54 protein-coding genes and 1 other RNA gene (2 of these 55 cut by a window edge) are annotated in these 57,671 nt (G+C 52.2%); 27 read left to right on the forward strand and 28 right to left on the reverse strand.

All coding sequences use genetic code 11. From position 1 onward, the window contains the following. Positions 1 to 227, reverse strand: the 5' end (the start) of a protein-coding gene (locus NR302_RS14175) for a 3-phenylpropionate MFS transporter (RefSeq protein ID WP_258143764.1). It extends 913 nt beyond the left edge of the window; only the first 227 of its 1,140 coding nucleotides appear in the window; the start codon lies at positions 225 to 227; its stop codon lies beyond the left edge, outside the window. Positions 228 to 356: 129 nt separating this feature from the next. Continuing rightward, positions 357 to 1,610: a serine hydroxymethyltransferase gene (gene glyA / locus NR302_RS14180; protein ID WP_258143765.1), complete on the reverse strand. Its 1,254-nt coding sequence runs from the start codon at positions 1,608 to 1,610 to the stop codon at positions 357 to 359. A 339-nt stretch (positions 1,611 to 1,949) separates the two neighbouring features. On the opposite strand from glyA, the gene hmpA reads away from it, so the two are divergent. Beyond that, positions 1,950 to 3,134 carry an NO-inducible flavohemoprotein gene (hmpA, locus tag NR302_RS14185; RefSeq protein ID WP_258143766.1) on the forward strand — a complete coding sequence of 395 codons (1,185 nt, stop codon included), beginning with the start codon at positions 1,950 to 1,952 and terminating at the stop codon, positions 3,132 to 3,134. Between the two features lie 50 nt (positions 3,135 to 3,184). On the opposite strand, the gene glnB is transcribed toward hmpA, so the two are convergent. The 5 genes from glnB to purL all read right to left on the reverse strand — a co-directional run bounded on the left by glnB (position 3,185) and on the right by purL (position 11,539). After that, positions 3,185 to 3,523, reverse strand: a complete 339-nt coding sequence (gene glnB, locus NR302_RS14190; RefSeq protein WP_007886217.1) for a nitrogen regulatory protein P-II — start codon at positions 3,521 to 3,523, stop codon at positions 3,185 to 3,187. A gap of 75 nt (positions 3,524 to 3,598) precedes the next feature. Next, positions 3,599 to 4,930 (reverse strand): two-component system response regulator GlrR, encoded by a 1,332-nt coding sequence (gene glrR / locus NR302_RS14195; protein ID WP_008101491.1) that lies wholly within the window; start codon positions 4,928 to 4,930, stop codon positions 3,599 to 3,601. Between the two features lie 2 nt (positions 4,931 to 4,932). Further along, positions 4,933 to 5,604 (reverse strand): two-component system QseEF-associated lipoprotein QseG, encoded by a 672-nt coding sequence (gene qseG / locus NR302_RS14200; protein WP_258143767.1) that lies wholly within the window; start codon positions 5,602 to 5,604, stop codon positions 4,933 to 4,935. A gap of 3 nt (positions 5,605 to 5,607) precedes the next feature. Then, positions 5,608 to 7,035, reverse strand: a complete 1,428-nt coding sequence (locus NR302_RS14205; protein WP_258143768.1) for a HAMP domain-containing sensor histidine kinase — start codon at positions 7,033 to 7,035, stop codon at positions 5,608 to 5,610. 613 nt (positions 7,036 to 7,648) lie between these two features. After that, on the reverse strand, positions 7,649 to 11,539 hold the full coding sequence (gene purL / locus NR302_RS14210; protein ID WP_258143769.1) for a phosphoribosylformylglycinamidine synthase: 3,891 nt from the start codon (positions 11,537 to 11,539) through the stop codon (positions 7,649 to 7,651). 270 nt (positions 11,540 to 11,809) lie between these two features. On the opposite strand from purL, the gene mltF reads away from it, so the two are divergent. Continuing rightward, a complete protein-coding gene (gene mltF, locus NR302_RS14215) occupies positions 11,810 to 13,267 on the forward strand; it encodes a membrane-bound lytic murein transglycosylase MltF (RefSeq protein ID WP_008101499.1) in 1,458 nt (485 codons plus the stop codon). Here the strand turns inward: mltF and tadA are convergent. Then, positions 13,264 to 13,731 carry a tRNA adenosine(34) deaminase TadA gene (tadA, locus tag NR302_RS14220; RefSeq protein ID WP_036647478.1) on the reverse strand — a complete coding sequence of 156 codons (468 nt, stop codon included), beginning with the start codon at positions 13,729 to 13,731 and terminating at the stop codon, positions 13,264 to 13,266. The genes mltF and tadA overlap by 4 nt on opposite strands. A gap of 91 nt (positions 13,732 to 13,822) precedes the next feature. Then, the gene (gene yfhb / locus NR302_RS14225; protein WP_008101503.1) at positions 13,823 to 14,461 is read right to left on the reverse strand and encodes a phosphatidylglycerophosphatase C; all 639 of its coding nucleotides are present in this window, start codon (positions 14,459 to 14,461) and stop codon (positions 13,823 to 13,825) included. A gap of 167 nt (positions 14,462 to 14,628) precedes the next feature. Here yfhb and NR302_RS14230 point away from each other — a divergent pair, with 167 nt between their 5' ends. Together NR302_RS14230 and NR302_RS14235 are read left to right on the forward strand one after the other, a co-directional pair. After that, positions 14,629 to 15,468: a MurR/RpiR family transcriptional regulator gene (locus tag NR302_RS14230; protein ID WP_007886185.1), complete on the forward strand. Its 840-nt coding sequence runs from the start codon at positions 14,629 to 14,631 to the stop codon at positions 15,466 to 15,468. Positions 15,469 to 15,523: 55 nt separating this feature from the next. Beyond that, entirely contained in the window at positions 15,524 to 15,772 is a 249-nt protein-coding gene (locus NR302_RS14235) for a YfhL family 4Fe-4S dicluster ferredoxin (protein WP_008101505.1), read from the forward strand. A gap of 11 nt (positions 15,773 to 15,783) precedes the next feature. Here NR302_RS14235 and acpS read toward each other — a convergent pair whose 3' ends face one another. From acpS to rpoE, 11 genes are all read right to left on the reverse strand, one after another. Further along, positions 15,784 to 16,164, reverse strand: a complete 381-nt coding sequence (gene acpS, locus NR302_RS14240) for a holo-ACP synthase (RefSeq protein ID WP_061718003.1) — start codon at positions 16,162 to 16,164, stop codon at positions 15,784 to 15,786. Continuing rightward, positions 16,164 to 16,895, reverse strand: coding sequence for a pyridoxine 5'-phosphate synthase (gene pdxJ / locus NR302_RS14245; protein WP_008101508.1), 732 nt, complete (start codon positions 16,893 to 16,895; stop codon positions 16,164 to 16,166). Before pdxJ ends, acpS begins: the two co-directional genes overlap by 1 nt. A 70-nt stretch (positions 16,896 to 16,965) precedes the next feature. After that, positions 16,966 to 17,694 carry a DNA repair protein RecO gene (recO, locus tag NR302_RS14250; RefSeq protein WP_008101510.1) on the reverse strand — a complete coding sequence of 243 codons (729 nt, stop codon included), beginning with the start codon at positions 17,692 to 17,694 and terminating at the stop codon, positions 16,966 to 16,968. A 3-nt stretch (positions 17,695 to 17,697) separates the two neighbouring features. Further along, positions 17,698 to 18,603 (reverse strand): GTPase Era, encoded by a 906-nt coding sequence (era, locus tag NR302_RS14255; protein WP_008101512.1) that lies wholly within the window; start codon positions 18,601 to 18,603, stop codon positions 17,698 to 17,700. Between the two features lie 49 nt (positions 18,604 to 18,652). Then, entirely contained in the window at positions 18,653 to 19,333 is a 681-nt protein-coding gene (rnc, locus tag NR302_RS14260) for a ribonuclease III (RefSeq protein WP_036620136.1), read from the reverse strand. Positions 19,334 to 19,451: 118 nt separating this feature from the next. Further along, entirely contained in the window at positions 19,452 to 20,423 is a 972-nt protein-coding gene (lepB, locus tag NR302_RS14265) for a signal peptidase I (protein ID WP_154155635.1), read from the reverse strand. Between the two features lie 9 nt (positions 20,424 to 20,432). After that, complete coding sequence (lepA, locus tag NR302_RS14270) at positions 20,433 to 22,232, reverse strand: translation elongation factor 4 (protein WP_008101519.1); 1,800 nt, start codon at positions 22,230 to 22,232, stop codon at positions 20,433 to 20,435. A 218-nt stretch (positions 22,233 to 22,450) separates the two neighbouring features. Next, positions 22,451 to 22,915, reverse strand: coding sequence for a SoxR-reducing system protein RseC (gene rseC / locus NR302_RS14275; protein ID WP_008101521.1), 465 nt, complete (start codon positions 22,913 to 22,915; stop codon positions 22,451 to 22,453). Next, entirely contained in the window at positions 22,912 to 23,868 is a 957-nt protein-coding gene (gene rseB / locus NR302_RS14280) for a sigma-E factor regulatory protein RseB (RefSeq protein ID WP_258143770.1), read from the reverse strand. The genes rseC and rseB overlap by 4 nt, the downstream gene beginning before the upstream one ends. After that, on the reverse strand, positions 23,868 to 24,524 hold the full coding sequence (rseA, locus tag NR302_RS14285) for an anti-sigma-E factor RseA (protein WP_258143771.1): 657 nt from the start codon (positions 24,522 to 24,524) through the stop codon (positions 23,868 to 23,870). The genes rseB and rseA overlap by 1 nt, the downstream gene beginning before the upstream one ends. Before the next feature lie 27 nt (positions 24,525 to 24,551). Continuing rightward, positions 24,552 to 25,130, reverse strand: coding sequence for an RNA polymerase sigma factor RpoE (gene rpoE, locus NR302_RS14290; protein WP_007886161.1), 579 nt, complete (start codon positions 25,128 to 25,130; stop codon positions 24,552 to 24,554). 441 nt (positions 25,131 to 25,571) lie between these two features. Here rpoE and nadB point away from each other — a divergent pair, with 441 nt between their 5' ends. After that, entirely contained in the window at positions 25,572 to 27,209 is a 1,638-nt protein-coding gene (gene nadB, locus NR302_RS14295) for an L-aspartate oxidase (protein ID WP_154155631.1), read from the forward strand. Here nadB and NR302_RS14300 read toward each other — a convergent pair. Then, positions 27,175 to 27,924, reverse strand: coding sequence for a tRNA1(Val) (adenine(37)-N6)-methyltransferase (locus tag NR302_RS14300; protein WP_179449840.1), 750 nt, complete (start codon positions 27,922 to 27,924; stop codon positions 27,175 to 27,177). The two genes, nadB and NR302_RS14300, sit on opposite strands and share 35 nt — an antisense overlap. 141 nt (positions 27,925 to 28,065) lie before the next feature. On the opposite strand from NR302_RS14300, the gene srmB reads away from it, so the two are divergent. Next, the gene (gene srmB, locus NR302_RS14305) at positions 28,066 to 29,394 is read left to right on the forward strand and encodes an ATP-dependent RNA helicase SrmB (RefSeq protein WP_008101533.1); all 1,329 of its coding nucleotides are present in this window, start codon (positions 28,066 to 28,068) and stop codon (positions 29,392 to 29,394) included. Between the two features lie 188 nt (positions 29,395 to 29,582). On the opposite strand, the gene grcA is transcribed toward srmB, so the two are convergent. Continuing rightward, entirely contained in the window at positions 29,583 to 29,966 is a 384-nt protein-coding gene (gene grcA, locus NR302_RS14310; RefSeq protein ID WP_008101535.1) for an autonomous glycyl radical cofactor GrcA, read from the reverse strand. Between the two features lie 265 nt (positions 29,967 to 30,231). Between grcA and ung the strand changes: the two genes are divergently transcribed. Further along, a complete protein-coding gene (gene ung / locus NR302_RS14315; protein ID WP_008101537.1) occupies positions 30,232 to 30,909 on the forward strand; it encodes a uracil-DNA glycosylase in 678 nt (225 codons plus the stop codon). A 47-nt stretch (positions 30,910 to 30,956) separates the two neighbouring features. On the opposite strand, the gene grpE is transcribed toward ung, so the two are convergent. Further along, positions 30,957 to 31,535, reverse strand: a complete 579-nt coding sequence (gene grpE / locus NR302_RS14320) for a nucleotide exchange factor GrpE (protein WP_008101539.1) — start codon at positions 31,533 to 31,535, stop codon at positions 30,957 to 30,959. Between the two features lie 122 nt (positions 31,536 to 31,657). Between grpE and nadK the strand changes: the two genes are divergently transcribed. From nadK to bamE, 3 genes are all read left to right on the forward strand, one after another. Next, on the forward strand, positions 31,658 to 32,536 hold the full coding sequence (gene nadK, locus NR302_RS14325) for an NAD(+) kinase (RefSeq protein WP_008101540.1): 879 nt from the start codon (positions 31,658 to 31,660) through the stop codon (positions 32,534 to 32,536). A gap of 85 nt (positions 32,537 to 32,621) precedes the next feature. Further along, positions 32,622 to 34,283, forward strand: a complete 1,662-nt coding sequence (gene recN / locus NR302_RS14330; RefSeq protein WP_154155625.1) for a DNA repair protein RecN — start codon at positions 32,622 to 32,624, stop codon at positions 34,281 to 34,283. Positions 34,284 to 34,470: 187 nt separating this feature from the next. Further along, positions 34,471 to 34,818, forward strand: a complete 348-nt coding sequence (gene bamE / locus NR302_RS14335) for an outer membrane protein assembly factor BamE (RefSeq protein ID WP_064739594.1) — start codon at positions 34,471 to 34,473, stop codon at positions 34,816 to 34,818. Between the two features lie 54 nt (positions 34,819 to 34,872). On the opposite strand, the gene NR302_RS14340 is transcribed toward bamE, so the two are convergent. Together NR302_RS14340 and NR302_RS14345 are read right to left on the reverse strand one after the other, a co-directional pair. After that, on the reverse strand, positions 34,873 to 35,163 hold the full coding sequence (locus tag NR302_RS14340; RefSeq protein ID WP_061718029.1) for an RnfH family protein: 291 nt from the start codon (positions 35,161 to 35,163) through the stop codon (positions 34,873 to 34,875). Beyond that, positions 35,156 to 35,590, reverse strand: coding sequence for a type II toxin-antitoxin system RatA family toxin (locus NR302_RS14345; RefSeq protein WP_008101549.1), 435 nt, complete (start codon positions 35,588 to 35,590; stop codon positions 35,156 to 35,158). Before NR302_RS14345 ends, NR302_RS14340 begins: the two co-directional genes overlap by 8 nt. Before the next feature lie 159 nt (positions 35,591 to 35,749). Between NR302_RS14345 and smpB the strand changes: the two genes are divergently transcribed. The 5 genes from smpB (at position 35,750) to NR302_RS14370 (ending at position 39,875) form a co-directional block, all read left to right on the forward strand. Beyond that, positions 35,750 to 36,232, forward strand: coding sequence for an SsrA-binding protein SmpB (gene smpB / locus NR302_RS14350; RefSeq protein WP_007886141.1), 483 nt, complete (start codon positions 35,750 to 35,752; stop codon positions 36,230 to 36,232). Positions 36,233 to 36,276: 44 nt separating this feature from the next. Beyond that, positions 36,277 to 36,639: a transfer-messenger RNA gene (gene ssrA / locus NR302_RS14355) on the forward strand. Between the two features lie 193 nt (positions 36,640 to 36,832). Then, a complete protein-coding gene (locus NR302_RS14360; RefSeq protein WP_258143772.1) occupies positions 36,833 to 38,023 on the forward strand; it encodes an integrase domain-containing protein in 1,191 nt (396 codons plus the stop codon). 79 nt (positions 38,024 to 38,102) lie between these two features. Continuing rightward, on the forward strand, positions 38,103 to 39,200 hold the full coding sequence (locus NR302_RS14365; protein WP_258143773.1) for a hypothetical protein: 1,098 nt from the start codon (positions 38,103 to 38,105) through the stop codon (positions 39,198 to 39,200). Between the two features lie 9 nt (positions 39,201 to 39,209). Continuing rightward, the gene (locus NR302_RS14370) at positions 39,210 to 39,875 is read left to right on the forward strand and encodes a DUF4352 domain-containing protein (RefSeq protein WP_258143774.1); all 666 of its coding nucleotides are present in this window, start codon (positions 39,210 to 39,212) and stop codon (positions 39,873 to 39,875) included. Between the two features lie 391 nt (positions 39,876 to 40,266). Here the strand turns inward: NR302_RS14370 and NR302_RS14375 are convergent, their stop codons facing one another. Next, positions 40,267 to 40,536 (reverse strand): ogr/Delta-like zinc finger family protein, encoded by a 270-nt coding sequence (locus NR302_RS14375; protein ID WP_258145200.1) that lies wholly within the window; start codon positions 40,534 to 40,536, stop codon positions 40,267 to 40,269. 628 nt (positions 40,537 to 41,164) lie between these two features. Between NR302_RS14375 and NR302_RS14380 the strand changes: the two genes are divergently transcribed. The 10 genes from NR302_RS14380 to NR302_RS14425 all read left to right on the forward strand — a co-directional run bounded on the left by NR302_RS14380 (position 41,165) and on the right by NR302_RS14425 (position 53,153). After that, on the forward strand, positions 41,165 to 41,431 hold the full coding sequence (locus tag NR302_RS14380) for an AlpA family transcriptional regulator (protein WP_097096379.1): 267 nt from the start codon (positions 41,165 to 41,167) through the stop codon (positions 41,429 to 41,431). 218 nt (positions 41,432 to 41,649) lie between these two features. Continuing rightward, positions 41,650 to 42,189, forward strand: a complete 540-nt coding sequence (locus tag NR302_RS14385; protein ID WP_258143775.1) for a host cell division inhibitor Icd-like protein — start codon at positions 41,650 to 41,652, stop codon at positions 42,187 to 42,189. Then, positions 42,186 to 42,410, forward strand: coding sequence for a hypothetical protein (locus NR302_RS14390; protein WP_097096377.1), 225 nt, complete (start codon positions 42,186 to 42,188; stop codon positions 42,408 to 42,410). Before NR302_RS14385 ends, NR302_RS14390 begins: the two co-directional genes overlap by 4 nt. Then, a complete protein-coding gene (locus NR302_RS14395; protein WP_097096376.1) occupies positions 42,407 to 42,730 on the forward strand; it encodes a DUF5375 domain-containing protein in 324 nt (107 codons plus the stop codon). The genes NR302_RS14390 and NR302_RS14395 overlap by 4 nt, the downstream gene beginning before the upstream one ends. Before the next feature lie 14 nt (positions 42,731 to 42,744). Next, positions 42,745 to 45,069: a phage/plasmid primase, P4 family gene (locus NR302_RS14400; protein ID WP_258143776.1), complete on the forward strand. Its 2,325-nt coding sequence runs from the start codon at positions 42,745 to 42,747 to the stop codon at positions 45,067 to 45,069. 262 nt (positions 45,070 to 45,331) lie between these two features. Further along, on the forward strand, positions 45,332 to 47,626 hold the full coding sequence (locus NR302_RS14405) for an AAA family ATPase (protein ID WP_258143777.1): 2,295 nt from the start codon (positions 45,332 to 45,334) through the stop codon (positions 47,624 to 47,626). Beyond that, positions 47,623 to 49,470: a UvrD-helicase domain-containing protein gene (locus NR302_RS14410; protein ID WP_097096373.1), complete on the forward strand. Its 1,848-nt coding sequence runs from the start codon at positions 47,623 to 47,625 to the stop codon at positions 49,468 to 49,470. Before NR302_RS14405 ends, NR302_RS14410 begins: the two co-directional genes overlap by 4 nt. Positions 49,471 to 49,911: 441 nt before the next feature. Further along, positions 49,912 to 50,700 (forward strand): malate dehydrogenase, encoded by a 789-nt coding sequence (locus NR302_RS14415; RefSeq protein ID WP_258143778.1) that lies wholly within the window; start codon positions 49,912 to 49,914, stop codon positions 50,698 to 50,700. Positions 50,701 to 50,992: 292 nt separating this feature from the next. Then, positions 50,993 to 51,802, forward strand: coding sequence for a DUF2971 domain-containing protein (locus tag NR302_RS14420; protein WP_258143779.1), 810 nt, complete (start codon positions 50,993 to 50,995; stop codon positions 51,800 to 51,802). Between the two features lie 292 nt (positions 51,803 to 52,094). Continuing rightward, positions 52,095 to 53,153, forward strand: coding sequence for a hypothetical protein (locus NR302_RS14425; RefSeq protein ID WP_258143780.1), 1,059 nt, complete (start codon positions 52,095 to 52,097; stop codon positions 53,151 to 53,153). Positions 53,154 to 53,458: 305 nt separating this feature from the next. On the opposite strand, the gene panB is transcribed toward NR302_RS14425, so the two are convergent. Next, a complete protein-coding gene (gene panB / locus NR302_RS14430; protein ID WP_258143781.1) occupies positions 53,459 to 54,259 on the reverse strand; it encodes a 3-methyl-2-oxobutanoate hydroxymethyltransferase in 801 nt (266 codons plus the stop codon). Between the two features lie 190 nt (positions 54,260 to 54,449). Next, positions 54,450 to 55,064, reverse strand: a complete 615-nt coding sequence (locus tag NR302_RS14435; RefSeq protein WP_258143782.1) for a LysE family translocator — start codon at positions 55,062 to 55,064, stop codon at positions 54,450 to 54,452. A gap of 182 nt (positions 55,065 to 55,246) precedes the next feature. On the opposite strand from NR302_RS14435, the gene NR302_RS14440 reads away from it, so the two are divergent. After that, positions 55,247 to 55,699 (forward strand): Lrp/AsnC family transcriptional regulator, encoded by a 453-nt coding sequence (locus NR302_RS14440; protein WP_258143783.1) that lies wholly within the window; start codon positions 55,247 to 55,249, stop codon positions 55,697 to 55,699. Positions 55,700 to 56,701: 1,002 nt separating this feature from the next. Further along, positions 56,702 to 57,671 carry the 5' portion of a YaaC family protein gene (locus tag NR302_RS14445; protein ID WP_097096367.1) on the forward strand. The gene runs 206 nt beyond the window's last position, so the window shows 970 of its 1,176 coding nt (coding positions 1–970); the start codon lies at positions 56,702 to 56,704; the stop codon falls past the right edge of the window.

Here is a 57,671-nt window from a genome sequence, read left to right on the forward strand (position 1 = left end):
AGCAGGCGCAGCGCGGTGATCAGCTGGGAGGGATTTTTTACCTGCGAAGCAATCAGCAAGCTGCCGATAAAACGCGCCACCATGCCGCAACCCAGCAGCAGGCCGATTTTTTCCGCATCGAGTCCGGTGCCTTTTAGCCACACGCTCCAGAAAGGTAGGTAAATGCCGTAACAGAAGAAGTAAGTGAAGTAGCCCAAACCGAGCCATTTGGCGGAGCCGATTGCCATATTCCCTCCAGCAAAAATGCTGCTGAGCAGCACGAGTGGCCGCTACTTTGTCAGAGCGCTGCCGCGACGGCAATAAAAAAAGGATGGCTTGCGCCATCCTTTTTTGAACTGCATCGACTAGCGTAAAACTTACGCGTACACCGGGAGACGGCTGCAGATTTCCAGCACTTTCTGTTTGGTACGTTCGATGGTCGCTTCGTCGTTAATGTTGTCCAGCACGTCAGCGATCCAGCCAGCCAGCTCGCGAACGTCAGCTTCCTGGAAGCCACGACGCGTCACCGCTGGGGTACCAATACGCACGCCTGAAGTCACGAACGGGCTCTTCGGATCGTTTGGTACGCTGTTTTTATTCACGGTAATGTTGGCGCGGCCCAGAGCGGCATCAGCTTCTTTACCGGTCAGGTTTTTGCTGACCAGATCGATCAGGAACAAGTGGTTGTAAGTGCCACCGGAAACGATGTTGTAACCGCGCTCCAGCAGAACTTCCACCATTGCTTTCGCGTTCTTAGCAACTTGCTGCTGATAGGTTTTGAACTCTGGCTCCATCGCTTCTTTGAACGCCACCGCTTTACCAGCGATCACGTGCATCAGAGGACCGCCCTGACCGCCCGGGAACACCGCGGAGTTCAGTTTTTTATACAGATCTTCGTCACCGTTTTTCGCCAGGATCAGGCCGCCGCGCGGACCCGCCAGAGTTTTATGGGTGGTTGAGGTCACGATATGTGCATGAGGAACCGGGTTCGGGTAAACGTCTGCGGCGATCAGGCCCGCAACGTGTGCCATATCAACGAACAGGTACGCGCCAACGCTGTCTGCGATTTCACGCATTTTGGCCCAGTCGCACACGCCAGAGTAAGCAGAGAAGCCGCCGACGATCATTTTTGGCTTGTGGGTTTGCGCCAGTTCAGCCAGCTCTTCGTAGTTGATTTTGCCGGTTTCATCGATGCCGTAAGGGATAACGTTGTACAGCTTACCGGACAGGTTTACTGGAGAACCGTGCGTCAGGTGACCACCGTGCGCCAGGTTCATACCCAGAATGGTGTCGCCCGGCTGCAGCAGCGCGGTGTAAACCGCGAAGTTGGCCTGAGAACCCGAGTGCGGCTGCACGTTAGCGAAATCTGCGCCGAACAGCTCTTTAGCGCGATCGATCGCCAGCTGCTCAACGATATCGACGTATTCACATCCGCCGTAATAACGTTTGCCCGGATAGCCTTCGGCATATTTGTTGGTGAGCTGTGAACCTTGGGCCTGCATTACGCGTGGGCTGGTGTAGTTTTCAGAAGCAATCAGTTCAATGTGCTCTTCCTGACGCACTTTCTCTTGCTCCATAGCCTGCCACAACGCGGCATCATAATCGGCAATGTTCATATCAAGCTTTAACATCCGGACTCTCCTGACTCAGCTAACTTTTTAACGGCAGTTTAGGCCCCGGCTAGGGGGCGAAGGCGAACAGTGTAAACGGTTTTGACAGGTGACGGTAGCGTCAATCCCCTCTTTTTGCGCAAACGATTGGCATGGCGCTGGAACGGGTTTTTTACGCTTTTTTGCAAGCCGGAAAATCACGAAATTTGCTCACTTTCATCGCGAAAGAATTTCAGCTTTGCGGGCCAGCCCGCACCTTTTTTGCTTAATCCTTAATCAAAAAGAGGGATTTACAGGCGCTTCGATTACTCATAAGATGCATTTAAAATACATGTTTAAATTCACCCTGAGGATTTCACCATGCTCGACGCGCAAACCATCGCTACCATCAAATCGACCTTGCCCGCCATTGCCCAGATCGGTCCGCAACTTACCGGCCATTTCTACCAGCGTTTACTGACGCAACATCCTGAACTGAAAAATGTGTTCAACATGAACAATCAGCGCAGCGGCAATCAGCGGGAAGCGTTGTTCAACGCCATTGTGGCGTATGGCAGCAACCTGGAAAATTTGACCGTGCTGTTGCCGGCGGTGGAGAAGATTGCGCAGAAGCATGCCAGCCTGAACATTCAGCCTGAGCAGTACGCGATTGTCGGTGAAAATCTGCTGGCGACGATTGATGAGCTGCTACATCCGGGTGAAGAAGTGCTGACCGCGTGGGGCAAAGCGTATGGCGTGCTGGCCGATGTGTTTATCCAGCGTGAAGAAGCCATCTATTCGGCCTCCGAAGAGAAAACCGGCGGCTGGCGCGGTGCGCGTGATTTCCGTATTCGCGCCATCAATCAGGAAAGTGCGGTGATCAAGAGTTTTGAACTGGTGCCAAACGACGGTCAGCCGGTGGCAACCTTCCTGCCCGGTCAGTATCTGGCGATCAGCTTACAACCGTCAGGCTTTGAAAATATCCAACATCGCCAGTATTCGCTGACGCACCTGCCAAATGGGCAGTTTTATCGCATCGCGGTTAAACGTGAAGCGCTGGGCAGCGTGTCGGGCTGGCTGCACGATAACGCGCAGGTGGGCGATATCGTGCAGTGCGCGGCACCAGCCGGTGATTTCTTCCTGCAGGCTGAAGCTGACACGCCGATTACGCTGATCTCGGCTGGCGTCGGCCAAACCCCCATGCTGGCGATGCTGGCTAACCTGGCGCAGCAGCAACATGCGGCGGCGGTTAACTGGCTGCACGCAGCAGAAGCCGGTTCGCAGCATGCATTTGCTGAAGAGGTCAAATCCCTTGGCGCACGCCTGCAAAACTTCACCAGCCACGTTTGGTATCGTCAGCCAGAAAGTGCAGATGCCGGACGTTACGACGCGCAGGGTTTAATGGATTTGGCGAGCGTATCCGCCGCGCTAAACCAGGCCGATCGTCAGTTCTGGATCTGTGGTCCGCTGCCGTTTATGCAGTTTGTCGCGCGTCAATTGGTTGATGCCGGCATCAATGCCGATCGCATCCACTACGAAGTGTTTGGTCCGCACAAGGTGCTGTAAAACAAAAAAGCCTGCACAAGGCAGGCTTTTCAGGCAATGCGCGAAGGGGCTTAAATCGCCTCTTCGTCCTCTTCACCGGTACGGATACGCACCACGCGTGCCACGTCAAAGACAAAGATTTTGCCGTCGCCGATTTTGCCGGTCTGCGCGGTTTTCATAATGGTTTCTACGCAGGTATCGACGATATCGTCACCTACCACCATTTCGATTTTCACTTTTGGCAGAAAATCGACCATGTACTCAGCGCCACGATACAGCTCAGTGTGGCCTTTCTGACGACCAAAGCCTTTCACTTCACTGACCGTCATCCCGGTGATGCCCACTTCAGCTAACGCTTCACGTACATCATCGAGTTTGAATGGTTTGATAATTGCATCGATCTTTTTCATGACAGATCCTTTTTTACTCCCTCCATGATGGACGGATACCGTTAGTATAATTGTTCCTGACGCTGCCGCAGCAAGCTACTCTTTAAATTCGCTGGCGTCCAATTCATGGCGCGACAGCAGCTTATAGAATTCAGTGCGGTTACGTCCAGCCAGACGCGCAGCGTTGGTGACATTTCCTTTGGTCATCTGCAGCAATTTACGCAGATAGTTGAGCTCAAACTGATTACGCGCTTCGACGAAAGTGGGCAACGCGGTATTTTCGCCCGCCAGCGCCTGTTCTACTAAAGCATCACTGATCACCGGCGCGGTACTCAAGGCGACGCACTGCTCAATCACGTTGACCAACTGGCGCACATTGCCCGGCCATGCCGCGCTGACCAGCCGCTTCATCGCATCCACCGAGAAACTGCGCACAAAAGGTTTATGGCGATCGGCCGACTGGCGCAGCAGATGATTCGCCAGCAGCGGAATATCTTCAGCGCGCTCGTGTAGTGCGGGAATTTTCAGGTTCACCACGTTTAGGCGATAGTAGAGATCTTCGCGGAAACTCTTCTTCTCCATCGCTTTGGGCAAGTCGCGGTGCGTCGCGGAAATAATCCGCACGTTGATATCCAAATCGCGGTTGCTGCCTAACGGACGCACTTTGCGCTCCTGCAGCACACGCAGCAGTTTCACCTGCAGCGCCTGCGGCATGTCGCCAATCTCATCGAGAAACAGCGTGCCGCCTTCGGCCGCCTGGAACAGACCTTCACGTGCGCTGACCGCGCCGGTAAAGGCGCCTTTAGCGTGGCCAAACAGTTCGGACTCCAAAAGTTGTTCCGGCAGCGCACCGCAGTTGATGGCGATAAACGGCTTAGTGGCGCGCGGGCTGGCGGCGTGAATCGCCTGCGCCAGCACCTCTTTACCGGTACCGCTTTGACCATTGATCAACACGCTGACGTCAGATTGCGCCACCATGTGCGACTGCTCCAGCAAGCGCAGCATCTGCGGATTGCGGGTCACAATCGCTTCGCGCCAGCCGTCATCGCTGATCGGCGCGCGCTGGGCCAATGCTTCATCTATCGCTTTATACAAGGCATCACGATCGACCGGTTTGGTCAGAAAGCTGAACACACCTTGTTGCGTGGCTGACACGGCTTCGGGAATCGAACCGTGCGCGGTGAGGATAATCACCGGCAAGCCCGCATGACGTTTCTGCACTTCACCGAACAGCGCCAGACCATCCATTTCGTCCATGCGCAGATCGCTGATCACCAGGTCTACTTTCTCTTTCTGCAGATGGCGCAGCGCTTCCGGCCCGCTGGCGGCTGTCGCAACCTGATAGCCTTCACTGCTCAGGCGCATGCCGAGCAGTTTCAATAAGCCCGGATCGTCATCCACCAGCAATAAACGTGCGGCTTGTTTCATGGTTACTGATCCTCACTTTGCACATCGCTGCCGCCGTGCGATGTGTCGCTGCTGTCGGGCGCTTTGCGCGACGACAGCTGGCGTTCAATATCGGTTAAACGCTCTAACTTGCGTTGGGTATCGGCCAGCGACTGACGCATTTTGGTTTGCTGCTGGCGCAGGTTATCCATCTCGGCGTCATTACTCTGCTGCAAAGCAGCATAGCGTCCGCGTGCTTCACTCAGCTCCAGTTGCGCCGCCTGATTGCTGCGCCACAGCTGGAGCAGAGGACGCACCGCCGCCGGATAAGCCGCGCTGTAACCGTCTAAGGTGGTGACAAAATCACGGCGCTCAACCGGCGTGACGTTACCATTAGCGAGTAAGATGCCCTGCTTGAAGGCGCGCGCCCAGCCTTGCACCGGCCAACGACGTGCTTCAGCCCGCGCTTCGGCTGGCGATAAGCGCTCGGCGCAATCAATGGCGCGCTGCCAATAAAGCGGATTGCCTGCAGCGGCTGGTGTTTCGATTTGCCACACGTTTTGGCAATCGGTCGCCAGATAATCCGGCAGGCGCACGTCCGGTTCTGGCACACTGACGCCATTATGCTGCGTACGATCTTGTGACGGTGCCTGGCAGGCGCTGAGGCCCAAAACCAGCGCTGCACTGGTCACAAGTTTGAATAGGGTTAATTTCATTAATCAGGCATTCCCGGCGCTGGTCGTCAGAATGATACGAAAACAGACATCCGCATCCTTGCGCGTTACCAACTGCAGATCGCCGTGCATCCTGCGCAGACAATCTTTGGCGATGCTTAAGCCCAGCCCGCTGCCTTTAACCGGCCCTTTGCGCTGTTGGCTGCCCTGATAAAAGGGCTCAAAAATCATCGCCTGCTCTTCAGCCGGAATCGGTGTGCCGGTGTTTGCCACCTCAATCCACACCTGGTTGCCCTTCTGCTGGCTCTGCAGCCAGATGTTACCGGATTCGCTGCCGTAGTTCACGGCGTTCGAATAGAGGTTATCAATCACCCGCTGCAGCAGCGTCGCTTCCGCCAAACAATGATTCACTTGCAGATCAACATGAGTCGTCATTTCACGCGCATTGGCGGGCAACGAGTGCACTTTTACCACCGAATCAATGATTTCGTTAAGCGCCACGGGCTTAAGCGCCATAGGGCCATCGGCCAGCTTGCGGTTGTAATCGAGTAATTGCTCGATCAGCCGCTGTAAATGGCGGCTGCTGGTATCGAGGATTGCCACCACTTCCTGCTGCTCGGCATTCAGGGGACCAGCGACCTGATCGGCCAGCAGTTCAGTGCCTTCACGCAGGCTGGCGAGCGGCGTTTTCAGCTCGTGCGACAGGTGACGCAAAAATTCGTGGCGCTGCTCTTCCAGCCAGCTTAAACGCTCACTCAGCCAGACGATGCGCTGTCCCAGCGAACGGATCTCACGCGGACCCCGGAAGCTGCCGCTATCGCCCAGTGCTTTACCTTCGCCCAGGCGATTGATCATACGTTCAACCCGTTTCACCGGACCGATGATCATCCCCGTAAACAGCAAAACCAGCACCAGGCTGATCAGGAACAGAATCAGCGCCTGCCAGCCAAAAAACTGGCCGCGATCGGCAATTTCACGCTGCAGCTGTAAGCCGCGCGAAAACACCACTTCACGCGTTGCCTGCACCATTTGTGTGTTGGTATCGGAAAAGCGCTCCAGCGCGCTGGCAGCTTGCGCCGCGGGATTGCCGTTATCGCACTGCAACTGCTGCAGCTGCGGCAAGGTGGTTTGCAGCACTTTAAAGGAGGGCAGATCGGGCAAACTGGCGGCGTGACTGCTGAGCATTTGGCCGTAGCGCGTCCATTGCGTTTGATACAGCTTCGCCAGCGACACATCGCCGAGCACGCAATATTGACGATAGCTGCGCTCCAGCTCCAGCGCGGTTCGCGCCATCGCTTCGCTGCGACGCACATCGGTAAAGGTGTTGCGGTTGGTATCCGCTGCCTGGTTGCTTAACGCCGAAAGACTTTCCCACGCTTGCCACGCCAGAACCAGCAACGGCAGCAGTACCAGCAGGAAAGCCATTAACACTAACTGCCGCAGGGATCGGGGAAACAGACGCCATTTCATCACAACCGCGCTTCCTTAAATGTGAGCTGCAGGCATGCTAACGAAGTATCAAAACGGAAGAAAGGTCAGAAATGAAAACGGCAGGCCTTTTGGCCTGCCGTGAGAGCGACGCCGCAGCATCGCTTGCAAATTAGGTGGAGCCTAACTCAACGTTGCGTCCGATGTTTGATAACGTTGCAAAGCAAACGATTATCGGTGAGGTGGACGACAGGCTCCGTTTGGTGCGTCATTCGGTTTTTATGAGCTCAGCCGCTAAAGCGGGGCAATCATAAACAGGTGAATGAGCCACGCAAAGAGTATAGCAAGTATCGTGCCAATAAATAAATAGCGTTTATTATCAGAGGAATGCCAGACAAGAAGCGGGATCCGGTAGAAAAGCGGACCGGACGGTCAGTGAAAAGTGTCGCTGATTAGCAACGAGTTTGGCGTGTTAATTTCCCATTCATATAAATCAATGAGTTAAATGTCACCTTTTGGCGACAGTGTAATGGCGGGATTGTCGTTGTTTTCCGACAGGTTGAAACTTATGCGGATTTAGCAAGGTCGCCATGAATGGCGACCCTACAAAACACGCAGAAGAATAAAAAAGGCCGCTATTTAGCGGCCTTTGTTTTGCTTATCCCAACTGCTTGCGCGCGTTGCGGAAGATGCGCATCCACGGGCTGTCCTCGCCCCACTCTGCCGGATGCCAGGAGTTGCTCACGGTACGGAACACACGCTCTGGGTGCGGCATCATAATGGTGACGCGACCGCTTTCGTTGGTTACCGCAGTGATGCCGTTTGGTGAGCCATTCGGGTTGGCCGGATAGCTTTCTGTCACTTTGCCGAAGTTATCGACGAAGCGCAGCGCCACTAAACCTTTGCTCTCCAGCTGTGCCAGATGCGTGCCGTCACGCACTTCGACAAAACCTTCACCGTGCGATACCGCGATTGGCATATGCGATCCAACCATGCCATCCAGCAGCAGCGATGGACTCGCCGCCACTTCAACCAGGCTGAAACGCGCTTCAAAACGCTCGGACTGGTTGCGCACAAAGCGTGGCCACAGTTCGCTGCCTGGAATCAGTTCACGCAGGTTCGACATCATCTGGCAACCGTTACACACGCCAAGTGCCAGCGTTTGTGGGCGATGGAAGAAGTTCTCGAACTCATCACGCACGCGGCCGTTGAACAGGATGGATTTCGCCCAGCCTTCGCCCGCACCCAGCACGTCACCGTACGAGAAGCCGCCGCAGGCGACCAGCGCCTGGAACTCTTCCAGACCGCGACGGCCAGCCAGCAGATCGCTCATGTGCACGTCAACCGCAGTAAAGCCCGCACGATGGAAGGCGGCAGCCATTTCCACGTGTGAGTTGACGCCCTGCTCACGCAGCACTGCCACACGCGGACGTGCGCCCGTCGCAATCATCGGCGCCGCAACATCTTCTTCTGGCTTGAAGGTCAGATGGACGTTCAGACCTGGGTCGTTATCGTCTTTCTTCGCTTCATGCTCCTGATCGGCACAAGCTGGGTTATCACGCAGACGCTGCATCTGCCAGGTGGTTTCTGCCCACCAGGTACGCAACGTGGTACGGCTTTCGCTGTACACCGCGCTGTCGCCAGAACGGATCACAAAGCGATCGCCCGGCAACGCTTTACCAATCACATGCAGGTTAGCGCTCAGGCCGTGGTCAGCAAACACCTTCTCGACTGCTGCACGATCCGCTGCGTTGATCTGCAGCACCGCACCCAGCTCTTCGGTGAACAGTGCGGCTAACGCATCGCTGCCCAGCGCGGCGATATCCGCTTCGATACCGCAGTGACCGGTGAAGGCCATCTCCGCCAGCGTGACCAACAGGCCGCCGTCAGAACGGTCGTGGTAAGCCAGCAGTTTTTGCTCGGCCACCAGCGCCTGAATGGCGTTGAAGAAGCCCGCCAGCTGCGTGGCGTCACGCACGTCGGCAGGTTTGTCACCCAGCTGACGATAAACCTGCGACAGCGCGGTCGCGCCAAGCGTATTCGCGCCGTTGCCGAGATCCACCAGCAGCAGCAGGTTGTCTTGATCCGCTTGCAGCTGCGGCGTCACGGTGCGACGCACATCTTCAACCCGGGCAAAAGCGGTGATCACCAGCGACAGCGGTGAGGTCATTTCGCGCTGCTCGGTGCCATTCTGCCAGCGGGTTTTCATCGACATCGAGTCTTTGCCCACCGGAATGGTGATGCCCAGCGCGGGACACAGCTCTTCGCCGACCGCTTTCACCGCAGCGTACAAACCGGCGTCTTCGCCCGGGTGACCAGCAGCGGCCATCCAGTTTGCGGACAGCTTAACGCGTTGCAGCGAACCAATTGAGGTTGCAGCGATGTTGGTCAGCGCTTCACCGACGGCCAGTCGACCTGAAGCGGCGAAGTCGAGCAACGCCACTGGCGCGCGTTCACCGAGGGAGAAGGCTTCACCGTGATAGCTATCGAGGCTAGCGGTGGTGACAGCGCAGTTCGCAACCGGAATCTGCCACGGACCTACCATCTGATCGCGCGCGACCATGCCAGTTACGCTGCGGTCACCGATGGTGATCAGGAAGGTTTTTTCTGCCACGGTCGGCAAGTGCAGCACGCGATTTACCGCATCCGCCACGCTAATGCCGTCACGCTGCAGCGCATCACCTTTAGCCTGCTGGCTGGCAACATCACGCGTCATCTTCGGCGTTTTGCCCAGCAGCACGTCAAGCGGCATGTCGATTGGCTTGTTGTCGAAATGGCTGTCGGCGAGGTTCAAATGCAGCTCTTCGGTGGCTTCACCGATAACGGCATAAGGCGCGCGTTCACGCTTACACAGCTCGTCAAACAGCGCCAGTTGTGCAGGGGCAACCGCAAGTACATAACGTTCCTGCGACTCGTTACACCACACTTCCAGCGGGCTCATGCCTGGCTCATCGCTGAGGATGTCGCGCAGGTTGAAGTTACCGCCACGATTACCGTCGCTCACCAGTTCAGGCATGGCGTTCGACAAACCGCCCGCGCCGACGTCGTGGATAAACAGAATCGGGTTGGCTTCGCCCAGCTGCCAGCAGCGGTCGATCACTTCCTGGCAACGACGTTCCATTTCTGGGTTATCGCGCTGTACTGACGCAAAGTCGAGATCGGCATCCGATTGGCCAGACGCCATTGACGAGGCTGCGCCGCCGCCCAAACCGATGTTCATCGCCGGTCCACCCAGCACGATCAGTTTAGCGCCCACCACGATTTCGCCTTTCTGCACGTGATCGGCACGGATGTTACCGATGCCGCCCGCCAGCATGATTGGCTTGTGATAGCCGCGCAGCTCAACGCCATTGTGGCTGTTGACGCGCTCTTCGTAGGTACGGAAGTAGCCGTTCAGGGCTGGACGACCAAATTCGTTGTTGAACGCCGCGCCGCCCAATGGGCCTTCGGTCATGATATCCAGCGCGGTAACGATGCGATCCGGCTTACCGAAATCCTCTTCCCACGGCTGTTCAAAACCTGGAATACGCAGGTTCGATACTGAGAAACCGACCAGACCGGCTTTTGGCTTCGCGCCACGTCCGGTTGCGCCTTCATCACGGATTTCGCCACCAGAACCGGTCGCGGCACCCGGCCACGGCGAAATGGCGGTTGGGTGGTTATGGGTTTCGACCTTCATCAGGATATGCGCTTCTTCCTGATGGAATTCGTATTCGCCCTTCTGCGCATCGGCGTAGAAGCGGCCAACCTCAGAACCTTCCATTACCGCAGCGTTGTCTTTATAAGCAGACAGCACATGCTCAGGATTATGTTCAAAGGTGTTTTTGATCATTTTAAACAGCGACTTCGGCTGCTTTTCGCCGTCGATAATCCAGTCGGCGTTGAAGATCTTGTGACGACAGTGCTCGGAGTTTGCCTGCGCAAACATGTAGAGCTCAATGTCGTTTGGATTGCGGCCCAGCTTAGTAAAGGCATCAAGCAGGTAATCGATCTCATCATCGGCCAGCGCCAGGCCCAGCGTGGTGTTGGCCTGCTCCAGCGCACTGCGACCGGCGCCCAGCACGTCAACGCTTTTCAGCGGCTGCGGCTGATGGTGAGCAAATAGCTGCTGCGCATCGTTGAGGTCAGCGAACACCGTTTCCATCATGCGGTCATGCAGCAGGCTCGCCAGCTGCTGCCACTGTGCTTCTGTCAGCTCAGGTGCCTGCACATAGAAGGCCATACCGCGCTCAAGACGCAATACCTGTGGCAGGTCGCAGTTGTGGGCGATGTCGGTGGCTTTCGATGACCACGGAGAGATGGTGCCGGGACGCGGCGTTACCAGCAACAGACGCCCTTGTGGCGCGTGTTCGGCGAGAGAAGGACCGTATTTCAGCAGGCGTTGCAGGCGGGCTTGCTCATCCGCGCTGAGCGGTGCACTAACATCGGCAAAATGGACGTACTCGGCGTAAATATCACTCACCGGAAGGTGAGCGTCCTGAAAGCGGGTCAGCAGTTTGTTTACACGAAATGCCGACAGAGCGGGCGAACCACGCAGAATTTCCATCATTAAAGATCTCTCGTCTTTGAAGTGCCGGGCGACGCTTCATTGGGCGCAACAGGGGAAAACGGGCGGTATTATAGAGAAACAGCACGGGTTACGAAACCGTTTGCGCATAAATTCTGGCACCTGGCGTTTGGCTGAATTTTGCACAATTCTTGCTATAAAAGTTGCCCTGCCCCTTTTTGTTGCGCAAAATGCCCCTCGCTCTGGGAGTTAAAACAACATAAATACTGCCTTTAAAAGACAGAGGCCTGTGAGCCATTACGAGACAACTATTTGAAACGCCTAAAAATAAACTATCTGTTTATCGGTCTGATCACCGTGCTACTTGCGCTAGCATTGTGGCCTTCCATCCCATGGTACGGGGGCGGAACAGACGCGCTATCACAGATCAAATCACGCGGAGTGCTGCGCATCAGTACCGTTAACTCTCCGCTGACTTACTACACCATTAACAATGCACCAGCCGGTATGGATTACGAACTGGCGAAGCGCTTCGCCGATTACCTGGGCGTGAAACTGGAAGTTGAGGTGCGTCCTAACCTTGGCGACCTGTTTGACGACCTCGATGACGGTAAAGCGGATTTGCTGGCTGCCGGCTTGATTTACAACAGCGAGCGCCTCGCGCACTACCAAAGTGGTCCGAGCTACTATTCGGTGTCACAGCAGCTGGTGTACCGCATTGATAAGCCCCGGCCGAAGAATCTCGGCGATCTCAAAGGCCGCCTGATTGTGCAGTCCGGTTCGGCATATCTGTCAACTTTACGTTCCGCCAAAGCTGACAGCTATCCCGATCTCGACTGGGCGATCTCCACCGATCAGGGCCAAAAAGCGCTGCTTGAAGCGGTTGCCGACGGCAAACTCGATTACACGGTGGGCGATTCGGTCACCATCGGCCTGCTACAGCGCATTCATCCGCAACTGGCGGTGGCGTTTGATGTAACCGATGAAGAGCCGGTAACCTGGTATTTGCCGCGTAACGATGACGACAGCCTCAGCGCGGCGATGCTCGACTTCTACAGCCAAATGGGCGAGGAAGGCACCATGGCGCGACTGGAAGAGAAGTATCTCGGCCACGTTGGCACCTTCGATTATGTTGATACCCGCACCTTCCTGCGCGCCATTGATAACACGCTGCCGGATATCAAACCGCTGTTTGAGAAATATTCCGCCAGCATGGATTGGCGTTTACTGGCGGCAATCTCTTATCAGGAATCGCACTGGAATCCGCAGGCTACGTCGCCAACCGGCGTGCGTGGCATGATGATGCTGACGCGCAATACCGCCGATAGCCTTGACGTTGACGATCGCCTCGATCCCGAACAGAGCATTCGCGGCGGCAGCGAATATCTCAAGCGCATGATGGAGAAAGTGCCGGAGACCATTCCGGAGGATGAACGCATCTGGTTCGCGCTGGCGGCATATAACATGGGCTACGCGCACATGCTGGATGTACGCAAGCTAACGGCGAAACAGGGCGGCAATCCAGACAGCTGGGCCGACGTGAAGCTGCGTTTGCCGATGCTGAGCCAGAAGCGCTACTACACGCAAACCACCTACGGCTACGCGCGCGGCCACGAAGCCTATAACTACGTTGAGAACATCCGTAAGTATCAGATCAGTTTGGTGGGATATTTGCAGGAGCAGGAGAAGCGTTTAGCGCAGCAGTCGGCGCTGGAAGCGGAATTAGGCGCCGGTTACCCGGCGGTCGAACCGAAAATTGCGATGAATTAACCGGTGCGCTGCGCCTGACGCAGCGCCTTCTTCTGCTCGCGACGCATGCGGAAGAAATCACTCAGCATCCCGGCACACTCTTCCGCCAGCACGCCGCAATCAATCTGAATTTGATGATTCATGCCAGGATGACCAATCACATCCAGCAGTGAACCGGCCGCGCCGGTTTTCTCATCTTTAGCGCCATACACCAGTCGCGTGATGCGGCTGTGCACCATCGCACCGGCGCACATCACACAGGGTTCCAGCGTGACGTACAGCGTGGTATCCAGCAGACGATAGTTTTCCAGTACTTTGCCGCCCTGGCGCAGCGCCATGATCTCGGCATGTGCGGTAGGATCGTGCTGACCAATCGGCCGATTCCAGCCTTCGCCAATCACCTTGTCACCCTGCACCAGCACCGCACCGACCGGCACTTCGCCCTGCTCCCACGCGCGCTTCGCCAGTTCCAGCGCATAACGCATCCAATATTCATCAGTTTGTGGGTTCACCGGGCAACTCCTGCGGACATTTAAGGCGGCGCATTATAGCGATGCTGCTGCTGGAATCGAAGCGTTATTCCAGCTGTTGCAGCTCACCGCTTGGCGTGACGCGCCAGCGATGCTGACAAAAGAACAGCAGCGGGTTGTCCTGTTTGCTGTCGCTGTAGCCGCTATACAGTTGCAGCGGTGTGCCGATTTTCTCCTCCAGCTGCGCCACCTTTTCATGGCCGAGACAGCGCATCGACAGCAAACGCCCGCCACGGCCCGGTTTCATCTGGCTAGCGATCAGCTGCACGCGCGGTAAAAATGCCGAATCGAAATAGACTTGCTCCACCAGCGACTGCGGCGAACCGGTAATCAGCCAGACATCGGCATCATTACTGCTGAGATAGTCGGTAAGCCGCTGCTGCACCACCGGAAAGGCGGTAACACGCTGGCGGAACCACTCGGCGAATTCAGCCTCACGCTGGCGCAGACGTGTTTCGCTATGGCCGAAGGTGATCGCCCACAGTAATAAACTCATCGGCCAGCGTGCGGCGCGGCCTTTGAACAGCATCCCAAGACCGATCACCGGCAACAGCGGCACCACCAGCAGCAGATTGATCGGCTGACGTCGCAGCAGATAGCGCATAAAGGTGCCAAACATGTCTTGCTGATGTAGCGTGCCATCAAGATCGAAAAACACCACGCGTCGTTGTGTACCCTTTGTCAAACAGCACTCCTTCTCTATCCTTCGCGGTTTCTGCACTACAGTGTAGCCAGCTTCGGCGTTCGAGGCGAAAGCTGCTATTTTTAATTCCAATGACTACAATGCCATTTGAATAGTTTATTCTTCGCGTTTACGCGCTGTTTGCGGATAAAGGAATTAAGGATCGAACCATGAGTTCATTGCTGCGCATTCGTCAGCTCTACCCTCGACTGGCGCTAAATGAGCGTCGGCTGGCGGATTTTTTGCTGTCGCAGCCGGATCGTGCACGGCATCTCAGTTCACAAAAACTCGCCGAGGAATCGGGCGTTAGCCAGTCCAGCGTGGTGAAGTTCGCCCAGAAGCTCGGCTACAAAGGGTTTCCGGCGCTAAAACTGGCACTGAGCGAGTCGATGGCCGATCGCGATGCGATCACCGTGCATAACCATATTCTCAGCGACGATCCGCTGAAAGTGGTCGGTGAAAAGCTGCTGACCGAGAAGATCTCAGCGATCCGCGCCACGCTGGATATCAACAGCGAAGAGAAGCTGCTGCAAACCTTACAGCTGCTAAAAAACGCCAATCGTATTTTGCTGGTTGGCATCGGTGCGTCCGGTTTAGTGGCGAAAGATTTTTCATGGAAGCTGATGAAGATTGGCATCAATGCGGTGGCGGAACAGGATATGCACGCCTTGCTCGCCAGCGTGCAAGCGATGGCACCGGGCGATGTGCTGCTGGCGATCTCCTATACGGGCGAACGCCGCGAAATCAATCTGGCGGCACAGGAAGCAGCGCAGGTCGGTGCCGATGTGCTGGCCTTTACCGGCTTTACGCCGAATGCTCTGCAGCAGTGCGCCACGGTTTGCCTCTACACCGTGGCGGAGGAGCAGAGCACACGCAGCGCAGCGATCTCGTCGACCAGCGCGCAGCTGGCGCTGACCGATCTGCTGTTTATGGCGCTGGTACAAAACGATCCGGAACGCGCTTCCAGCCACATTCGCCACAGCGAAGAGTTGGTGAAAAAGCTGGTCTGATGAGATGAGGCGCGTATAATACCCGCGCCTTTTCTGCTGTTATTGGACTTCCGCTATGGCCCTGCTCATCACCACTAAATGCATCAATTGCGATATGTGCGAACCTGAATGCCCAAACCAGGCAATCAGCTTAGGCGATGCGATCTATGAGATTGATGTCGACCGCTGCACCGAGTGCGTGGGCCATTATGATGTGCCGACCTGCCAAAGCGTCTGCCCAATTGATAACACCATTATTCTCGATCCACAGCACCCGGAAAGCCGCGAGGCGCTGTGGGAGAAGTTCGTGGTGTTGCACCCTTAGTTCTCGATAATCTAGTTCTCGATAATCACCGTTGCGCAAGCGTAATGGCGTTCATCCGCTAACGTCACGTGCACGTGCTTCACGCCGAGCTGGCTGGCAATCACTTTGGCCTGCTCAAAGAAACGTAATCCCGGCTTGCCCAGCGCATCGTTGTACACTTCGAACTGATTGAACGCCAGACCACCGCGAATGCCGGTGCCGAAGGCTTTTGCTGCCGCCTCTTTCACCGCAAAACGTTTGGCAAGAAAGCGCACCGGTTGCTGGTGCGCCTGATATTGCTGCCACTCGGCTTCACTTAATACACGGCGCGCCAGACGGTCACCGGAGCGCTCAATGACGCCAGCAATGCGCTCGATCTCTACGATATCGCTGCCGAGTCCGAGAATTGCCATTAGCGACGCGCTTCCCGCATCAGTTGCTTCATTTCGCTGACCGCATCGGCCAGACCGCTGAACAGCGCGCGACCAATAATCGCATGACCGATATTCAGCTCGTGCATTTCCGGCAGTTCAGCAATCGGCTGCACGTTGTGGTAGGTCAAACCGTGGCCGGCATTCACTTTCAGACCAAGGCTGGCGGCGAAAGTCGCGGCTTTACGGATGCGCGACAGCTCCGCCTGACGCTCGAGACCTTCGGGCGCTTCGGCATAAGCGCCGGTGTGAATTTCGATGTAAGGCGCGCCGCTGGTAACCGCTGCTTCAATCTGGCGGTGATCGGCATCGATAAACAGTGAAACCAGAATGCCGGCGTCGCTTAACAGGCGCACCGCCGCATTGATTTTATCCTGCTGGCCCGCCACATCCAGCCCGCCTTCGGTGGTCACTTCCTGACGCTTTTCCGGCACCAGACAAACGAAGTGCGGCTTGATTTCGCAGGCAATGTCGATCATCTCGTCAGTGACAGCCATCTCCAGATTCATGCGCGTCTGGATGGTGTCACGCAGAATGCGCACATCGCGATCGGTGATGTGGCGGCGATCTTCACGCAGATGCACGGTAATACCGTCGGCGCCGGCCTGCTCAGCAACAAACGCGGCCTGCACCGGATCGGGATAGTTTGTGCCACGAGCGTTACGAACGGTGGCAATGTGGTCAATGTTGACGCCTAACAGCAACTCAGCCATGACAATCCTTAAATGTGTTCAGTGTGTTTGCAGTGTACCGCGCTGAATATATCAGGCGGTACGACCAGCGCTAGTCGTTTGCCACATCTGGTTTCTTTTTTGGCACAAACTGGCGAAACAGTTCCTGACTCTTCAGCGGTTTGCCGCCAAGATAGGGCTTCAGCGCCATACGCGTAAAACGTTTAGCGGCGCGCAATGTATCGGCATCGGGGAATTCGCGTTCCCACAACGCCCGCAGCTGGCGGCCGGTAAAGCTACGCTGATTGACCACCAAACTGGCGATAAAGCCCTTCTCTTCCCGGTAGCTGTAGGTCATGCCATCGGCGACCTCTTCCCCGCTGCCAGCACAATGCAGAAAATCCACGCCGTAGCCGAGATGCCCGAGTAGCGCCAGCTCAAAGCGGCGCAGCGCCGGTTCAGGCGAGCCGTTGCCTGCCGCCAGCGTTTGGATGCAATTCAGGTAATCAAAGAACATGTCAGAGAAGGGAATTTGCTGCTCCAGCACGCGCGACAGCAGTTCATTGACGTAGAGTCCGCAATAAAGCGTGATGCCGCTGAGCGGCAATGCCAGTGAAACGGCTTCGGCATTGCGCAGCGTTTTGACGTCACCGCGTCCGCCCCAGCGCACCAGCAGTGGCGTGAAGGGTTGCAGTGCACCTTTCAGTTGGGAGCGGCGCGATCGGGCGCCTTTGGCAAGGACGCGGACGCGCCCTTCACTTTCGCTGAACAGATCGAGGAGTAGGCTGGTTTCGCTGTAAGGGCGACTGTGCAGCACAAAGGCGCGTTGCCAGCCTTCCATCAATTAACCTTCGTCAGAGTAACCTAAGCTGCGCAGCGCACGTTCATCGTCCGCCCAGCCAGATTTCACTTTAACCCACAGTTCGAGATGCACTTTCGCTTCAAACATCTCTTCCATGTCTTTACGCGATTCAATGCCGATGGTTTTGATCTTGGCGCCTTTATTGCCGATGACCATCTTTTTCTGGCCTTCGCGCTCAACGAGGATCAAGCCATTGATGTCGTAACCGCCGCGGTCGTTAGACACAAACTGCTCAATTTCTACGGTAACGGAGTAAGGCAGCTCAGCGCCAAGGAAGCGCATCAATTTTTCACGGATGATCTCAGACGCCATAAAGCGCTGTGAGCGGTCAGTGACATAATCTTCCGGGAAATGATGCTCAGATTTTGGCAGGCATTTGCGCGCAATCGCCGCAATAGCGTCAACATTTTTGCCGCTTTCCGCTGAGATCGGAACGATTTCGAGGAAGTTCATCTGCTGGCTAAGGAACTGCAGATGCGGCAACAGAATGCTCTTGTCCTGGATGTTGTCGACTTTATTGATCGCCAATACCACAGGCACTTTGTTATCACGCAGCTTGTTGAGCACCATCTCATCGTCTGGCGTCCAGCGCGTGCCTTCAACCACAAAGATCACCAGCTCAACGTCACCGATGGAGCTGCTGGCGGCACGGTTCATCAGGCGGTTGATCGCCCGCTTCTCTTCCATGTGCAGCCCTGGTGTATCCACGTAGATCGCCTGATAAGCGCCTTCGGTGTGGATGCCCATGATGCGATGGCGCGTGGTTTGCGGCTTGCGTGAAGTGATCGACACTTTCTGCCCCAGCAACTGGTTCAGCAAAGTGGATTTACCGACGTTTGGTCGGCCTACAATCGCGACAAAGCCGCTATATGTTTCGAGTTCGCTCATTCGAGTCCTGACTTGGGCAGCGTCGCTTTCGACGCTGCGATATGACTATTTATTCGAGGCCAAGCTTAATCAACGCCTGTTCGGCGGCTGCTTGCTCGGCTTTACGGCGGCTGGAGCCAATGCCCACCACCGGTTCTGCCATGCCACTCACCTGACAGTGAATGGTGAATTCCTGATCGTGGGCTTCGCCACGCACCTGCACCACCAAATACGATGGCAGCGGCAGATGACGTCCCTGCAAATACTCCTGCAGGCGCGTTTTCGGATCTTTTTGTTTATCGCCCGGACTGATCTGTTCCAGTCGCGAGTGATACCAGTCGAGAATTAACTTTTCGACGGTTTGAATGCTGCTATCGAGGAAAATGCCGCCAATCAAGGCTTCAACGGTATCCGCGAGGATCGATTCACGACGGAAACCGCCGCTCTTCAGCTCGCCCGGACCGAGGCGTAGACATTCGCCAAGGTCGAACTCGCGTGCCATCTCCGCCAGCGTATTGCCGCGCACCAAGGTGGCACGCATGCGGCTCATGTCGCCTTCGTCCACGCGCGGGAAGCGGTGATAAAGCGCATTAGCGATCACGTAGCTGAGAATAGAATCGCCAAGAAATTCAAGACGTTCGTTGTGTTTGCTGCTGGCACTACGATGCGTCAGTGCCTGCTGCAATAAATCCGGATGAGTAAAAGTGTAGCCCAGTTTGCGCTGCAGCTTGTTAATGACGATGGGGTTCATGCTATTCCAGTTGTTCTGTGCGTCTATCACTGCATACGAAACAGGGCTGAGGTTCCAACCTGTTCTGTTTGGTGTGCACTGGCCTCCTGAAAGAGAGGCCAACCTTTTTTGAAGCTAATTAGTGAATCCCACCAATGCGGCTAAAGCGCACGCCGGTCGGCCACTGTCCTTCTTGTTTCTCGAAGCTCATCCAGATAGCCACCGCTTTGCCGACCAGATTCTTCTCGGGCACAAAGCCCCAGTAGCGGCTGTCGGCGCTGTTATCGCGGTTATCGCCCATCATGAAATACTGCCCTTGCGGCACAATCCAGGTCGATTGCGGCTGGCCCGGCTGCTGATAATACATGCTTGCCTGACTTTGCGCTTCGTTTACCAGCAAGATATCGTGCGTTACGCTGCCCAATGTCTCTTTACGGGTGCCGAGACGCAGGCCGCCCTTCATGGTTTCGCCCTGCGGCGCCTGGAAGAAGCCGTTGCCGGTTTCATTGCCATCAAAGCCGCTGAAGGTCTGAATAAAGTTGCTTGGCTCAACGTTAGTGTAAGTCACCGGCAGCGCCGTGTCGCAATTGCCGCTGCTGCAACCCGGATTGATGGTCAGGGTTTTGCTGTAAGGATCAAACACCACTTTGTCGCCCGGCAAACCAATCACGCGCTTGATGTAGTCCACGCTCGGATCTTTCGGGTATTTGAATACCGCGACATCACCGCGCTGCGGATGGCCGGTTGGGATCAGCGTGGTTTGAGTAATCGGATCTTTAATGCCGTAAGCAAACTTCTCCACCAGGATAAAGTCGCCAATCAGCAGCGTTGGCATCATTGAGCCCGATGGAATCTGGAACGGCTCAAAAATAAACGAACGCACGATCAATACCACCGCCAGCACCGGGAACACCGATGCTGTGGTTTCAACCCAACCCGGCTGCGCGGCTACTTTCGCCAGCGTTTTGCTGTCGAGTGCGTTGCCAGCCTGCGCTTGCGCAGCAGCCTGCTTAGCACGACGCGCCGGTGCCCATTTAAAGCGATCGATACACCAGATAACGCCAGTGATCAGTGTTGCGATCACTAAAACCAGGGCAAACATGTTAGCCATTAAAAATCCTTATTTGCTGTCTTTACCGACATGCAGAATGGCAAGGAATGCTTCCTGCGGCAGCTCTACGTTGCCGACCTGCTTCATTCGCTTCTTACCGTCTTTCTGCTTCTGCAACAGTTTCTTCTTACGGCTAACGTCACCGCCATAGCATTTCGCCAGGACGTTTTTACGCAGCTGTTTTACCGTTGAGCGAGCGATAATGTGGTTGCCGATTGCCGCCTGAATCGCAATATCAAACTGCTGACGTGGGATCAGATCTTTCATCTTCTCCACCAGATCGCGGCCACGATATTGTGAGTTATCACGGTGAGTAATCAGCGCCAGCGCATCAACACGTTCTGAGTTAATCATCACGTCGACACGCACCATGTCAGAGGTCTGGAAACGTTTGAAGTTATAATCCAGCGAGGCATAACCGCGCGAGGTTGATTTCAGACGGTCGAAGAAGTCGAGAACTACTTCCGCCATCGGAATCTCATACGTCAGCGCAACCTGCTTGCCGTGGTAAACCATGTTGGTCTGCACGCCACGTTTTTCGATACACAGCGTAATGACGTTGCCGAGGAACTCCTGCGGCAGCAGCATGTGACACTCCGCAATCGGCTCACGCAGCTCGGCAATATTGTTCAATGGTGGCAGCTTCGACGGGCTATCAACGTAGATAGTTTCGCCGTCGGTGGTTTCCACTTCATAAACTACGGTTGGCGCTGTGGTGATCAGATCCAGATCGTATTCACGCTCCAGACGCTCCTGAATGATCTCCATGTGCAGCAGACCGAGGAAGCCGATGCGGAAACCGAAGCCCAGCGCCGTTGAGCTCTCTGGCTCGTAGAACAGTGACGCATCGTTGAGGCTCAATTTGCCCAGCGCATCACGGAACGCTTCATAGTCGTCAGAGCTGATCGGGAACAGACCGGCGTAAACCTGTGGCTTCACTTTCTTGAAGCCAGGCAACACTTTCTCCGCCGGATTGCGCTGCAAGGTCAAGGTATCGCCCACTGGCGCGCCGAGGATGTCTTTAATCGCACACACCAGCCAGCCTACTTCACCGCAGTTCAGTTCGTTGCGATCAACACGCTTCGGCGTGAAGATGCCGAGGCGGTCAGCGTTGTAGCTTTGACCGGAGCTCATGACTTTAACTTTGTCGCCTTTGCGCAGCGTGCCGTTCTTAATACGAATCAGCGATACCACACCAAGGTAGTTATCGAACCAGGAATCGATGATCAGCGCCTGCAGCGGACCTTCCGGATCGCCTTCTGGCGGCGGGATGTCACGCACCAGACGTTCCAGCACGTCGGGCACGCCGACGCCGGTTTTCGCCGAGCAACGCACCGCATCGGTCGCGTCAATGCCGACGATATCTTCAATCTCTTCTGCAACACGCTCTGGATCGGCGGCAGGCAGGTCGATTTTGTTCAGTACCGGTACCACTTCCAGATCCATTTCCATTGCGGTGTAGCAGTTTGCCAGCGTCTGCGCTTCAACGCCCTGCCCTGCATCGACCACCAGCAATGCTCCTTCACACGCCGCCAGCGAGCGGGAAACTTCATAGGAGAAGTCAACGTGACCGGGAGTATCGATAAAATTGAGCTGGTAAGTTTCACCGTTCAGCGCTTTGTAATCGAGCGTCACGCTCTGCGCTTTAATGGTAATGCCGCGCTCACGTTCCAGATCCATGGAGTCCAGAACCTGCGCCGCCATCTCACGATCGCTCAGGCCACCACAAATTTGAATCAAACGGTCAGAGAGCGTTGATTTGCCGTGGTCAATGTGAGCGATGATGGAGAAATTTCGTATGTGCTTCATTTATATGAATATCTTCACGTAGAAAATCAGTGGGAAACTTGAGCACGGACACATTCAGGAAAGTGAGCTTTACCCGGAACCCTGTCGGCCTCATTAATGACGACGCATATTACACTGTTAACGCCGCGCGTTAAAGAATGGAACTGTGGGGAATCGCAACAGATTTCAGCGGTTAAGCCGATTGAGAAAGGCCGCATCAAATGCGGCCTGGACGGGGATCACGCTTCGCTTTCCACGCGCAACGCATCAGGCGGTAACGCAACGCTAAGAATCACCGGCTGGAAAGCCTCGCGATCGCCGAAGAGTTTGGATACACCTTTCGCGACGATAAAGCCGCCAATGCCGCCCAACAGCGCGCCACAGGCCGCAGCCAGATCGCTGGCGAACAGCATCTGGAAGATGCCCGCCACTAAAAACAGGCCAAACAGCGGCGTCATGTAAACCAGCAAAGCGGAACCCAACAAGCTGCTTTCGCGGATGCCTAACTCAATGCGCTGACCGGGTTGCAACGGCTCCGCGCTGGCGATAGTCATCACGTGGGCATTTTTCGGCCCCAGCTGATTAAGCGCGTGGCTGCCGCAGCCTTTACGCGCTGAGCAGCTGTTACAAGACGTTTTCGCTTCCGTGTGCAGTGTGGCAATGCCTTCTTTCCACGCCACCACGGTGGCCCATTCTCTCATCATTTTGGTGAACCCGAATCTATGCTGTCCGCAATACGTTTAGCGGTGGCTGGCGGTAACTCGCCCACCACCGTAATTTCGTTATTATTGCGTACTTCTGTCTGCACCGTACGACGCCCTGTGCGCAATGCCTGCATGCTGCTGCTTTTATCGGCTGGCGTAATGTTGATGGCGAAGCTAAACAAGCCATCGCTGTACAGGCGCGATTCGACCGTTTTGTTCATCGATGGGATATCACGGCGACTTTGTGAGATCAGTTTCATGCCCGCCGGAAGCCAGCCTGGCTGCCAGCTGAGTTCAACTTTGTCACCCGCCGGTAAAGACAGCGATGGCGGCAAGTTGGCTTTCTCCAGCCCTTGCATCAGATTGCGCACGCCTTCATCGACGGCAAAGCTGATGACGCGGAACTGCTCCAGCGTTTCACCGTCCCGATCGAGCAAATCGATGCGCAGCGGCAATTTGGTATCCACATCCAGCCACACCACATAGCTGTAGCGCGTGCCATCACGTGACACGATGCGCACCACTTCGCACATTTGATCGGCCATGCGCGAGCGGCCAACCGGAATGAAATCGTAGGCTTCACCCAAACGGGAGAAGTCGGCGAACATCAAACCAGGTAACGCATCGATGATGTGATTGCCCGGCAGCGAAAAGGGATCTAATCCCGGCTCGAAATAGCTGATGTCATTTCCGCGCTGGATCACTTCACGGCGCGGCCCGTCCATCTGCAACAGTTGGGCGAAGATACGATTGTCGATAACCGCGTGACGATAACGCAGAGATTCAATGCCGAGACGCGAGACATTGATGTAGGCAAATTCGTAGTTGAGGTTCTGGCTTGCCTGCTCCATCTGTTGTAACAACGCCCCGGACGCAGAAGTCTGCGCCGAGGCGATAGATGAACAAAACAGGCTGCCTGCCAGCAGGCTAACGGCACACCAAAGCTGCTTCATTACTGCTGCTGAGTTCCTAACGACTGATTTCCGGGAACATTAGCCTGAGCCTGTTGCGGATCGTTTTTCTCAAACTGAACCTGATCGGCATGCAGACGACGTTGCAGTTCATAATCCTGCAGCATGGCATTGACGCGACGACGCTGTTCCTGCACCTGCTGATTAGAGCTGTTGGTGTCAAAGGCTTCAGAAGGCACGCCTAAACTGACCGGTGACGCTTTACCCATCATCGGCAAAGTGTTGAATGCCGGTGAATCGGACGCTTCAGTCGCGCTGCCGGTTGGTGAACTGTTGTAGTGCTGAACACCGACAATGACCGCCAGTGAAACACAAGCAGCAACACCGACTTGCGTCAGCTGTGCCGCCCAACTGCCACCGCGACGCCAGAACGGCATCTTCTCGTAACGTGACGGCTCAGGCTGCGCTTCAGGGATCAGCGTAGTGACTTTGCGTGCCGGCTCGTTTTCGATGGCCGCAGCCACACGTGCGGAGATATCAAAATGCAGCACTTCTCCGATATCACCTCGTAAGGTGTCGCGGATGAGATGGTAGCTTTCCCAGCTTTGCTGAAGATCCGCATCCTTAGATAACGACGCCAACAGCTCGTTATCTAAAGTTTCACCATCCATTAAAGCGGAAAGTTTTTCTTTCTGCATGCCTTGGTACCCTTCCAGTAGCCGTTATCACTGACGTTGGATAAGCGGTTGAACTTTATTATCAATAGCCTCTCGTGCACGGAAGATACGCGAACGTACGGTACCGACCGGACAATCCATGATGACGGCAATCTCTTCGTAACTCAGGCCATCCAATTCCCTGAGGGTAATGGCCATACGAAGATCTTCGGGAAGCGCCTCAATGGTACGAAAGACGATTTGTTTCAGTTCCTCAGACAACATTAAGTTCTCAGGGTTCGAAATTTCTTTCAGTGCACCTGCACTTTCGAAATTTTCCGCATCAATCGCATCCACATCACTGGATGGCGGACGTCGCCCCTGAGCAACCAGATAATTTTTCGCTGTGTTTACCGCAATGCGGTACAGCCATGTATAAAAGGCGCTGTCGCCACGGAAAGATTCCAGTGCACGATACGCTTTAATAAAAGATTCCTGAACCACATCAGGCACATCGCCTGACGGAACATAGCGTGAAACCAGGCTCGCCACTTTATGCTGGTATCGAATCACCAGTAAATTAAAGGACTTTTGATCTCCCTTCTGAACCCGCTCAACGAGAACCTGATCCGTTAACTGCTCGCTCATCCGAGGTAATATCTCCCCAAAACTTTTTTATGCGTAAGTGAACTGCCAGCACATCTCATTGTTCTGAGCAAGCATGCGCTTAGAGTGACCTAATGGTCTGAAGTTCACTACGACCAGAATTTTTCCGTATCGGAACCACGACATCATTGTTGTTGATTGTCTTTCAGTGTAGCGACTTGCCACGCTGGTGGTGTCTTTTGCGGCACCGATAATCGCTGGCAGAGTACCTTATGACGCCGTCATTTTCACCTTTATTACCTGAATTTTCAGAGTGTTTGATATAAAAAACACATTGTGCTTAATTTCAGAGTTAACTTACTGAATTCACGTTATTATCTCCCTCTTCTGAATAATTTTTCCGCGCAATTTGTTCAAAATACTTCACAGCATCCCCATCCCGGCTTATGCTCAAGCCACCTTTTGTTTAGTAAATTAAACACCATGACTTCTCTCCCGGAATATCAGTGTGATGTCCTCATCGTCGGCAGCGGTGCGGCAGGTTTATCGTTAGCGCTGCGCTTAGCGCCGCATTATCAGGTTACCGTGCTGAGTAAAGCGCAGGTGAATGAGGGCTCAACGCTGTATGCGCAGGGCGGGATTGCGGCGGTGTTTGACGAAACAGACAGCATCGAATCACACGTTGAAGACACGCTGGTTGCGGGCGCAGGCTTGTGCGATCGCGATACGGTGAGCTTTATCGCCAGCAACGCGCGTCACTGCGTACAGTGGCTGATTGATAACGGCGTCGCCTTCGATAAAGAGCCGCAGGCTGATGGCGAAGCGCGTTATCACCTCACGCGCGAAGGCGGACATAGTCATCGCCGTATTCTGCACAGCGCCGATGCCACCGGCCGCGCGGTGGAAACCACGCTGGTAAGCCAGGCGTTGAGCCATCCCAACATCCGCATTATAGAGCGCACCAATGCGGTGGATTTGATTCTCTCCGATAAGCTTGGCCTGCCCGGCAAGCGTCGCGTGGTTGGCGCATGGATCTGGAACCGCAAGCGTGAACAGGTGGAAACCTGTCGCGCGCGCGCCGTGGTGTTAGCCACTGGGGGCGCAGCAAAAGTCTATCAGTACACCACCAATCCGGACGTGGCGTCTGGCGATGGTATTGCGATGGCATGGCGCGCCGGTTGCCGCGTGGCGAACCTCGAATTCAATCAATTCCATCCCACCTGTTTATTCCATCCGCAGGCGCAAAACTTCCTGCTGACTGAAGCGCTGCGCGGTGAAGGCGCCTGGCTGTTGCGTCCTGACGGTACGCGCTTTATGCCTGACTTTGATCAGCGTGCCGAGCTGGCGCCGCGCGATATTGTGGCGCGCGCCATTGACCATGAGATGAAACGGCTGGGCGTCGATTGTATGTATCTCGACATTAGCCACCAGCCGGAAAGCTTTGTGCGCGCGCACTTCCCGATGATTTACGAAAAGTTGCTGACCTTTGGCCTCGATCTCACCAAACAGCCAATTCCGATTGTGCCAGCAGCGCATTATACCTGCGGCGGCGTGATGGTCGATCAGCAAGGCCGCACTGACGTAGATGGGCTGTATGCGATAGGCGAAGTGAGCTACACCGGCTTACATGGCGCAAACCGTATGGCATCCAACTCTTTGCTCGAGTGCCTGGTTTATGGTTGGTCAGCGGCTGAAGATATGATCGCCCGCTTGCCGGACGTCGCGGCGGTAGAACATCTGCCCGCGTGGGATGAAAGCCGCGTTGATGATGCAGATGAACGCGTAGTGATCCAGCATAACTGGCATGAACTGCGGCTATTCATGTGGGATTACGTGGGCATTGTGCGCACCACTAAGCGTCTGGAGCGCGCACTGCGCCGCATTAATTTGCTGCAACAGGAGATCGACGAGTACTACGCGCACTTCCGCCTCTCTAACAATTTGCTCGAGCTGCGCAATCTGGTGCAGGTCGCTGAACTGATGGTGCGCTGTGCGCTGGAGAGAAAGGAGAGTCGAGGGCTGCACTTTACCCTCGACAATCCCGATTTGCTGGATGAGGCGTTACCGACCATCCTGCAGCCCGAAGTTAGCGAAACAGGTAAAAGTCTTTCACCAGGCTGAGCCAGTCGGCTGAATAGCTTTTATCTTCATCACGAATGGCGAGACGTTCCAGCAACGTTTCGCCGGCGGAGGGAGAAAAGCCCAACACCACGCGATTCGGCGGACGCTGCGCATAGGCGGCGACATCGTAGCGATAACGCAGATGCCAGCCATCCGCCAGCGCCAGTGAAATCAATGCTTCGCCTGCTTCAGCCGGCAGCACCACGCAAAATAGCCCTTCTTCTTCAATCAACTGGGCGGCACAGCGCAGCAGCGTAAGATGGTCGAGCGTGGCGGTGCTGCGTGCGGTATCACGCGCGACACAGCCTGTTGCCATGCCGGGCGCAAAAAACGGCGGGTTGCTGACGATGAGTGAAAAGCGTTTTTCACACTGTTCGCTCCAGCTGACAATATCCTGATGATGCACATGAATGCGATCTGCCCACGGCGAGGCCTGCATATTTTCCTGCGCCTGCTGCGCCGCGCTGGCTTCCAGTTCGACCGCATCAATCTCTACCGAATCGGGCGTGCGTTGCGCCAGCATCAGCGCTATCAACCCGCTGCCGCAGCCAATATCGAGGATGCGACGCGCGCCTGCTACTGGCGCCCAGGCCCCGATTAACACGCCATCGGTGCCGACTTTCATCGCACAGCGATCGTGCGCCACGAAAAATTGCTTAAAGGTAAAACCATCTTTTCTTAACGTCGGCCGCACCTGCGGCTGGTCCTGAGACATACTTCACTACCATTGAATTTTTTACTGCCGGAAGTGTAACGTGGTGGCGATGGGAATTCACCTGCGCCTGTAATACCAACACAAACAGATGAAGATTATATTCGTTCTGTCTATAATCAGCGCCCCAAACTGAGGTAGACCATGACCGTAACCACATTCTCCGAACTCGAACTCGACGAAAGCCTGCTACAAGCTTTGCAGGAAAAAGGCTTTACTCGCCCTACTGTTATTCAGGCCGAGACCATTCCTGCCGCGCTGGAAGGCCGTGACGTTCTGGGTTCGGCTCCAACCGGGACGGGGAAAACTGCAGCGTTTTTGCTGCCCGCTTTACAGCATTTGCTCGATTTCCCGCGCAAGAAATCAGGCCCACCACGCATTCTGATCATCACCCCAACGCGCGAACTGGCGATGCAGGTTGCCGATCACGCGCGCGAACTGGCTAAACACACGCATCTGGATATCGCCACCATCACCGGTGGTGTGGCGTATATGAACCATGCCGAAGTGTTCAGCGAAAACCAGGACATTGTTGTCGCGACTACTGGCCGTTTGCTACAGTACATCAAAGAAGAGAACTTTGACTGCCGCGCAGTAGAAACGCTGATTCTTGATGAAGCTGACCGCATGCTCGATATGGGCTTTGCGCAGGACATCGAAACCATCGCCGCAGAAACCCGCTGGCGCAAACAGACGCTGCTGTTCTCAGCGACGCTGGAAGGCGATCACATTAAAGACTTCGCCGAGCGCTTGCTCAACGAGCCAGTGTTTATTGAAGCCGACCCAAGCAAAAGCGAACGTAAAAAGATTCAGCAATGGTATTACCGCGCCGACGATCTGCAGCATAAAAACAAGCTGCTGATTCACCTGTTGAAACAGCCAGACGCCACGCGCGTCATCGTGTTTGTGCGTAAACGTGAGCGTCTGCATGAGCTGGTCACCTGGCTTCATGAAGCCGGCATTCGCACCAGCTATCTCGAAGGCGAAATGGTGCAGGTTAACCGTAACGAAGCGATCAAACGTATGAATGATGGCCGCGTTACGGTGATGATTGCCACCGACGTTGCTGCGCGCGGTATCGACATTGACGATATCTCGCACGTCATTAACTACGATTTGCCGCGCACCGCCGATACCTATCTGCACCGCATCGGCCGTACCGCGCGTGCAGGCCGTAAAGGTACCGCAATCTCGCTGGTCGAAGCGCATGACCACGTGCTGCTGGGCAAAATCACCCGTTACATCAACGAGCCGTTGAAAGCGCGTGTGATTGATGAGCTGCGTCCAGAAAGCCGTGCGCCAAGTGCCAAAGTGACGGGAAAACCGTCGAAAAAAGCCCTTGCGAAGCGTCAAGAGCGTAAAGAGAAAGAACAAGAGAAACCGCGCGTCAAACAACGCCATCGCGATACCAAAAATGTGGGTAAACGCCGCAAGCCAAGCGGTAGCGATGCACCAGAGTCTGGTGCGGAATAAAGCAGCACTCGCTGTAATTAATCGCCTCTTTTGAGGCGATTTTTTTGTTTTAAGCGTAGCGAAAAAGCGCTTTCGCTATCAAACGGCCTCAAGAAGCCTTTCTTTGTCATCAAGCCATATAAAAAAAGCCGCGCCAATCAACATTGGCGCGGCTTGTATTGCTGTGTGTCTTTTCGTCAGCGCTGCAATTACAGGCTTTCGGTGAATGTACGTGTAATCACGTCACGCTGCTGCTCTGGCGTCAGCGCGTTAAAGCGCACGGCATAGCCCGATACGCGAATGGTCAACTGCGGATATTTTTCCGGATGATTGACGGCATCTTCCAGCGTTTCGCGACGCAGCACGTTAACATTCAGATGCTGACCACCTTCGATACGCACTTGCGGCTTCTGCTCAAGTGGAATTTCACGGTAAGCGATTTCGCCGAGGTCGCTGATAGCAACAACCTGATCTTCCGCGAAATCCCCTTTGGCGCACAGGCAGCGCGCTTCGGCTTTATCATCGTCCAGCAGCCAGAATGAGTTCAACAGCTGTGGATTATTTGCCTGAGTAATTTGAATACCGGTAATCATAGTAGGTCTCCAGGGCTTTACGCTGTCGCAACCGGACAGCGAGGTTCATAAGGTTTTGGAATGCTGTGGTATATCACTGCAAGAAAAGCGCCGTTTTGACCTGTATCAATTTCGTCCAAACGCGATTGAGCGCAGTAATACTAACAACTTGATTCATAACAACTTCACTCGCTAACTTTTTACGTAAATATTCAAATTATTTTTACCCTTCTGCTGTTGAGTTCGACACGTTAAGCTAGGCGCACTATTTTGCAGGGAGTCAAAGATGGCTGAGAAGCTGACCTGGCACGACGTGCTGGCTGAAGAGAAAGAAAAACCTTACTTCGTGGAAACGCTGAAAGCGGTGGCCAATGAACGCGCTGCCGGCGTAACGGTGTATCCGCCGCAGAAGGATGTGTTTAATGCCTTTCGGCTGACCGAACTGGGCGATATCAAAGTGGTGATTTTGGGTCAGGATCCTTATCACGGCCCGAATCAGGCGCATGGTCTGGCCTTTTCTGTGCTGCCCGGCGTGGCGATCCCGCCGTCATTACTGAATATGTACAAAGAGCTGGAGCAGGATATGCCCGGCTTTGTGCGCCCTACGCACGGTTTTCTTGAAAGCTGGGCAACGCAAGGCGTGATGCTGTTGAACACCGTGTTAACGGTGGAAGCCAGTAAGGCGCATTCGCACGCGCGCTTTGGCTGGGAAACTTTCACTGATAACGTCATCAGCGCCATCAATCAGCATCGGGAAGGGGTGATTTTCTTGCTGTGGGGATCGCACGCGCAGAAGAAAGGCAGCATCATTGATACGCAACGTCATCATGTGCTGAAAGCGCCGCATCCTTCCCCGCTCTCCGCGCATCGCGGCTTTTTTGGCAGCAAACACTTCTCACAGGCGAATGCGCTGCTGAGCCAATCAGGCCAGTCACCGATTGACTGGATGCCGGTGCTGCCTTGAAAAAACAAACGGCCGCATTAAGCGGCCGTTGTTATTACAGCGACAGATTAGCCTTTGGCTTTGGTCACTGCCACCATCGCCGGACGCAACAGGCGACCGTTGAGGGTGTAACCGCGCTGCATCACCATCAGCACGTGATTTGGCGCCATCTCTTCTGATTCCATCATCGACATCGCCTGATGGATCTCCGGATTGAATGGCACATTGGTTTCGCCAACCACTTCCACGCCAAACTTACGCACCGCGCCCAGCAGCGACTTCAGCGTCAGCTCGATACCTTCAATCATCGAAGCCAGTTCAGCGTTATCTTTGTTTGCTACTTCCAGCGCGCGCTCCAGGCTATCGATCACTGGCAGCAGCTCGTTGGCAAATTTTTCCAGCGCAAATTTATGCGCCTTTTCCACATCCATTTCAGTACGACGACGGATATTCTCGATTTCCGCCTGCGCACGCAGCTGTGCATCACGCACGCCGGTTTGCGACACGGCTAACTCGGCTTCCAGTTGCGCGATACGCTCATCACGCGGATCCACCTCAGCGGTTGTCTCTGCGTCCACGCGCTGCTGATCCTGTTGAATTTCGTCTGAGACTTGCTCGTTTGGGGTGTTCTGTTCTTTACTACTCATGAATTTCTCCGCGTTTTGCACATTCATCTCGCTGGTTGGCTTATTATGGGGATCAGTTTGACGGTTTCAAGTAGACCCATCACATTGCCTGGCCGTTTTGGCTTATAAGGAACTCGCGCTAAATGAACAAACACTTTAACTGCATCGGGATTGTCGGCCATCCGCGCCATCCTACTGCGTTAACCACCCATGAAATGCTCTGGCGCTGGCTAACGGCAAAGGGTTATGAGGTGATTGTCGAGCAGCAGATTGCGCGCGAACTGGATTTGAAAAATGCCGAAACCGGCAGCCTTGCGGATATTGGTCAACGCGCTGATTTAGCGGTTGTAGTGGGTGGCGATGGCAACATGCTCGGCGCCGCCCGCGTGTTGGCACGCTATGACATCAAAGTCATTGGCATTAACCGGGGCAACCTCGGTTTTCTTACCGATCTCGATCCGGACAACGCTCAGCAGCAGCTGGACGATGTGCTGCAGGGCGATTACTTCGTCGAAAGCCGCTTCTTGCTGGAGGCGCAGGTGTGCAAAGAAGATTGCTCGCCGCGTATTGGTAGCGCCATCAATGAAGTGGTGCTGCATCCCGGCAAAGTCGCGCACATGATTGAATTCGAAGTCTATATTGATGAGGTGTTTGCCTTTTCACAGCGCTCCGATGGCTTGATCATCTCTACGCCAACCGGCTCCACCGCCTATTCGCTCTCGGCTGGCGGCCCCATTCTGACGCCCTCACTGGATGCAATTACGCTGGTGCCGATGTTCCCGCATACGCTCTCAGCGCGTCCGCTGGTGATCAACAGCAGCAGCACCATCCGCCTGCGTTTTTCTTCTCTGCGAAGCGATCTGGAGATCAGCTGTGACAGCCAGATTGCCTTGCCAATTCAGGAAGGTGAAGATGTCCTGATTCGCCGCAGCGCTAATCATCTCAATCTCATCCATCCTAAAAATTACAACTATTTTAATACCTTAAGTTCAAAGTTGGGTTGGTCTAAAAAATTGTTCTGAAAATCAGCACTGACCACTTTACTGTATAAAATACCAGGATATACTGTATGTAAAACCATATCTGTTTTTACATACAGGTGATTCTATGCTGGCACAACTGACCATCAGTAACTTTGCTATCGTTCGTGAACTGGAGATCGACTTTCATCGTGGTATGACGGCGATCACGGGTGAAACCGGCGCAGGTAAATCTATCGCCATCGATGCGCTGGGCCTGTGTTTAGGCGGACGCGCTGAAGCAGATATGGTGCGTCAGGGTGCCAGCCGCGCGGATATCTGCGCCCGCTTCCAACTCAAAGCTTCGCCTTCCGCACAGCGCTGGCTGGTGGAGAATCAGCTGGATGAAGGCAATGAGTGTCTGCTGCGCCGTGTGATTAGCGCGGATGGTCGTTCGCGTGGCTTCATCAACGGCACGTCGGTGCCGCTGTCGCAGCTGCGTGAATTGGGTCAATTGTTGATTCAGATTCACGGCCAGCATGCTCATCAGCTGTTGCTCAAATCCGATCACCAAAAACATCTACTGGATGCTTATGCAGCCCACGATGATTTGCTGTCTGAAATGCGCCAGCACTATCAGCGCTGGCATCAGAGTTGCCGCGCACTGGCGCAGCATCAGCAGCTCTCGCAAGAGCGTGAGTCCCGTCGCGAGCTGCTGCAATATCAGTTGAAAGAACTCAATGAATTCGCCCCGCAGTTGGGCGAATTTGAACAGATTGATGAAGAGTACAAACGTCTGGCGAATAGCGGCCAGTTGCTCTCTACCAGCCAGCAAGCGCTGCAAATTCTCGCCGATGGTGATGACACCAACCTGCAGAGCCTGCTGTATAGCGCCCGTCACATGCTGGGTGAACTGGTGACGCTGGATAATAAAGTCAGCGGCGTGTTCAATCTGTTGGAGGAAGCCGCAATCCAGCTCAGTGAAGCCAGCGACGAACTGCGTCACTATTGTGAACGTCTGGATCTCGATCCCAATCGCCTGCATGAGCTGGAGCAACGTCTGTCACGGCAGATCGCACTGGCGCGCAAGCATCATGTCTCACCTGAAACCTTGCCGGTGCTTTATCAGCAGTTGCTGGATGAAGCGGAACTGCTTTCGCAGCAAGAGAGCGATCAGGAAACCTTGCAATCTGAAGTTGTCGCGCACCATAAAGCTGCGTTAGTCAGTGCTGAAAATCTGCATCAACTGCGTGAACACTCCGCTCAAGAGTTGAGCCAGCTGATTACCCAAAGCATGCGCACGCTGGCGATGCCGCACGGCCAGTTCGCTATCGTGCTGGAGTTCAATGCGGATCAACTCACTGCAGATGGCGCAACGCGCATTGATTTCCGCGTCACGACTAACCCAGGTCAACCGCTCCAGCCGCTGGGTAAAGTGGCGTCCGGCGGTGAGCTGTCGCGTATTGCTCTGGCAATTCAGGTGATCACCGCACAGAAAATGGAAACGCCAGCGATGATCTTCGATGAAGTGGATGTCGGTATCAGCGGCCCAACCGCCGCAGTCGTAGGCCAAATGCTGCGTCAACTGGGCGAATCAACCCAGGTGATGTGTGTTACACACCTGCCGCAGGTTGCTGGCTGCGGTCATCAGCACTTCTACGTCAGCAAAGAGACCGATGGTGCGATGACAGAAACCCATATGCAGCCGCTGGATAAACGCGCGCGTCTGCAAGAGTTGGCGCGTTTACTGGGCGGCAGCGAGGTAACGCGCAACACGCTGGCCAACGCTAAAGAACTTTTAGCCGCCTGATACCGCACTTTTTTCCCGGCTGGTGGTCATATGCTTGCTCTGTAGAGGTTTCAAATAGCGAAAAGGTTTATTATCATCGGCAGCTATGTCGTCTGAATAATAAAGCCTGCCGCAGGCAGAGTTCAGAATTTGATGGCAAAAAAATAGCCTGCTGAAAGGCGTTTGGCCCCAGAAAAGGAATGTATAGATGCGCTGTAAAACGCTGACTGCCGCGGCAGTAGTAATGTTGATGATGACCGCTGGATGTTCCACCCTTGAGCGCGTTGTGTATCGTCCGGATATCAATCAGGGGAATTACCTGGTCGCCAACGATGTGTCGAAGATTCATAACGGCATGACGCAGCAGCAGGTTGCCTACACGCTCGGTACGCCGATGATGCGCGATCCATTTGGCAGCAACGTTTGGTATTACGTGTTCCGTCAGGAACCAGGCCATGAAGGTGTGAAACAGCAAACGCTGACGCTGACCTTTGATAGCAACGGAACGCTGACCAACATCGACAATAAGCCGAAGCTCACTGGCAAAGAAGGCTAAGTGAACGGCAATAAAAAAGGCGCTTAAGCGCCTTTTTTAGTTTTTACTATCCGACTATTTCTTCTCAGCTGAACGCTCTGCGCGTTGACGCCGCAACTCTTTCGGATCGGCAATCAGCGGACGATAAATTTCAATGCGATCACCATCCTGCACGACATCAGCCAATTTTACCGGGCGGCTATAAATACCGACCTTGTTCGAGTTCAAGTCAATATCTTTACGCAGTGACAGCAAACCCGACGCCTTGATCGCCTGCTCAACGGTTGCACCTTCCTCAAGCGTGACGGCACGCAAATACTGCTTATCCGGCAGTGCGTAAACCACTTCCACGCTGATATCAGGCACGATAAACCTCTTTCGCGCGCTGACTGAACGCCTGCACCATGCTGTTCGCCAGCTCTTTAAAGATGCGGCCGAACGCCATTTCTACCAGCATATTGGTAAACTCAAAATCGAGGTTCAACTCAACTTTGCAGGCATCATCACCCAATGAGGTGAAATGCCAGCCGCCGGTCAATTTTCGAAACGGGCCATCAACCAACTGCATCAATATGCTTTGGTTGCTGATCAGCGTATTGCGTGTGGTGAAAGTTTTACTGATGCCGGCTTTCGAGACATCAACGGCCGCGGTCATTTGATCTCCGCTGTTATCCAGCACCCGGCTGCCGGTGCAGCCCGGCAGAAACTGAGGATAAGCATCCACGTCATTCACAAGACGGTACATCTGCTCAGCGCTATAAGGGACCAGCGCTGAACGACTAATCTGGGCCATAATGGTTCCTGTTCATCACAAAACCATTGAATAATACCATTTTCGGTCACCAAACAAAAATTCACGGCTTTGCTTGCTGTGCTAAAATGGAGTGTTTTTTACCGCCCTGCAGGACAGGGGATGCGCCCATAAACTGAGTGATGTAGACTACGCCGCACTATGACAAAGAAAAAAGTTAACAAACCCGGTTCAGCCACTATTGCCCTCAATAAACGCGCACGTCATGAATACTTCATTGAAGAAGAGTTCGAGGCGGGTATGTCGTTACAAGGATGGGAAGTCAAATCACTGCGTGCCGGTAAGGCAAACATCAGCGATAGCTACATTCTGCTGCGCGATGGTGAAGCTTACCTGTTCGGCTCTACTTTCCAGCCGCTAGCGGTGGCTTCAACGCATGTGGTGTGTGATCCCACGCGAAGCCGCAAGCTGCTGCTAAAACAACGCGAACTCGATTCGCTGTATGGTCGCGTTAACCGTGAAGGCTTTACCGTGGTTGCACTGTCGATGTACTGGAAAAATGCCTGGGCCAAACTGAAAATTGGTGTGGCGCGCGGTAAGAAAGAGCACGACAAGCGTGACGACGTTAAAGAGCGCGAATGGAAGATGGATAAAGCACGTATTATGAAGAATTCAAAGCGTTAAGCGCTGGATCTTGACGCCACTTGTCTGTAGTATTGAAATTTCTTGGGGCTGATTCTGGACTCGACGGGATTGTGAAGCCTTAGGAGCATGCCGAGGGGCGGTTTGCCTCGTAAAAAGCCGCAAAAAAATAGTCGCAAACGACGAAAACTACGCTTTAGCAGCTTAATAACCTGCTTTGAAGCCCTCTCTCCCTAGCTTCCGCTCTTAAGACGGGGATCAAGAGAGGTCAAACCCAAAAGAGATCGTGTGGATGCCTTGCCTGGGGTTGAAGCACTAAATCTAATCAGGCTAGTTTGTCAGTGGCGTGTCTGTCCGCAGCTGGCCGGCGAATGTAAAGACTGACTAAGCATGTAGTGCCGACGGTGTAGTAATTTCGGACGCGGGTTCAACTCCCGCCAGCTCCACCAAAATCCTTCGAAGATGATTCCAGAGTCATCCGTAGAAGTCCTGAAAGCCCGCACGGCACAAGCCCTGCGGGCTTTTTTGTGTCTGTAACCATCCGAGACGATCCGCCTGAATCCGGTGATAATTGGTATACGAATTGGTATACGCTAGAATGTATGCCAATTACGTATACCAATTCATGCTGGAAATCTAGATATGGCAAGGACTACGCGCCCATTAACCAACACTGAAGTGCTGCGTGCCAAAGCAGTTGATAAAGATATGACCTTACATGATGGCGAAGGGCTTTTTTTGGTCATAAAAACCAGCGGCAAAAAGCTTTGGCGTTTTCGCTATCAACGTCCAGCTACGAAACAAAGGACGATGATTGGCCTTGGATCCTTCCCCGCCCTTTCACTTGCTAATGCCCGCAACTTGAGAGCAGATTATCTTGCCCTACTAGCAAATGGGATTGATCCGCAGGTTCAAACGAAGGTTGCAGAGGAACAGCAACAGATCGCACTGGATAGTATTTTCTCAACAGTGGCTGCTAACTGGTTTCAGCTTAAAAGCAAAAGCGTCACGCCTGATTACGCTAAAGACATTTGGCGCTCATTAGAAAAAGATGTGTTCCCTGCTATCAGTGAAATCCCTGTTCAGCAAATAAAAGCACGAACGCTTGTTGAAGCATTAGAGCCAATAAAAGCACGTGGGGCACTTGAAACAGTTCGTCGTTTAGTTCAACGAATTAATGAGATTATGATTTATTCTGTTAACACAGGGTTGATCGACGCCAATCCAGCGTCAGGCATAGGAATGGCTTTTGAAAGACCAAAAAAGCAGAACATGCCAACACTTCGTCCGGAGGAGTTGCCTCAACTAATTCGCACGCTAAACATGTCCAACATTTCCATTCCGACTAGATGTCTGATTCAGTGGCAATTACTGACACTTGTTCGGCCTTCAGAAGCATCAGGTACCCGTTGGGAAGAGATAGATTTTCGTTCAAAACTATGGAATATTCCTGCTGAGCGAATGAAAGCTAAACGGCAACATATAGTGCCTCTGTCAATGCAAGCTCTTAGCCTGCTTGATATAATGAAACCTATTAGCGGGAATCGTGAGTTTGTCTTCCCAAGTCGCAATGATCCCAAGCAGCCGATGAACAGCCAAACAGCAAATGCTGCTTTAAAGAGGATTGGTTATGGAGGTAAACTGGTCGCTCATGGTATGCGTTCCATTGCTAGTACCGCAATGAATGAGCATGGTTTTAATGCTGATGTAATTGAAGCTGCTTTGGCGCATAGTGATAAAAATGAAGTCAGGCGCGCATACAATCGAACGACCTATTTGGTTCAGCGTCAAGAATTGATGCACTGGTGGGGTGAGTGGGCATCCAATCAGTGATTAACTCTAATTTTCCAAGCATACGTCTACTTAAAAGAAAATTTATAGTCGATTTAACTTATTCACTCAAGGATTGACAATGTATATACAAGACATCTCTAAAACCTCAAAATTCTGGGTTGTTCGCTCAGGAGATGGTGGAATGTTTTATGACCACTTCATACATAATTCAATCATTGCCATCGGCCATATAGATAGCATGGATTATGATAACAATACATTGAAAAGCTCCGACTCTGTCGAAACTCTTGTATATAAATATAAAAACACCCTATTAGAAAAAAAAGAAACTCTAGCATCGGCATCAAACAAAGCTGGGCAAGTTAATAGATTTATTACTGATATGGCAATAGGTGATGTGGTTATCACTTTAGATGCTAAACGAATCATAGTGGGCGTAATTAAGTCTGAAACATATAAAAAAAATGATAGCGTCACGCTTAAGAATGTTGATGGTTCGACAAGTGAATTAATGCTTAAATTTACTTTAAGAAGAGATGTTGACTGGGGTAAAACTCAGATGCGAAACAAGCTATCTTTAGCAATAAATAATAGCTTCCGAGCTAATCAAACCGTTTTTTCCGCCAATGAACACTGGAAAGAATTAAACCACTGGCTATCTGTTGCTTTCATTTCAGATGGTGAAGCATATATTTCATCTCGCATAGAACAAAAGGATGGAATTAACAATCTTGATATTGCCCAATACTCTATAATAATAAATAAAATCGAAGCAATCGCAGAGACTTTAGCTTATAATGACACTGATGAATTTTCCGATGATGATTTACTGGCTCTTTTTGAAGAAAACTATAAAGAACTACGAAAAAACCGTTCCTTTACGGTTACAACTCAGCAAGTATTTCTTTCACCGGGTGACCTGTGGGCTAAAACATCTGGTGATCGACTCAAAAGCTTGCTTGTTATTTCAACATTCCTCTTAATGTTTAATATTGAACCATCGTTTGCTAATGAAAATGACAAACAGTTCATCGATTCAAACAGAGATTCAATTTCACTGTTGCTTGAGAAAGTAAAGAGTGATGAAAGTTTTACCGAAGTACAACAGGGATTAGATTTACACGTTCCTCATCAGAAAATAAGTAAAAACACTGAACGTGAGGCCTCAACAAATAATGGAAGTGACGTTGAACCAGACGATTTTGAAGGAATGTAAGGAGACTGCATGAACTTCCTTAGGAAGTGGTGGGATAACCATGATAAGTCAAATAACTTCTTATCTGGCATCCATTACATTGTTATATCGTTCGCCATCATTATTGGTGGCGGATGGGCTTTATATACCTTTAAAGCTTTGGATATGGCAAGCAATGCAGAAATACAGTTATCAAAAGCTAACGAGGAACTCAAACAGATCAAAGAACAAATTAAAGGGACTGACTCAAGTAGCATTACTATTAATGCATCCCCCTTAAAAACACAGCTGGGGATAATTATAAATGTAACGATCAAAAATAATGGTAAGCGCCCATTATCATTTAATACATCTAAAGGTTCTGTAACTGTCTATAAGATTAAAGCAGATGGTGATTCAATTGAGCAATCTCAGAAGTTAACACCTAACCTTTATACATCCATTCGAGACAAAGAAATTGATCCTGACACTAAAAGCAGATCGCTATCTAAAACTCACGTTTTAATTGGAGCTGAAAAAACCTTAAGCTACATCGTTGGATTAAAAGAACCGGGAATTTACTATATCGTTTTCAGATCAACACCGGACTCAAACTTTGAAGGTGAAGATTTAAAAAATGCTAAACCTGTTGAATGGTTTGCGTCAAGTTACATTGAAGTGACAAAATTGCAGCAAAACCCGGCTCACCAAAATTAAACTTTGATCCTTCCCCCAGTACTCCAACGCTCATTACTTAGAGAATGAAAAAATTTAAATCTACCGCCGCTCAAAATTGAATTTTCATCAATTTTATCAAGGTATGCTCGCCTCGCTAGCATTAAGTTTTATTTTTTAGTTGAGTATGCTCCCAGCATCGTTGCGCGCGCTCGTACCCCCGCCACGCCTGCCCGCTTTATGTAGCAGTTATCATGCGGTTGCATGAGTCCCTTCAGGCCGCGCCACTGCTGGCCTGAATTGCATTAAGTCAGCTGCATTTATTCATGCGTTTTCATGCAGCATAGGCATGCACTCATGCGCTTCAGGCTGGCCAGAGAAAAGGGATGTAAAAAACCGGCACGATGACCGGTAAAGTGTGGCTGATAAAAACTCAGCTGAGGGCGTTCTGGCGGTTCGATAGTCTGCTGGCTGATCCATAACGGTTTAGCGTCTGCCGTTGTGGCGGTAATTCTTTCTCGGGGACATCTTCAGTTACCTTCTGCGGTTTCATGATAATGGTGTCCAGACTCTCCAGAGTAGTGAACGTGCAGGAGCAGTCGATATTACGACACTGATACCACGTCTTTTTTAACGTACCTGTCTGATATTCGCTGGTACGCGTGTGTGCGGTCATGCTGCATTCAGGGCATTTCATTGCCATCACGTTTTTTTCCTTCTGTTTAACGCCAGTCCCCGTCCAGGCTGGAGTTACGGTTTATAAAGCCGTTATCGTTAGCTTTCTTTGTAGGGGGAGAGCCAATGGCGGCTCCGGTGAATGCATTGTGCCGTTGCTGGCACAGTCGAGCTATCGGATGACGTTGTGTGATGGCCCAGACAAAATGACCTTCTTCTGGCTGGCGGCAAGGTGACATATTGGCTCCCTGCTCAACTTTTAAATTTATATATATCCTTCACCATTCTTCACCTTAATAAAAAAGAGAGTAAATACAGTATATTAAAGGGTGAACAATTAATGGTTATCCCTTCACCCAGTGTTCACCATGCTTCACCTGGCTTTTTATGCAGATAAACTTTATCGAGTGTTTATTTCGATTGGTTTAAACATAATTAATCATTGAAAACGATTTGCATAATTCATCTCAGCACTATTGGTCTATATTGCCCTATATTTACCTGAGCAAAAAACAGGCGGTTAATTTTTGCGCGCCTGTGCCAGCCGCAGCACCATCTCGCCTTGTTGCTTTGGCAGTAAATATGCTGAAAATAAAGAGCTACCCGACTCCGGACGTATCTGTCCGTATCACCACGGACTCAATAAGAGGTAGCTCATGCACACCGTATTATCCGCAAACTCCTCCGCTCCTGCGGCCCCGGCTTTACCCGTAAACCCGGTGCTAAATGACCGCTTCCTGCGGCTGCCGGAAGTCATGCACGTCTGCGGCCTGTCCCGCTCCACCATTTACGACCTTATCAGCCGCAACGCCTTCCCGGCGCAGGTGTCGCTTGGCGGCAAGAACGTGGCATGGCTCGCCAGTGAAATCAGCGTCTGGATGAGCGATCGCATTGCAGCACGCGGTCAGGAGCGCACCGCATGAGGTTTTTAAACCGTGCAGGTAAATCACGCGAACCCTCTGTCGCGCATACAGTGCCGCCTGTGCATGTGACTGGCGCCGGGATGGGTAAACCGCTACAGCCGCAGCGCTTTCGCGCAACGAAGCCAGCCTTAAGCCTGCAATGTGCAGGCGTCCCGCCCTCCGGTATCCGGACTGTTTCCCGTGGCGACATTTCTCCCGCCAGCTGCTGAGGTTGCCTGATGTCACTTTTAACTGCTGCCTCCGGCTTGCGCGCCGGGGCCATTCCCTGGTACAGTAAATCCGCTGTCGCAAAATCGGCAGCCGGGCGTAGGAACCCGAGTTACTCAATGGCGACACCAGACGCGCCATGCGTCTTTTTTTGTGTCCAAGCCTCAGTGCACCCATTTTTCGGGCAACGGTTCTGTATCCGTTGCGCCGTCTGCGTAATGGTGGCCCGGGCGGGGCAGCCTTCGGGCTGGCCGGTATCCATTGAGGCCGGTATTCCTACCCCCGTTCGGGCTACCACCCATGAGTGTAGGAACTCCGGTGGTAGCGATAACCGCTACTCTCTGGAGACTGCCATCATGGCTACGGTCCTTAATTCCCCATACCCTCAGTTTGTTTTCATCTTTGCCGCCGTGCGCCGCTGCGAGCGCCAGCAGCATATTCATATGCTCCGCACCGTTGCCGCCGATGAGCGCGCCGCCCGCCTTTTGCTGGCCCGCGACTACGTGCTGTCCTTTGCCGCCCGCCTGCCGGTCCGGGAGGTGCGCGCATGACTCACGCCACGATTTCTCACGCCGACCTGGTACGCCTTGAGCACCTGCGTAACGCCGGGCGCTTCGTCAGCGACATGACCGCCTTTCAGGAGTGCCACGAACTGCCGCAGCCCGCTCAGCGCGCGCAGCTGGCTTCGCTGGTCTTTCTCATCACCGAGCAGCTGGATGACGTGGTGACGCGCTGCCAGAACAACTGGATGAACGCGGAGGATGAATCATGAAAGACCGCACCCTTTCGCCTGAACTGCGCGCCGCGCTTTCTCGCCGCGCCGTCGCCTGCGCGTGGCTGACCGTCTGCCGCGAGCAGCAGCGCTACCCCGGCCTGACGCTGGCGCGCCTTGAGCACATTATCGAAACCGAGCTGGAGGGCTTTTACCTGCGCCAGCACGGACGCCTGCGCGGTCAGGAAATTGCCTGCGCGCTGCTGGACGACCTGCTGTCCACCGGGCCGCTGAAGTCGGCCCCGCGCTTGAGCTTTCTCGGCCAGGTAATGATGGATGAACTCTGCGGGCGCATGACAGACGCCCCGGTGCTGCACTGAGGGAGAACAGAACGATGAAAATGACCGTATCAGAGGCGGCCACCGCTGCGCGGGGCCACTGGCCCCGCATTCTGCCCGCGCTGGGCGTGAAGGTAATCAAAAACCGCCACATGCCGTGCCCGGTCTGTCAGGGAACGGACCGCTTTCGCTTCGACGATAAGGACGGGCGCGGCACGTGGATTTGTAATCAGTGCGGAGCCGGTGACGGCATGGACCTGGTGAAAAAGGCGCTCAGCATTACGTTCAGAGAGGCCGCCGCGCGCGTAAACGACCTGACCGGCAACCTGCCGCCGGTAGCGGCCGATATTATTACGGGTGCCGGTCCCGAAACGGACGACACATCTCGCGCCGCAGCATCTGAACTGGCGCAGCAGCTGGTCAGCACGGCAAAGGAAACGGCGGGCAACGCTTATCTTTCCCAGAAGGGGCTGCCAGAGCAGGCGTGCCTTACGCTTTCGAAGGCGCATAAGGTGGCGTTAACGACCTACCGCACCGGCGATTTAGTTGTGCCCCTGCACGACATGAGCGGTCAGCTGGTTAACGTGCAGCTCATCAATGCCAGCGGAGAGAAGCGCACGCTCAAAGGCGGCCAGGTGAAAGGCGCCTGCCACGTCCTCAGCAGCGCTAAGCCGGCAAAGCGCATCTGGCTTGCAGAGGGCTACGCGACCGGCCTGACGGTGCACAACCTGACCGGTGATGAGGTGTGGGTTGCGCTCTCATCGGGCAACCTCCTTTCTCTGGCTGGCCTTGCCCGTGAAAAGCACGCCACGCTGCCGCTGATGATTGCCGCCGACCGCGACCTTAACGGCAACGGTCAGGACAAGGCGAAGAAGGCCGCTGATGTCAGTAACGCCGTCGTCGCGCTACCGCCCGTGTTCGGCGACTGGAACGACGCCTTTTTGCAGCACGGCGACGTCCCGACAAAGCAGGCGCTTACTGAGGCTGCTGCGCCCGCCACCGCCAGCCCGTTTGACGTGATGAGTGAGGCGGAGTTTTCGGCGATGAGCGCCAGCGAAAAAGCGGAGCGCGTTGCTGAGCATTACCGCAACGCGCTGGCGGTGGATGCCAGCGGTGAAATCCTGTCACGCTACAAGGCGGGCGCGTGGAAGGTCATTTCAGGTAAGCAGTTTGAGCGCGACGTGGCGAAGCTGTTCCAGCGGCTGCGCGCGCCGTTCTCGGCGGGCAAAATTTCAGGCGTGGTGGATACGCTGAAGCTGATGCTGCCGCAGCAGTCCGACCCGGCGCGCCGCCTGATAGGCTTTCGTAACGGCGTGCTGGACACGCGCACCGGCAGTTTCAGCCCGCACAGCAAACGCTTCTGGCTGCGCACGGTCAGCGAGGTGGACTTTACCCCACCGGTTAAGGGCGAGACGCTGGCGACCCATGCGCCGCACTTCTGGCAGTGGCTGGACCGCGCCGCGGGATGCGACGCGGCAAAGCGCGATATTATTCTCGCCGCGTTGTTTATGGTGCTGGCGAACCGCTACGACTGGCAGCTGTTTCTGGAGGTCACGGGCCCCGGCGGCAGCGGCAAAAGCATCATGGCCGAAATCGCGACCATGCTGGCCGGATCGGACAACACCACCTCCGCGACCATAGAGACGCTGGAGTCATCGCGCGAGCGCGCGGCGGTAATTGGCTACTCGCTGATAATTCTGCCCGACCAGGAGAAGTGGAGCGGCGACGGCGCGGGCATCAAGGCGATTACCGGCGGCGACGCGGTATCCGTGGACCCAAAATACCGCGATGCCTACTCAACGCACATTCCGGCGGTGATACTGGCGGTAAACAACAATCCGATGCGCTTCACCGACCGCAGCGGCGGCGTGTCGCGCCGCCGGGTCATCCTGCACTTCCCGGAAATCATCCCGGCAAACGAGCGCGACCCGCAGCTGAAGGAAAAAATCAGCGGCGAGCTGGCCGTTATCGTCCGCCAGCTGATGCAGCAGTTCAGCCAGCCGCAGGACGCAAGGGCGTTGCTTCAGTCGCAGCAAAACTCCGATGAGGCGATGCGCATCAAGCGCGACGCGGATCCGATGGTGGACTTCTGCGGTTATCTGCTCACCACGCCGGAACCTACTTCGCTTTATATGGGAAACGCCAGCATCAGGCCGCTTCAGCCGAGGCGTTATCTTTACCATGCTTATCTGGCTTACATGGAGGCGAACGGCTACAGGAATCCACTCAGCATGAAGATGTTCAGTCTGTCGCTGGAGAGCATTATGCGCGAATACGGGCATCATTATCTGAAGCGGCGCACGAAGCTGGGGATGCAGACCAATCTTGATCTGACTGAGGAAAGCAGTTCTGACTGGCTGCCCAAGTGTGATGCCACCTGAAACTCATAATATTTAGAACCGGCGAAAGCCGGTTTTTTTGCGCTCGTTATAGGCGTTAAATTCATCCAGATGCATATAAAAAACACATTCTCTGTTATGCAAGAAAATTTCGCTTGCCACATCTTAAATTAATCGAGTCTGCTATGAGCGGGGTGCGTACATTTAGAGCAGTGCCTCCATTTTAATCTCTTTTGATTGCTATAGGCGACAAGATATATTACTGATGGCAAATTGATATTACTTAGGCTTTCAAGGACGGCCCATGTACATCCAGCACATAGAGATATCTAATTTCCGAAAGCTACTTTCTGTGCGAATTGATTTCGCTAACGAGACCACGCTGCTTGTAGGTGCAAACAACAGCGGCAAATCCTCTGCCATGCTGGCACTACGGAGATTTTTGGTTTCTAAGGCTTCAGCTTTTCGGCTCCAGGATCTGACTCTTTGTCATCTCGCCAAGCTGGATGAGATTGGTAAAGTGTGGGAGAACGCGCCGGAAAACTATGAAATCCCTACAGCCAAGGACTGGGCTGACTGGCTCCCTAGTCTGGATATCTGGGTGTCGGCAGATCAAGGGGAGTTTCATTACATCCGGGATCTCATACCCAACTTTGCGTGGCGCGGGGGGCTAGTGGGAATGCGTTTTCTGCTTGAACCTGATGATATGAATACGCTGTACACTGACTATCGTAAGGAGCGCACGAGGGTTGTAGAGCTTGAGGATGCTCTAGAGATGGAAGAAACACCCGGTAGGCCGCTGAAGCTATGGCCGCAGAGCCTACATGATTACCTGACCCGTCGGCTGGGAGATAAATTCAAAATACGTTGGTACCGCCTAGATCCGCAACAACTTAAAAAGCCTAACAAGTCGACTAGAATGGCGCAAATGCAGCAATTGAGCCCTACTGCCCATCCCTTGGAAAGCAATCCTCTCAGTGGATTAATTCGAGTACATGAAATCAATGCACAGCGGGGATTCGGCGACCATTCTGACGACAAACAGGGAGATTACATTAGACCCAGCGGCGCTCAAAAACTCTCGGAACAACTCAGATCTTATTACTCCCGACACCTTGACCCAGGTGACAGCCCAGATGTCTCAGACCTCGAAGCGTTGCGGGCGATAGAAGCAGCTCAATCGGCATTCGATACGAGGCTTAGTAGCAGCTTCGAACCTGCTATTAGAGAGGTTGAGGGATTGGGCTACCCAGGCCGTAATGACCCACGCATTAAAGTCGCAAGTCGCCTAGCAACAACCGACGGCATGAACCATGAAGCGGCCGTCCTTTTTGAGTTGGATTCAATCCAGGGTGCCCCTGGATCCCCTCCTCTTCATTTACCAGAGACCGCTAACGGGTTAGGATATCAAAACCTGATATCTATGATTTTCCGGCTGATGGGCTTCAGGGACGAGTGGCTGAGAAAAACCAGAGCAGCCAGCACGGAAGTAATAGACCGCGTCGAGCCCATCCACCTAGTGCTCATTGAAGAACCTGAAGCCCACCTTCATGTTCAAGTGCAGCAAGTGTTCGTGCGGCACGCTTACCAAGTTCTATGTCGAGACGCTTTGCTTGAACGCTACCCAAATCTGAAGACTCAGCTTTTGGTGAGCACTCACTCCAGCCATGTAACACATGAAGTGGAGTACCAGAATCTTAGGTATTTCAGGCGACTTCCAGCCGGGATGTATGATATCGGTGTACCGGTGTCGACGGTCTCTAATCTCTCTAACGTGTTCGGTGAAGGAACAAAGACGAAGGAGTTCGTTACCAGGTATCTGCGGGCACAGCATGCAGATATATTCTTCGCCGATGCCGTCATATTGGTAGAGGGTTCAGCAGAGCGAATGATGCTGCCGCATTTTTTGCGAAATAAGTTTCCATTCCTTGACCGCTGCTACATCACAACCCTCGATATCGGTGGCAGTCACGCACACCGATTAAGGCCTTTAATTGACGCCCTTGGCATCCTCACCCTGGTTATTACAGACCTTGATGCAGGGCTTAATAAAGCTGCAAAACCGGTGCAAAGAAACTCAGATCAGATTACGAACAATCCGACATTGCGGAGCTGGATGAAACTGATGCATCTGGGCAGCACAGTGAATGAACTGCTTGAGTTACCAGCGAACCAAAAAGAGCACAAAATCGACGACCTGTACTCTGTACGCATAGCCTATCAAACTCCTATTTCAACCCATCTGCCCGCTACTGGTGAAGAAATACAAGCTCTTCCAAATACCTTTGAAGACAGCTTTGTGCTTAGCAACGCTTGTTACTTTGCGGAAAAGACAAATGGTACTGGTCTGATGAAGGCTTTCGTAAAAGTTTTGAATGAGGCGCAAACATCAGAAGCCGTCGGAGAAGGTTTTTTCAAAGAATTACGCGAAGGAAAGAAAGCAGAGTTTGTGTTGCTTGTTTTGGGCGACAAAGATTTTCCCAGCCTCAAAATCCCTGAATACATCATCGAAGGCCTCAACTGGCTTGAGTCCAAATTGCGAAGCAAGCAAAAAGAGCTTCTGGTAATTCCGCCCGAGGGCGCGGAGGTGACGTCATGAGCGAAGCAGTTGTCGCAGATGCCGACACAATTATGCAGGCTTGTCTGAATCTGGCAGATCCGAAGAGTTTTTTTCTTTACGCAGGAGCGGGCTCAGGAAAAACCCACTCACTCGTCGAGGCTATCCGCGAACTCAAAAGCCGCGAGCGAGAACGCCTGACATTCGAGGGGAGGCGCATTGCGGTGATTACCTATACAAACGCAGCATGCGAGGAGATTCTTCGAAGGCTAGAGTTTGATCCACTCGTGGAAGTCTCAACCATTCACGCGTTCGCATGGCGCCTAATCCAAGGATTCGACAACGAGATCAGAGAGTGGCTAAGGATCAAACTTGCCCAGGACATTGAGAAGATCGAGGGCGAGCTAGCACGCTCGAGAGGCGACAATAAAACATCTCGAGCAAACCGACGGAAGCTACGAAGCAAAATACGCAGACTTGAGACTCTCGACGAGATTACTAAGTTCATCTATAGCCCTACAAGTAACAACAAAGAACGACAAGCACTTAATCACGATGAGGTCATCAAGTTGACCGCAGCATTCGCTCCTAAGCGCCCTTTGTTGGATGTTCTAGTAGACCTCTACCCAGTTGTATTGATTGACGAAAGCCAAGACACCCACGCGCCATTAATGGAGGCTTTTCTGAAAGTCCAGCAATTGGCGCAGACACGCTTCTGCCTTGGGCTACTAGGCGACACCATGCAACAAATTTACAGCCACGGGGTAACGCATCTTGATAAAGCGATACCGGGTGACTGGCGGAAACCTGAAAAGGTCGTTAATCGCCGCTGTCCTCGTAGAGTGGTAGACCTTATCAACGTGATTCGAAGCACCGTAGACAATCATCAGCAGACCCCAAAGCCTGATGCCATTCAAGGTGTAGTGCGCATGTACTGCATTAGTCAAAACCAAGAACAGGCACCAAATCTTGAAGAAGGCATCGCTCATTCAATGGCTGCAATCACCGACGACGGAGAATGGGCTACCGGCCCTAAAGGCCGAAAGACATTGATTCTCGAACATAAGATGGCTGGACGGCGGATGGGGTTCGAAAAGCTGTTTACGCCCCTCTACGCAGTTGAGCACCTTCAAACAGGCTTGTTGGATGGAACCCTGACCGCACTTCGCGTTTTCAGCGAAGGCGTTCTTCCTATCCTTACCGCAAAGGACGATCACTTCCTTCTGCTTGAAGCAGTACGATCTCGTTCCTCCTTGCTCAGCAAGGACGCTATGCAGTCAACAGTGGATCAATCGGCCCACATGCAGCGTATAGAGGACGCGACGCACGCCCTGCTCTCTCTTTTCGAAAGAAACGATCCAACACTGAGCGAAGTTGCAACGCTTCTGTTGCAAACTCAACTGCTTGATGTACCAGAAAATTTGGTTGAGGCAATGGTGTTTGAATCTTCTGGAGAAGCGCCCGATCCTGAAGATACGAACGCGATAACCAATTATGCCTATCAGCTATTTCTTGAGCGCCCATTTTCGGAGCTGGCAGCTTTTACAACTTATACAGATGGCCTTTCACCCTATGGTACGCACCAAGGCGTAAAGGGACTCGAGTTCCCTCGAGTTATGGTTGTCATCAACGATGATGAGGCAGACGGCTTTTTGTTCAGCTACGACAAATTGCTGGGTGTGAAAGAACCAACAAAAACTGATCAAAACAATGAGCGTGATGGCAAGGACCACGCACTGGCTCGTACTCGCAGGCTTCTCTACGTAACGTGTAGTCGTGCTGAAAATAGCTTAGCGATTGTCGTATACACACCTCAGCCGGCACTGGTCAAGCGAAACGTTGTTGCTGCTGGCTGGCTCCAAGAGAGCGAGATCGAAATCCTATGAAGTTTATTCTTGGTCTGATTAGCTCCTGACTTTGAAGATGTTGCAAACGTACGCTTCTGGCATAGAGCGACATGCGCGCTTGGCAAGGTCTGCTATGAGCGAATAACGGACATATCATGTACAGATACTGGTGGTTTTAAAATTACGCAATCATGCAAGATGATTAATTCCGATCTGACTGACTTTGTCACTAGACATTCTTTCCGAATATGCTCTTTCGTCCATATAGAAAAGCACGATTTATACGATGCGAAAGCTATCAACACTGTAGAGACCGGCACAGGGGGGGCCAAGTGTGTTTTTTCACAGAAGTGGGAGGATAAAGGCGGGATTACTGGACAGAATGACTGTAGTGTCCAGTGCAAAGGAGCGAGAGCTGATTATGGTATGATTTCGCTTATCCCCTGCGTTTATGGCAGACACAACAGCCCGGATGGCAACATGACAACAACGAGTTTAGTTGAGAGATTTAAAGCACTGGATGAAGATTATCACGCAGTCGTTTCAACAAAAAAAAGAATTATAGATGCTTCAGGAGGAGACGATGAATATGTCGATTCGGCCAAAAGTAATAAGTGGATTGCAAGAGTTAAAAAATTGCTTGAGGACAGCTATGGAAAGGAATCTGATTATTATATAGATTTCAATAATACTGCAAAGGTGAAATGGTTTACTAATTATGGAAAATTAGTAAACCATTACAAACCTCTCTTTGATGCAGCCAAAGATGATTTAGAAAATTTACCTGCGACCAGTATTAATAAAGCGGAAAATACATCGCTGGAATGGGTTATCGGGATTCTTGAGCGATTCCCTGCGTTCTGCCGTCAGTTAAAAAAACGGCACAACGACAGGGCAGCGTTTGAAATTAACGACGAGTATGACGTACAGGATCTGGTTCATGCCCTTCTGATGCTGCATTTTGATGATATCAGGGATGAAGAGCCTTCACCCAGCCATGCCGGTGCGTCGTCCAGGCAGGACTTTCTTCTGAAGGCGGAGAAAATAGTCATAGAGGTGAAAAAAACCCGAAAGAATCTGGGCGCGCGTCAAATCGGCGAGGAGCTGATTACAGATATGGCACGCTACCGTGCACATCCTGAATGCGAGACGCTTATCTGTTTCGTGTATGATCCTGAAGAGTGGGTTAAAAACCCGAAAGGCGTCATAAGCGATCTGGAGGGGGATGATAAAGAAGGAAAGACCAGAGTCGTGATAGCCCAGTTCTGAGGCTCACTATTGCATCTGGACAGAATTACCTGAACGTCCAGAGTAGCGCGGGGATTACGTCACAGAGAAGAGTTTGCCAGCAGTAATGCGACCGCACTGGTGCAGCAAAGTCGGAATTTGCCAGCAGTTTTTAACTGATTGTGCAGCTGCAGCCAGATGAATGACAGCAAAGGAAAGGATAGCTGTTCTATCCAGTGTGCAAAGATGACACATCCGGGAAATTTATGTCGAGATCGTGACAGGCCTCCTGCATTATACTGGCTTCATATTCCCGGCAGAGGCTTACGCGAAAATGAAGGTTTATCATTACACTGACCTAAATGGACTTAAAGGCATTATTGAAAGTAATTCTCTGTGGGCAACCAATATTAATTTTCTCAACGATGAAGATGAAATGCATCATGGTATTTCCGCTTTTGAAAATACGCTTATTCACCTGAAGGATGATCTTAGCGATAAGAGCATAGGGATATTGCGTATAGCAATAGAAGGCCATCGCTTACATCAGGCAAGACATAATTATAATATTTCATTCTGCCAGAACCCTGATCTCCTCAGCCAGTGGCGCGGGTATGGCTCATCGCAGGGCGTGTGTCTTGAGTTTGACAGCGATGAGTTAATTGAAGCTTTGGATTTCGGAACATCCAGATTTTTTTCTGGCGATGTATTTTATACAAAGCCGGATTCGACATTAAAAGCAAAAGAGGAAATTCTCAAATTCCTGAACGATGCCGATTTCCTTGAACAAAAAAATAACTCAGCTATCCATGAATTTGTTGGTACATCCGAGCTGGTTAATAGCCTGACACCTTTTTTCAAGCATGAAAGTTTTCAGGAAGAATGCGAATACCGGATTGTCATACAGCCAGAAACGAAGTCAGACCAAGTATGTTTTCGTGTTAATGGACTCGGTCTTATACCGTATATCCAGATCAAGGCTAAACAAATCACGCCTCATACAGGGTTATTGCCACTGAGAAGCGTAAGGATTGGGCCATGCAAAAACCGGGATTTTTTGCTTGAAGGGATAGGTTTTTTACTTAACTGCAATGGATACTCAGATGTCGAATATTCATTCACTGAAACGCCTTTTCGGGCTTAGCCAGCAGCGCTAGACAGAATAACCTGAGCGTCCAAGTGCGGTGTAAAAAAACGTTAAACTTGGCGTCAGCCAGCATTTCTGCGACCGGCGGCAGCTGGCACCGGTCCGATCTGCCAGCAATTCAGGTGCTGGCCTCACAGCTGCAGGTATACGAATGCCAGCATTGGACACTAAACCTGTATGACCAGATTGGATTAATGAAAAGGCTTGTATTCACACACAATTTACATAGCCTCATACTATCACTGGTGTTAGAGTTTATTCGATGATCATATGCTGAGACGTTCCATTAATGACTCTTTCAACTGAAAACACATTCAGGGCAGTGTACCGGAATTTTAAAAATAGAAATCCATCATGCGATAATATAGATATATTGATAACTGTTTTGAATGCTGAATTAGGTATAGGTGGATATTCTGTTACTCCATCGGTCATAACCGGCATTAGAGATTTAAATGGATTCTGTGTTTGCTATAACAATCACAAAGCATTTATGCCGCAACGATCAGTATTCAACCACCCAAAGACAGTATTCGAATATATTGGTAATATCCTCAACGAAGCTGAAATTATCACGCCCAATTATATTGGCTATGGCGTTCTTGGGACGCTGGCTGATGGCATAAAAAATGCTTCCAACAAGGAGGATAAGCTGATGCTTGGGGAACGCGCCCTTACTGCCATGTTTCCGCCAGAAATCCTGTCACTTCTGGTAACAGAGCACTACCCTAAATTTTCGGCTTTAGAGCAGTGCATAGTACAGATCAGGGAAACAACCGAGGCTTACTGTCTCGGATTATATCGTTCTGCAATCACAACCTTACTACCCTGCATAGAAAATGCTATACGTGCATTAGGTGTTCAATTGAATATTAATCAGCCAGAAAACGTGGGGACGCAATTCTTCCTTAGTATTTATGATGCATGGCTAAAATATTATATTTACGATTATATGTATCGTGATTATGACTGGATGCCGCAATCAATCCGTGAGCGTAAGTTTTTTGGAGGGTTTGATGAGCGTTTTCAGATAGGCTTAAATGGTAGGAATTATTTTGAGAAGCATCTTTATCAGAGTTCTAAAAAAGATATTGGCTTAAGTAAGCTGAACAGACACAGTATTCTGCATGGGTTCATGGATGAATATCATACTAAAGGAAACTACTTAAGGCTGATAAATCTTCTGAATAACATCTGTTTTATGATGACGATTGCAGGTGAGTCTGTATCACTATTTCTTCCTGAGAAAACAGAAAAATATCAGGCTTTCTACGCGAACCTTACAGTGCAGGAGCGCGTTGGTTTAAATCGCGCAATGTTTCTAGACGCTAACAGCATTGCGCGTTAACTGGACAGAATAACCTGAGCGTCCAATATGGCGTGGTAAGAACGTTGCAGAGCATATTTACCATCGGTTCAGCTACTGACTGCGCGCCCGGCCGAAAGTTATGCCAGCATTTTTCAGTCTGTCCGTGTAGTTGGTGCAACCAGAATGCCAGCACTGGACAGAATAACTTGAACGTCTGCTATTGGCACAAAGCGGACTAACACGCGAGCCAATGTCCGCTATGAGCGATCAGCGGACGTCGGTGATTAGTCTCTTTAGCTAGATTACAGGTTTAAGCCGCTAATTTAAGAGGTCACATCTGTTACTTATTCTGAGTAGCAGTGCTCCGCAGACGGGAAGCTGCCGTCTTTGACGGCAGCAATGTAACTTTTTAATGCGCCCTGAATGTCATCCTGACCTTTCATAAAGTTTTTGACGAATTTCGGGGACCTGCCGGTGATGCTAAGGCCGAGCATGTCGTGCAGCACTAAAACCTGTCCATCTGTATCCGGGCCAGCGCCGATGCCGATGACGGGGACGGACACCGCCCCGCTAAGCGTTCTGCCCAGCGAAGCGGGGACGGCTTCAACCAGCACCATTGCCGCGCCAGCTTCTTCAAGCTTTTTCGCAGTGTCGACCAGTGCGGCCGCCTGATGGCTGTCACGTCCCTGCACTTTAAAACCGCCAAAAACGTTAACCGACTGAGGGGTGAGTCCAATATGGGCGCAAACCGGTATACCGTTACGCGTCAGCTGACGCACTGTGTCGCACAGCCACTCTCCACCTTCAATCTTGACCATCTGCGCACCGGCCTGCATTAACTGCGCGGAGCTATGCAGTGCCTGCTCAGGCGAGCAGCAGGTCATGAATGAAAGGTCGGCTATGATGAAGCCGCCGTTGTTTCCCCGCTTAACGCAGGCCGTGTGATAAACCATATCTTCCAGCCTGACCGGCAGGGTGCTGTCATGACCCTGTAGAATCATTCCCAGCGTATCGCCGATGAGAAGCATCTCAACGCCAGCCGTGCTCAGCTCGTGTGCAAACGTGGCGTCGTAGCATGTGAGCATGGTGATTTTCTCGCCGCGCTGCTTGAGGTTTTTCAGATGTGTCAGTGTGACTGATGACATGGTGTTCTCTGCTAATTCGTTACGTTGATGAGGGATGTTGCGGGGGCGATAATATCCGCTTTCGCAATGCTAACTGTATTGCTCGGTCTGCAAGACGCGATAAATCCCGGGCTGACGTTTCCATGACGTTGAATGTATTCATAGAGTTCCTGCAGCATGATGCGTTGTTACAAGCCTTTATGGCCAGGCGTCAGAGAAACTGCTCTGTCAGCAGTAGGGCCGCAATAATGATCATCAGGCTGCCCGAAATCCGGCTGACGTTCAGTGCGGCGCGCGGTCGCGTTTTAAGCACCGTGCCGGAGCCATACCCCACAAGCAGGTAGATCGCGCCGCAGCTGATTACATGCACCAGCCCCAACGCGATCATCTGCATTGGAAGCGGCCAGGTAGCGTGGACGTCAGTGAACTGGGGCAGCAGGGCTAGAAACAACAGAAAAACCTTCGGATTAAGTCCACTTATGCAAAAGCCCTTAAGCGCCCATTTCAGTGGCGAACCTGCATCATCATTCTGCCCCGCCGCTGGCGCTGTTGGATGGCGCAGCATGCCGAGGCCGAGCCAGAGCAGATAGGCCGCCCCGGCTACGTTCAGGAGCGTCAGTACGCCCGGTGTGCCTGCAATGACTGAGCCGACCCCCGCAGCCACTATTAGTGTTGCAATTAGATGGCCGCTCAGCATGCCGGTAACCGCCGGCACAACGCGGCGTCCCCGGATGCCGGCTGAAATGACGTAAGCCCAGTCGGCGCCGGGCGTGATTACGAAAAGCACGGAAACAGCCCAGAAGGCGGCGAACATACTCAGTGACATGTGTCGTTATCCTCATTGACCTCATCTCTTAACGGCCATTTATCAGTGCCTGAAACTTGCATGTAGGGGAAACTTTTACCTGACAAATACTTTTAAAAGTTGAAGAAAGAATATCTCTTATTATGCGGAATGTGCTTTCATTTATAGCTTAGAAACGAAGGCATTACGGGAGGTTTTCAGTAATGAACAGAATAGACTGCAATATTCTTGCAGAACTACAGAAGGACGGGCGGCTTTCGCTCACTGACTTGGCGGAACGGGTGGGGATCAGCCTGTCATCATGCCAGCGCCGGGTCAGAGCCCTTGAGCAGGAAGGGGTAATCACCGGCTACCGGGCGCATCTGGATCCGGCAAGATTCGGGCTGAACTTTTCAGCCATAGTTTTCGTTACCCTGCGCGAAGGGGACCGAAAGGCGGTCAGTGCTTTCGAGGAGGCAGTAAAGGAGATACCGCAAATTATTCAGGCGCAGCGACTGTTTGGCGATCCGGATTATCTGCTTCATGTTATCACCCGTGACCTGCCGGCTTTTCAGGAGCTGTACGATGAAAAACTCTCTGGTATGTCAGGCGTGCAGCGGCTTACCTCAACACTGGTTATGAAAACGGTTGTGAAAGATCGCGCGCTGCCTGTCTGAGGTTTGTGCAAGGCTTCCGCCATTCGATATTTTCAAAAAATTTTTGGCATGGAGAAAATGTTGTGTTGAGGATCTGTACAAAATGTCGAACTTCCGCTTATGGCACTGAGCGGACTGTCACGCAGAGTTAATCTCACATGCTCCCGGTGGTGGGAGGTGCTCATACCATTATTTGTAAGCTCGACTTTGTGCTCGCTCGTCAGCAGGCAAGCCGTTGTCGCGGCGCGGCGCGGCGCGGCGCGGCGCGGCGCGGCGCGGCGCGGCGCGGCAGATTTTGTTTCAAAGAGAAAGTGGCTTCTCAAGAATAAAGATCTAATTACTATTACTAAGTAGCCCCGATATTGTTTTAGGCGCTATATTCAAGTCATAGTGAAAATATAAATGACTGTTTTAAGCGAGTAGCTGACTAATCTGTAAACACAGTAAGGGACTTATGATGAAATCATTTACAGAAATGTTTCCTATTTGATGGAGCTTATCGGACCTGTTTAGCTGAGACTTTACTTCTTACTGTAGCTATGGGACAGAAAACGTATAATGAACGCAAGTTGTGATCGTACTGGCTTCCACTTTTACCCCTATGGCAGTAATATAATGAAACATAAACCAGTATTGGTACAACAACTGGCTGAAGATCCTTGGACTTACCTGCTCAACAAGAGAACCCTGCATTATTTTAACGTTAACTAATGGAGAAGCACGTGGTAATCACTGTTTATTCAAATAAAATTAAAATAGAGTTGAACAAAGAGCAATTAGAAAGATTATATCTTAAAAATGTGTCAGGTAACTTAGATAGTTTTCGAGGATTAGTACATGAAGATGCAAAATGCCCTGTTTTCAACGTGAAATGCGCATATTATGTATCGGAAGGCTATTCGAAGATAACTGGTGAAAAAGTTAAGTAGGTGTTTTTTTGCACTTAAGGATAAGTCATGATCATATAAAACCAATTAGCTTGTTTGTTTCTTCAAATTACACAGTTACGTACTGAGGTGGTATATGTCAATTATACAAATAAGGAAGTATCTTAATGGTTTCCCGTTATTCTCCATGGATTATAATAAATTAAAAATTGGGTCAGGTGAAAAAATAATTATTTCTGACATATGGGCTTTTTGGGACTATATCTTGAAACGTTACATCGAGAAAACAACCAAAACGACTACTGATAAACTAAAAAAAGAAAAAGTACTATTTTCTTTTCTAGAGCAGGCAAAAAACTTTTACGAGTCAGCAGAAAATAGCCCGGTAAAATCCCAGCCGTTATTATATTACTATGCATTTCTTAACCTCTCAAAAATCGCAATAAACATTTCTAGGTCGGACAATATTTTATTTAAGGGATATACACATGGTATTTCTGAAGATTATCAGAGTGAATTTTCTAAATCGAGCGTAACCATAAAAACAAGTAATAACGGTGATATTCAAGTTGCCCATGAGATGTTGCGTCTTTTTGATTTATCGAAAGCTCCGCCCTATAATTTTGGACCGAAAAATTTAAATATCAGAGATATACTATCACATTGCATAGGCATACACAGGTCATATAGTGAAATATATAAAAAACCGGAGTTTTTTATTAAAATCATTGACCACACATTATTTAGAAAAGGTAAAACATTATATTTCCGTGGAGACTTGGGGTGCTTAAGTGAGACAGATGCAGAAAAATTAGTTAAGGCTGGATATAACATCATAAAGTTTGAGGATGATATCTGCTATTCACCAAGCATACAAAATGGTTCTAATGTTCATTGGAGTTTAGATACCGGGGTAATTTACCCAAACTTTAAAAATGGACATTATTATTACTTTTGTTCAATCACTATGCGCTATTCTAAAGATCCTACTCACTCAGAATATTACAACCTTTCCAAGGAGATAAGAAAAGATGGAGTTTGGTACTACATTGGCTCAAATGGTTATACACTTTATATATCGAAATGTATGGACCCGTCATTCAGAT

This window comes from Pantoea sp. SOD02 (assembly GCF_024707505.1).
Classification (GTDB): Bacteria; Pseudomonadota; Gammaproteobacteria; order Enterobacterales; family Enterobacteriaceae; genus Pantoea; species Pantoea symbiotica.

Bases quoted from the DNA above. Each gene is read 5' to 3' on its own strand.
- acpS (WP_061718003.1), bottom strand. From the start codon at position 16,164: ATGGCAATTCTCGGACTCGGCAGCGATATCGTAGAGATCGAGCGCATT.
- era (WP_008101512.1), bottom strand. From the start codon at position 18,603: ATGAGCGAACTCGAAACATATAGCGGCTTTGTCGCGATTGTAGGCCGA.
- rseC (WP_008101521.1), bottom strand. From the start codon at position 22,915: ATGATGAGAGAATGGGCCACCGTGGTGGCGTGGAAAGAAGGCATTGCC.
- glyA (WP_258143765.1), bottom strand. From the start codon at position 1,610: ATGTTAAAGCTTGATATGAACATTGCCGATTATGATGCCGCGTTGTGG.
- NR302_RS14235 (WP_008101505.1), top strand. From the start codon at position 15,524: ATGGCCCTGCTCATCACCACTAAATGCATCAATTGCGATATGTGCGAA.
- purL (WP_258143769.1), bottom strand. From the start codon at position 11,539: ATGATGGAAATTCTGCGTGGTTCGCCCGCTCTGTCGGCATTTCGTGTA.
- bamE (WP_064739594.1), top strand. From the start codon at position 34,471: ATGCGCTGTAAAACGCTGACTGCCGCGGCAGTAGTAATGTTGATGATG.
- NR302_RS14425 (WP_258143780.1), top strand. From the start codon at position 52,095: ATGACTCTTTCAACTGAAAACACATTCAGGGCAGTGTACCGGAATTTT.
- panB (WP_258143781.1), bottom strand. From the start codon at position 54,259: ATGTCATCAGTCACACTGACACATCTGAAAAACCTCAAGCAGCGCGGC.
- NR302_RS14230 (WP_007886185.1), top strand. From the start codon at position 14,629: ATGAGTTCATTGCTGCGCATTCGTCAGCTCTACCCTCGACTGGCGCTA.
- NR302_RS14405 (WP_258143777.1), top strand. From the start codon at position 45,332: ATGTACATCCAGCACATAGAGATATCTAATTTCCGAAAGCTACTTTCT.
- glnB (WP_007886217.1), bottom strand. From the start codon at position 3,523: ATGAAAAAGATCGATGCAATTATCAAACCATTCAAACTCGATGATGTA.
- rnc (WP_036620136.1), bottom strand. From the start codon at position 19,333: ATGAACCCCATCGTCATTAACAAGCTGCAGCGCAAACTGGGCTACACT.
- nadB (WP_154155631.1), top strand. From the start codon at position 25,572: ATGACTTCTCTCCCGGAATATCAGTGTGATGTCCTCATCGTCGGCAGC.
- qseG (WP_258143767.1), bottom strand. From the start codon at position 5,604: ATGAAATTAACCCTATTCAAACTTGTGACCAGTGCAGCGCTGGTTTTG.
- NR302_RS14435 (WP_258143782.1), bottom strand. From the start codon at position 55,064: ATGTCACTGAGTATGTTCGCCGCCTTCTGGGCTGTTTCCGTGCTTTTC.
- NR302_RS14440 (WP_258143783.1), top strand. From the start codon at position 55,247: ATGAACAGAATAGACTGCAATATTCTTGCAGAACTACAGAAGGACGGG.
- NR302_RS14415 (WP_258143778.1), top strand. From the start codon at position 49,912: ATGACAACAACGAGTTTAGTTGAGAGATTTAAAGCACTGGATGAAGAT.
- NR302_RS14395 (WP_097096376.1), top strand. From the start codon at position 42,407: ATGAAAGACCGCACCCTTTCGCCTGAACTGCGCGCCGCGCTTTCTCGC.
- NR302_RS14410 (WP_097096373.1), top strand. From the start codon at position 47,623: ATGAGCGAAGCAGTTGTCGCAGATGCCGACACAATTATGCAGGCTTGT.
- grcA (WP_008101535.1), bottom strand. From the start codon at position 29,966: ATGATTACCGGTATTCAAATTACTCAGGCAAATAATCCACAGCTGTTG.
- NR302_RS14380 (WP_097096379.1), top strand. From the start codon at position 41,165: ATGCACACCGTATTATCCGCAAACTCCTCCGCTCCTGCGGCCCCGGCT.
- NR302_RS14420 (WP_258143779.1), top strand. From the start codon at position 50,993: ATGAAGGTTTATCATTACACTGACCTAAATGGACTTAAAGGCATTATT.
- NR302_RS14400 (WP_258143776.1), top strand. From the start codon at position 42,745: ATGAAAATGACCGTATCAGAGGCGGCCACCGCTGCGCGGGGCCACTGG.
- rpoE (WP_007886161.1), bottom strand. From the start codon at position 25,130: ATGAGCGAGCAGTTAACGGATCAGGTTCTCGTTGAGCGGGTTCAGAAG.
- NR302_RS14390 (WP_097096377.1), top strand. From the start codon at position 42,186: ATGACTCACGCCACGATTTCTCACGCCGACCTGGTACGCCTTGAGCAC.
- NR302_RS14385 (WP_258143775.1), top strand. From the start codon at position 41,650: ATGTCACTTTTAACTGCTGCCTCCGGCTTGCGCGCCGGGGCCATTCCC.
- ung (WP_008101537.1), top strand. From the start codon at position 30,232: ATGGCTGAGAAGCTGACCTGGCACGACGTGCTGGCTGAAGAGAAAGAA.
- NR302_RS14365 (WP_258143773.1), top strand. From the start codon at position 38,103: ATGTATATACAAGACATCTCTAAAACCTCAAAATTCTGGGTTGTTCGC.
- NR302_RS14345 (WP_008101549.1), bottom strand. From the start codon at position 35,590: ATGGCCCAGATTAGTCGTTCAGCGCTGGTCCCTTATAGCGCTGAGCAG.
- grpE (WP_008101539.1), bottom strand. From the start codon at position 31,535: ATGAGTAGTAAAGAACAGAACACCCCAAACGAGCAAGTCTCAGACGAA.
- rseB (WP_258143770.1), bottom strand. From the start codon at position 23,868: ATGAAGCAGCTTTGGTGTGCCGTTAGCCTGCTGGCAGGCAGCCTGTTT.
- NR302_RS14375 (WP_258145200.1), bottom strand. From the start codon at position 40,536: ATGGCAATGAAATGCCCTGAATGCAGCATGACCGCACACACGCGTACC.
- pdxJ (WP_008101508.1), bottom strand. From the start codon at position 16,895: ATGGCTGAGTTGCTGTTAGGCGTCAACATTGACCACATTGCCACCGTT.
- recO (WP_008101510.1), bottom strand. From the start codon at position 17,694: ATGGAAGGCTGGCAACGCGCCTTTGTGCTGCACAGTCGCCCTTACAGC.
- NR302_RS14300 (WP_179449840.1), bottom strand. From the start codon at position 27,924: ATGTCTCAGGACCAGCCGCAGGTGCGGCCGACGTTAAGAAAAGATGGT.
- srmB (WP_008101533.1), top strand. From the start codon at position 28,066: ATGACCGTAACCACATTCTCCGAACTCGAACTCGACGAAAGCCTGCTA.
- NR302_RS14360 (WP_258143772.1), top strand. From the start codon at position 36,833: ATGGCAAGGACTACGCGCCCATTAACCAACACTGAAGTGCTGCGTGCC.
- nadK (WP_008101540.1), top strand. From the start codon at position 31,658: ATGAACAAACACTTTAACTGCATCGGGATTGTCGGCCATCCGCGCCAT.
- recN (WP_154155625.1), top strand. From the start codon at position 32,622: ATGCTGGCACAACTGACCATCAGTAACTTTGCTATCGTTCGTGAACTG.
- lepB (WP_154155635.1), bottom strand. From the start codon at position 20,423: ATGGCTAACATGTTTGCCCTGGTTTTAGTGATCGCAACACTGATCACT.
- hmpA (WP_258143766.1), top strand. From the start codon at position 1,950: ATGCTCGACGCGCAAACCATCGCTACCATCAAATCGACCTTGCCCGCC.
- smpB (WP_007886141.1), top strand. From the start codon at position 35,750: ATGACAAAGAAAAAAGTTAACAAACCCGGTTCAGCCACTATTGCCCTC.
- rseA (WP_258143771.1), bottom strand. From the start codon at position 24,524: ATGCAGAAAGAAAAACTTTCCGCTTTAATGGATGGTGAAACTTTAGAT.
- NR302_RS14370 (WP_258143774.1), top strand. From the start codon at position 39,210: ATGAACTTCCTTAGGAAGTGGTGGGATAACCATGATAAGTCAAATAAC.
- lepA (WP_008101519.1), bottom strand. From the start codon at position 22,232: ATGAAGCACATACGAAATTTCTCCATCATCGCTCACATTGACCACGGC.
- glrR (WP_008101491.1), bottom strand. From the start codon at position 4,930: ATGAAACAAGCCGCACGTTTATTGCTGGTGGATGACGATCCGGGCTTA.
- tadA (WP_036647478.1), bottom strand. From the start codon at position 13,731: ATGCGTTATGCGCTGGAACTGGCGAAGCGCGCGTGGGAGCAGGGCGAA.